Source organism: Pseudomonas sp. SG-MS2, assembly GCF_009933855.1.
GTDB classification, from domain to species: domain Bacteria; phylum Pseudomonadota; class Gammaproteobacteria; order Pseudomonadales; family Pseudomonadaceae; genus Aquipseudomonas; species Aquipseudomonas putida_E.
The window spans coordinates 1-57,671 of the sequence record NZ_MOMO01000230.1; the positions used below are offsets into that span (position 1 = coordinate 1).

A 57,671-nucleotide genomic window follows, 5' to 3' on the forward strand; every position below is an offset into this window, starting at 1 on the left:
AGGGTTGGTGAGGAGTTTGGAGCGGGGTGGGTCGGGTACGATTTTCTTCATGGTGCAGATCCGATCGTGGCTGGATTTGAGCTGCCCTTCGTCTTCCTCTCACAGAATAAGGTGGCAGCCGAACGCGGGGTGAGAGACCGGCAAAGATCGGCATAAGCCAGCCAGGCCGAAGCCTGCCCGCGTTGCGGCTGCCATAGCAGTACTGCCGAAGTTTGCGGGCTCTCACACCCAAATCGTCAAAGATGACGACCCAGGGAAGTTAGCCCCGATGGTTGTGAGCAACAACAGCGAAACGGCAGCGGCTGTCGTAGGATAATTCCCAAAGCATCCAATCCAGAAGCATTTGGTTGCAGGTTAGGAAATGTCTTACGGGTGGAGGGCGTAGGCGAGGGCTGCGCCCTCGATCGCCGGCAAGCCGGCTCCCACATGGATTGCGCCGGCTTTTAGAAATTGGGCAAGACAGTTGCTCCCACCTGGATCGCGCCAGCTTTTAGAAGTTAAGCAAGACCGTTGCTACCACCGGGGCCGGTTTTGCCGGCGAATCAGCGGGCAGATCAGAGGGTACGTGGGCGGGTGACGCGATCCACCAGGTAGACCAGCCCGTGGTAATCGATCCCGCTGTGGCTGGACAGCCCGATCTCACAGGTCCGGCTGGTGGAAATCCCTTCACTGCAATACTGCACTGCGTCCTTCAGGCTGCGCAGTGAGTGGGCATTGAGCTCTGGCGTGGTAAAGCCCTTGTCACCGGCAAACCCGCAACAGTGAATCCCTTCCGGGATCACCACTTGCGTGCTGCAGCGCCGCGCCAGGTCGATCAGCGCCTGGCTTTCACCCAGGTGCTGGGTGCTGCAGGTCACGTGCACCGCCACCGGTTCGTTTTGTGGGGTGAACTCCAGCTTGTCCATCAGGTGGGTGCGGATGAAACGCACCGGGTCGTACAGGTCCAGGCGGGTGTCGCCCAGGTCCTGCACCAGGCGCAGGGTGCAGGGGCTGGTGTCGCAGTAGATGGGGTCGAGGCCGCCGCGGCTGGCGTGCAGCAGCGCGTTGATCAGCTCTTGGCGCTTGTGCTCCGCTTGCTCGGGGTAACCTTTGGATGCGAACGGCTGCCCGCAGCACAGGCTGTCGGCGTTGCCGGGGAACACCACCTGGTAACCGGCCTTTTCCAGCAGGGCGCGGGTCTTGTCCAGCAGTGAACTTTGCTCGCGGTCGGCATAGGCCGGGCCCATCACTCGTGATACGCAAGCCGCCAGGTACACCACCCGTGGCCGGGCATCGTTGCTCGCCGGGCCGAAATCGATGCTGCGCAACGGCTGCGGCATGGCGGGGGACCATTGCGGCAGGCGGCCTTTGCTGGCCTTGCTCAACGAGGCACTCAGGCGGCCCAGGCGTGGGGCGCCGAGCAGCTTGCGGGCGGTGTTGGCGGCGGTCAGGGTCAGGCGGGCGCCACCCAGTGCAGTAGGGAAGTGCTCGGCCAGCCAGTCGGCGGTCTTTGCATGCTCGGCGGCCAGGCTGCGCAACTTCTTCACCAGCTCGCCGGTATTGATGCCCACCGGGCAGCGCTGGGCGCACAGGCCGGTGGCGGCGCAGGTGTCGATGCCTTGGTACTGGTAAGTCTGCAGCAGTGCGCGGGTATCGATGCCGGCGCGTTTTTTCGCCTGAATGTCACGCCACATGACGATGCGCTGGCGTGGGCTGAGGGTCAGGCCTTTGGACGGGCAGACCGGTTCGCAGAAGCCGCACTCGATGCATTTGTCGACGATCTCGTCGGCGGCGGGCAGCGGCTTGAGGTTTTTCAGGTGAATGTCCGGGTCTTCGCTCAACACCACGTCGGGGTTGAGGATGCCGTTGGGGTCGAGCAGGCGCTTGAGCGCCCACATCAGCTGATAGGCGTCATGCCCCCACTCCAGCTCCACGAACGGCGCCATGTTGCGGCCGGTGCCGTGCTCGGCCTTGAGCGAGCCGCCGAACTCCACGGCCACCAGTTGCGCCACGTCATCCATGAAGGCCTGGTAGCGCGCGACTTCCTGCGCGCTGTTGAAACCCTGGGTGAAGACAAAGTGCAGGTTGCCCTCCAGCGCATGGCCGAAAATGATCGCTTCGTCGTAGTGGTGCTTGTCGAACAGCTGGATCAGGCGGTTGACGCCTTCGGCCAGTTGCTCGACGGGGAAGGTGACGTCTTCGATGATCACCGTGGTGCCGGTCTGGCGCACGGCGCCGACGGCGGGGAAGGTGTCCTTGCGGATCTTCCACAGCTGGTTGTACACCGCCGGGTCTTCGCTGAAGTCGACTTTCTGTTCCAGCGGGTATTCGGCGATAGAAGCCATGACCTGTTGCAGTTGTTCGTGCAGCAGGCTCTGGCTGGCGGCGCGGGACTCGATCAGCAGCGCGCAGGCATTGTCCGACAGGCCTTTTACCCACAGCGGCATGCCCGGCATGTTTTGCACCGAACGCAGGCTGCGGCGGTCGAGCAGCTCTACGGCGGACACCGGCTGGCGCTTGAGCACGGTCACCGCGCGGCAGCAGCTTTCCACGCTGGGGAACACCAGCAGCGCGCTGGCCTTGTCCGGGTGATCGGGCACGGTGTCGTAGGTGACGGCGCTGATGAAGCCCAGCGTACCTTCAGACCCAACCAGCAAATGCTGGAGGATATCCAGCGGCTTGTCGTAGTCCACCAGGGCGTTGAGTGACAAGCCGGTGGTGTTCTTCAGCCGGTACTTGTGCCGGATGCGCTCTGCCAGTGCGGTGTTGGCGCGGGTTTCGCGGCCAAGCCGGGCCAGCGCTTCGAGCAGGTCGGCGTGGCTGTTTTCAAAGGCGGCAACGCTGGCCGGGTCTTCGCTGTCCAGGCGCGTGCCGTCAGCCAGTACCAGGCGCAGGCCGGCCAGGGTGTGGTAGGTGTTCTGCGCGGTGCCGCAGCACATGCCGCTGGCGTTGTTGGCAACGATGCCGCCGATCTTGCAGGCATTGATCGAGGCCGGGTCCGGGCCAATCTTGCGCCCGTAAGGGGCCAGCCAAGCGTTGGCCTGGGCACCGATAACCCCCGGTTGCAGGCGGATCTGTTCGCCTTGGCCACGGATCTCCTTGTTGCCCCAGTTATCGCCGAGCACGATCAGCACCGAGTCACTGATAGCCTGGCCGGACAGGCTGGTGCCCGCGGCGCGGAAGGTCACCGGCACGCGCTCGCGCTGGGCCAGTTGCAGCAGCCCGACCACTTCGTCTTCCGACTCCACGCGCACGACCAGCTTGGGGATCAGCCGGTAGAAACTGGCGTCGGTGCCGAAGGCCAGGGTGGACGTGGCGTCGTCGAAACGGCGATCGGCGGGTATCAGGCGCTCGGCATCACGCAGGAATGCGGCGGGCAGGCTCATGCTATCTCCTCACCGGGCCACGGCGTCTGGCGCGCCGCATGCCCCGGTCATACAGGCGGTGTTTTTGCAGGCGCTCAAGCGCCCAGTTCGCGTACCAGCGAGTCGCGGCTGATCTCGCTGATCGCCTTGGCGCCCGTGAGCACCATGGCCACGCGCATTTCCTTTTCGAACAGTTCGAGCAGGTTCTTCACCCCGGCCTGGCCATGCACGGCCAGGGCCCAGAGGAAGGCGCGGCCGATCAGTACGGTGTCTGCGCCCAGGGCGATCATGCGCACTACATCGAGGCCGCTGCGGATGCCGGAGTCGGCGAGGATTTTCAGGTCGCCTTTCACTGCGTCGGCAATCGCCGGCAACGCACGGGCGCTGGACAGCACGCCGTCGAGCTGGCGGCCGCCGTGGTTGGAGACGACGATGCCGTCGGCACCGAACTTGACCGCGTCACGTGCGTCGTCGGCGTCGAGGATGCCTTTGATGATCATCGGGCCGTCCCAGAACTCGCGGATCCATTCCAGGTCCTTCCAGGAAATCGACGGGTCGAAGTTGCTACCCAGCCAGCCGATGTAGTCGGCAAGGCCGGTGGGGTTGCCGCGGTATTTGGAAATGTTGCCCAGGTCGTGCGGGCGGCCCATCACGCCAACGTCCCAGGCCCATTCGGGGTGGGTCATGGCCTGCAACACGCGGCGCATTGGCCCGTTGGCACCGCTCATGCCGGAATGTGCATCACGGTAACGGGCGCCTGGCACCGGCATGTCGACGGTGAACACCAGGGTTTTGACCCCGGCGGCCTTGGCCCGCTCCAGCGCGTTGCGCATGAAACCACGGTCTTTGAGCACATACAGCTGGAACCACATCGGCCGGTCGATGGCTGGCGCCACTTCTTCGATCGGGCAGACCGACACGGTAGACATGGTGAAGGGGATGCCATGGGCGGCTGCCGCACGGGCTGCCTGCACTTCGCCGCGGCGGGCATACATGCCGGTGAGGCCGACCGGGGCCAGGGCCACGGGCATGCTCAGGGTTTCGTCGAACAGCCGGGTTTCCAGGCTCAGCTCGGACATGTTCTTCAGCACCCGCTGGCGCAGGGCAATGCCGGCCAGGTCCGAGACGTTGTGGCGCAGGGTGTGCTCTGCGTACGCGCCGCCGTCGGCATAGTGGAAGAGGAAGGGGGGCAGCTTGCGTTGGGCCGCGGCGCGATAGTCGGTGGAGGCGGAAATGATCATGGATTCTCGCAGCGTGGGTTGAAGGAGATGCCGGGCGCTCGGTGGCGCCCGGCCCCTTTCACTTTAGTGATGGACCAGCATGCCGGTCAGCCAGTAGGCCTGGACCAAGGTGATCAGGCCGACGATGGTGGCGAAGAACAGGCTGTGCTTGACGGTGAAGCGGAACAGGTCGGACTCCTTGCCGACCAGGCCGGTGGCTGCGCAGGCCACGGCGATCGACTGCGGCGAGATCATCTTGCCGGTCACGCCGCCGCTGGTGTTGGCTGCTACCAGCAGGGTGTCGTTGACCCCGATCTGGTGGGCGGTGGTGGCCTGCAGCGAACCGAACAGGGCATTGGACGAGGTGTCGGAGCCTGTGAGGAACACACCCAGCCAGCCCAGGAAAGGCGAGAAGAACGGGAACGCGGCGCCGGTGCCGGCCAGTACCAGGGCCATGGTCGAAGACATGCCCGAATAGTTGGTGACGAAGGCAAAGGCCAGGACCATGCCGATCGACAGGATCGGCCAGCGCAGTTCCCAGAAGGTTTCCTTGAAAGTGGTAAGACCAGTTTTGAAGTTGATCTTCAATACGGCCATGGAGATCAGCGCGGACAGGAAGATCGCTGTGCCGGTGGCGGAGATCGGGTCGAGCTTGAACACCGCTGGCATGGCGGTCGGCGCGGCGACGATCGGCGCGGTCTTGATCACCAGTTGGTCAAGGTGCGGGATGGCGAAGTTGAACACGAAGTTGTACATCGCACCGCCCGGGGCGAACGCCGCTTTGAACGGTTTCAGGGTCCAGATGGTGACCAGTACGGTGAGGATCAGGAACGGCGACCAGGCCTTGAAGATTTCACCGAAGCTGTAAGGGCTTGGTTGGCTGCCGCCGCTGCTGACCACGGCGGCGCCGACGCTGCCTTTGGCTTCGGCGAACGAGCGCTTGGGCTGCCAGACCTTCAGGAACAGGGTCAGGGCGACAAGGCTGGCCAGGGCCGAGGTGATGTCCGGCAGTTCCGGGCCGATGAAGTTGGAGGTGAAGTACTGGGTGACGGCGAAGCTCAGGCCGGCCACCAGGGCTGCAGGCCAGGTTTCTTTGACGCCGCGCAGGCCGTCCATCATGAACACCAGCCAGAACGGCACGAACAACGACAGCAGAGGCAGCTGGCGGCCGGTCATGGCGCCGATGTGGAAGGCGTCGATGCCCGTGACCTGGCCGGCGACGATGATCGGGATGCCCAGGGCGCCGAACGCCACGGGGGCGGTGTTGGCGATCAGGCACAGGCCGGCGGCGTACAGCGGGTTGAAGCCCAGGCCCACCAGCAGCGCGGCAGTGATTGCCACTGGTGCGCCGAAGCCGGCCGCGCCTTCGAGGAAGGCACCGAAGCAGAAGCCGATCAGCAGCACCTGCAGGCGCTGGTCGTCGGTGATCGACAGTACCGAGCTGCGGATCACCTCGAACTGGCCGCTCTTGACCGTGAGTTTGTACAGGAACACCGCGGCTACGATGATCCAGGCGATTGGCCAGAGGCCGTAGAGGAAGCCATAGCCCGCGGCAGCAAGGGCCATGTCGACCGGCATCTGGAAGGCGAAGATCGCCACCAGCATCGATAATCCAAGGGTAATGCTGCCGGCGACGTGGCCTTTGAGGCGGAACACGGCGAGGGCCAGGAAGAAGAACACGATGGGTATGACCGCCGCCAGTGCGGACAGGCCAAGACTACCAAGCGGGGAATAGAGTTGTTGCCAGGTTTGCATATGGGGTAGCCCCTAATTGTTGTTGGTCAGGCACTGGCATTGGATAATTGGTAAGACCAATTTACAATGGCTGGACGCTAGGTTAAAAGCGCTGTCATGGGTGTGTCAATTTGTCCTGTGCAAAACTTTGGTCGTGTGCCGATGAGCGGGCGGCTGATGGTGTTTGAAAATCGTCGCCTGATGGGTGTCGGCGTTGCGTGGATCGGCGAGAATAGACGCCCCCTGAACTTTGCCGGGGGTTTGTGGAGAGCATGTGATGGTTTTTGATCAGGTCCGCCAGCGGCGCCTGTCCGACGACATCGTCGATCGGTTGGAAGGGATGATTCTCGAAGGCACGCTGACCTCAGGCCAGCGGCTGCCGGCCGAGCGCGCCCTGGCCGAGCAGTTCGGTGTGTCGCGCCCCTCACTGCGCGAGGCGATCCAGAAGCTGGTGGCCAAGGGGCTGTTGGTCAGCCGGCAGGGTGGCGGTAACTATGTGGCCGAATCGCTCGGTTCAACCTTCAGTGACCCATTGCTGCAACTGCTGGAGCACAGCGCCGAGGCGCAGCGCGATTTGCTGGAGTTCCGTCACACCCTGGAGGCGTCATGCGCCTACTACGCTGCCCAGCGCGCCACCGAGCCAGATCGGGCGCGCCTCAAGGCTGCATTCGACACCCTGCAGGACTGTTATGCGCGGGCTGACCAAGTCACGCGCGCAGAGGAGGGCGCGGCGGATGCGCGATTCCACCTGGCGATTGCCGAAGCCAGCCACAATGCCGTGCTGCTGCATACCATTCGCGGGTTGTTCGACCTGCTAAAGCGCAACGTGGTGACGAATATCGGGGGCATGTACCAGCAGCGTACCGAGACGCGGGACATGCTGATCAGCCAGCACCGTGAGTTGTACCAGGCGATTGTCGAGGGCAGGGCGGACGATGCGCGGGAGGTGTCCAGCCGGCACATTCTGTATGTGCAGGAGGTGCTGGAAGAGGCGCAGAACGAAGCCCAGCGCGTAGCGCGGGCAGAGCGGCGCAGCGGGCGCTGATCGGTTGCCGCTGAATGCGCGCCCTGTAGGAGCGGCCTTGCGTCGCGAAAGGGTCGCGCAGCGGCCCCAGGGATCTCGGCAGCGCCGCAGAAAGCTGGGGCTGCTACGCAGCCCTTTCGCGACACAAGGCCGCTCCTACGGCGATCGCGCAAGGGCGGGAATTAGTCTTCCTTGCCCTTGTTGCGCACCGCACGCTGCAGCTCGCGGTTGGAATCGCGTTCGCGCACGGTGTCGCGCTTGTCGAATTCCTTCTTGCCCTTGCCAAGCGCAATCTCGCACTTGATCAGGTGCTTGCTCCAGTACAGCGCCAGGGCCACACAGGTGTAGCCCTTCTGCGCCACCGCAGCTTCCACACGCTCCAGCTCGCGCTTGTTCAGCAGCAGCTTGCGCGAGCGGATGGGGTCGGCGATGACGTGGGTGCTGGCAGTGGTCAGCGGGGTGATGTGGCTGCCGAACAGCCAGGCTTCGCCATCCTTGAGCAGCACGTAGCTGTCGGTCAGGTGCGCCTTGCCGGCCCGCAGGCTTTTTACTTCCCAACCGGACAGGACCAGCCCGGCCTCGAACTTGTGTTCGATGAAGTAATCGTGTCGCGCCTTTTTGTTTTGCGCGATGGTCCCGGTCGGATGTTTCTTTTGTTTAGCCATAGGGGCGGCATTATAGGCAAGTCACCGCGTGGTCGGCTACGGGATTTAGGTGCGCTTGAGCCACCGCAATGAATACCGGACAATACAGGCCCTGTCTTACGCACAGAACCTGTTTTTGGCACGCTGCGAAGCCCGCCACCCAGCCTTGGAAGTGACGCCTGGATGACTACCCATATTCAACGCTCCGCCCTGCTGCCGTACCCTGCCCAGGCGCTGTACGACCTGGTCAATGATGTAGCCAGCTACCCGCAGTTCCTGCCCTGGTGCTCGGCTTCGACGGTGCTCGAAGCCAGTGACACGCACATGCGCGCCAAGCTGGAGGTGGCCAAAGGGGGCATGAGCCAGCAGTTCGTGACCCGCAATGTGCTGGTGCCGGGGCAGTCCATCGAGATGAACCTGGAAGAAGGGCCGTTCACCCAGTTGCATGGCGTGTGGGTGTTCAAGGCGCTGGGTGAAAAAGCCTGCAAGATCAGCCTGGACCTGTCCTTCGATTACGCCGGGCCGATTGTGCGGGCGACCTTGGGGCCGCTGTTCAACCAGGCCGCCAACACGCTGGTGGATGCGTTCTGCCAGCGTGCCAAACAGCTCAATACGTGATGCTGCCAAGTCATCAGGCACAAAAAAGCCCGGACTGATCCGGGCTTTTTTACGCCTGCATTTACTGCGGCGAGGTATCCAGCGGGGCAGGTGTCGGCACCGGTGTGGTCTCGATGGTGTCGATCTCGCGCTGGATGGATTCTTCCACCGAACCAGGTTTGGCCGGCTTCTCTTCCGGTTGCGACGCTGGCTGGCCTGGCTGGGTGGCCGGGCTGACCGTGGTATCACCGCTGCCGCCCAGGATTTCCTGGTCGCGGCTCACGCCTGGCATGAAGTCACCCGACAGGCTGACCAGTTGGTCGCTGTCGTTGAAGAAGATGCTCATGCGCTCCTGCTGGCGTTGGCCGCCACCAGGTTGCAGGCTGTACAGGTAATCCCAACGATTGGTGTTGAAAGTATCCTGGAGCAGAGGGTTGCCCATGATAAACCTTACTTGCCGGCGGGTCATTCCGGGGCGTAATTGGTCTATCATGTCTTGCGTAACGACATTGCCCTGCTGGATGTCGATTTTGTAAACCCCGGGAAACGAGCAACCGGCGAGTGCGAGCAGTCCCACGAAGGTGAGGCTGGTTAGCAAGAGCTTGGTGTTGTTTTGCATCGGTGGGCGACTTCCACTATCTTGGCTGGACAACGTAAACCCCGATCATACCCGTATTAAGAGAAGCTGCGAAGCAGCATCGGCGAGAAAGCTGACCATGGTTGAAAATAGCGAATTGCGCAAAGCCGGTCTCAAGGTGACACTGCCTCGAGTCAAGATCCTTCAGATGCTCGACTCGACCGAGCAACGTCACATGAGCGCCGAGGATGTCTACAAGGCGCTGATGGAGGCTGGCGAGGACGTCGGCCTGGCAACCGTTTATCGCGTACTCACCCAGTTCGAGGCTGCTGGACTAGTGGTACGGCACAACTTCGATGGCGGTCACGCAGTTTTCGAGCTGGCGGACGGCGGTCACCACGACCATATGGTCAACGTGGAGACCAGTGAAGTCATCGAATTCATGGACGCCGAAATCGAGCGGCGCCAAAAAGAGATCGTGGCCGAGCATGGCTACGAGCTGGTGGACCACAATCTGGTCCTCTACGTGCGTAAGAAAAAGTAACGATTTCGGTCGTTATTAAGAGCAAAGGCGACCCTGGGGTCGCCTTTGTGCTTTCTGCGGCAAGGGTAGCTGCGGGAGCCGGCTGTCGGCGATGACGCAGTGCGGGCAGCATTACGCCTTACCGGACACCACCATCTTGCGTGCATGCGCCAGCGATTCCTTGGTCAGGTCGATCCCGCCCAGCATCCGCGCCACTTCCTCGACCCGTTCGCGTTTGCCAAGGCTGGCCACGGCAGTGTGCGTGGTGTCGCTATTGCGCACCTTGTGCACGAACAAATGATGATGCCCCTGCGCCGCGACCTGCGGCAGGTGGGTGACAGTCAGCACCTGGCCGCGCTCACCGAGGCGGCGCAACAGCTGGCCGACGATCTCGGCCGTCGGGCCACCGATACCCACGTCAACCTCATCGAAGACCAGTGTCGGGATGCGTGAGGTTTGCGCCGTGATGACCTGGATCGCCAGGCTGATCCGTGACAGTTCGCCGCCCGAGGCTACCTTGGCCAAACCTTTGAGCGGCTGCCCGGGGTTGGCGCTCACCAGCAGCTCTATCTGCTCCAGGCCGTGTGGCGACAGGTCGCTGCTTTCGTTGGGTGTGAGTTCGATGCAGAACCGCCCGCCAGGCATGCCCAGGCGCTGGATCTCCTGTTCGACCGCGACGGCGAGCTGCTGGGCTGCCTGCTGGCGCAGGGCGCTCAGCTCGATCGCCCTTTCCTGATAGTGCTTGGCATAGGCCGACAGTTCTTCGCCCAGGCGCTCTATGGATTCGTCGCTGGCATTCAGGCCTTCCAGCTCCTCCATCAACTGCTGCTGCAGGTGGGGCAGTTCGGTCGGGTGCACGCGATGTTTGCGCGCCAGGGTGTAGATGGTGTCGAGGCGCTCTTCCAGGGCCTGCAGGCGCATGGGGTCGGCGTCGAAATTGTCGAGGAAGCGGTTGAGCTCGCCTACGGCTTCTTCTATCTGGATCTGTGCGCTGGCGATGAGGTTGGCGGCTTCACCCAGCGCCTTGGGGGTGTTGGCTGCGGCGCCCAGGCGATTGAGGCTGGAGGTGAGGGCGCCTAGCACATTGCCTGAGTCGCTTTCGCTGCATTGGTCGATGACCTGGCGGCAGATGCCGAACAGGGCTTCGGCGTTGGTCAGGTTCTTGTGTTCCTGCTCCAGCTGCTCCAGTTCGTTTTCACCCAGGCCAAGGTTGTCGAGCTCTTCCAGCTGATAGCTGAGCAACTGGTGGCGTGCGCGCTGCTCATCGCCGGAGTTGGACAGGCGCTCGAGCTCCAGGCGGGTCTGGTTCCAGCGCTTGGCTGCGAGCTGGACCTGGCGGGACAGGTCGATGGCGCCGGCATATTCGTCGAGCAGGCGGCGGTGGGTGTCGGTCTTGAGCAGTGACTGGTGCTCATGCTGGCTGTGGATGTCGATCAGCAGTTCACCGAGCGCCTTCAGGTCACCCAGCGGGCAGGGCGTGCCGTTTATGTAGCCGCGGCTGCGGCCTTCGGCCGTGATGACGCGGCGCAGGATGCACGGGCCGCCGTCGTCCAGGTCGCGCTCGGCCAGCCAGGTGTGCGCTTCGGGGATATCCACCAGATCGAAGGTGGCCAGGATGTCCGCCTTGTCCGCGCCAGGGCGCACCACGCCGCTGTCGGCGCGATCACCAAGGGCCAGGCCGAGGGCGTCGAGCATGATCGATTTGCCTGCGCCGGTCTCGCCGGTGATGACGGACATGCCGCGGGCGAGTTCGAGGTCGAGGTGTTCGACGATGGCGTAGTTGTGAATGGACAGATGCACCAGCATGGGGCGGCTCCCGAGAAGTCAGGTCTGGTTATTTATACAGTACTTTTTTCGAGCCTGCCAATGCCTGCTCGCAGTTTCCATCGTCGACCTGAAAACCGCTTTGCCCCTTGAAGCTGATTTTTCCGGCCCCATATAGCCGGCAGACACGGCGAGCTTTGCTCGTACTACAGAGATTGCGGAGGAGAGACCCCATGGCTGACGAACAGCTGAATGAGAAAGACCTTAACGCCGAAGAGGCTGGTGCAGTGGATAACGGCGCCCGCGTTCAAGAGCTCGAGGAGCAGCTGGCCGCCGCCAAGGATCAGTCCCTGCGTGCCGTCGCCGACCTGCAGAACGTGCGTCGCCGCGCCGAGCAGGATGTCGAGAAGGCGCACAAGTTCGCCCTGGAGAAGTTTGCCGGCGACCTGTTGCCGGTGATCGACAGCCTGGAGCTGGCTCTGGCGCACTCCAGCGCTGAAGATGAGCAGGTCAAGAAGATCCGTGAAGGCGTCGAACTGACCCTCAAGATGTTCCAGGACACCCTCAAGCGTTACAACCTCGAAGCCATCGACCCGCACGGCCAGCCGTTCAATGCCGAGCACCATCAGGCCATGGCCATGCAGGAAAGCGCCGAGGTAGAGCCCAACAGCGTGCTGAACGTGTTCCAGAAGGGCTACCTGCTCAACGGCCGCCTGCTGCGCCCTGCCATGGTGGTGGTCAGCAAGGCGCCGAGCGCGCCGCAGCCTTCGATCGATGAAAAGGCTTGAAATCTGACGGGCCATCCCCATCTAGGTGTCAAGCCTTCAAGTATTACCGCAGTTGGCCAAAGTAGTCGCTGCTACCAAATTCAAGTTTCGGGAGAGTAAACATGGGCAAAATCATCGGTATCGACCTGGGGACCACCAACTCGTGCGTCTCCATTCTGGAAAACGGTAACGTCAAGGTCATCGAAAACGCCGAAGGTGCGCGTACCACCCCTTCGATCGTGGCCTACGCCAATGATGGCGAAATCCTGGTTGGCCAGTCGGCCAAGCGCCAGGCCGTCACCAACCCGCACAACACCCTGTTCGCAGTGAAGCGCCTCATCGGCCGCCGCTTCGAAGAAGATGTCGTGCAGAAAGACATCAAGCTGGTGCCGTACAAGATCGTCAAGGCTAACAACGGTGACGCCTGGGTCGAGGCTGCCGGCAAGGAAATGGCGCCGCCGCAGATCAGCGCCGAAGTTCTGAAAAAGATGAAGAAGACCGCCGAAGACTACCTCGGCGAGCCAGTCACCGAAGCGGTCATCACCGTTCCGGCCTACTTCAACGACAGCCAGCGTCAGGCCACCAAAGATGCCGGTCGCATCGCGGGTCTGGACGTAAAGCGCATCATCAACGAACCGACCGCTGCTGCGCTGGCCTATGGCATGGACAAGGCCAAGGGCGACCACACTGTCATCGTTTATGACCTGGGTGGCGGTACCTTCGACGTATCGGTCATCGAAATCGCCGAAGTTGACGGTGAGCACCAGTTCGAAGTGCTGGCCACCAACGGCGACACCTTCCTGGGTGGCGAAGACTTCGACATGCGCCTGATCGACTACCTCGTCGACGAGTTCAAGAAAGAGTCGGGCATGGACCTGAAGAACGACCCTCTGGCCCTGCAGCGTCTGAAAGAAGCCGCGGAAAAGGCCAAGATCGAACTGTCCTCCGCTCAGTCGACCGACGTCAACCTGCCGTACATCACTGCAGATGCGACCGGTCCGAAGCACCTGAACGTGAAGATCTCCCGCGCCAAGCTGGAGTCGCTGGTGGAAGATCTGGTCAACCGTACCATCGAGCCTTGCCGCATCGCCCTGAAAGACGCAGGCATCGACGCCAGCAAGATCGACGACGTGATCCTGGTCGGTGGCCAGACCCGTATGCCGCTGGTTCAGAAGGCCGTTGCCGACTTCTTCGGCAAGGAAGCCCGCAAGGACGTCAACCCGGACGAAGCAGTTGCCATGGGTGCTGCCATCCAGGGTGCCGTACTGGCCGGTGACGTGAAAGACGTACTGCTGCTGGACGTCAGCCCGCTGACCCTGGGTATCGAAACCATGGGCGGCGTGATGACCCCGCTGATCGAGAAGAACACCACCATTCCGACCAAGAAGTCGCAGGTGTTCTCGACTGCCGACGACAACCAGGGCGCAGTGACCATTCATGTGCTGCAGGGTGAGCGCAAGCAGGCTTCGCAGAACAAGTCGCTGGGCAAGTTCGACCTGGCTGACATCCCGCCAGCACCGCGTGGTGTTCCGCAGATCGAAGTGACCTTCGACATTGATGCCAACGGCATCCTGCACGTCGGCGCCAAAGACAAGGCCACCGGCAAGACTCAGTCGATCGTGATCAAGGCCAACTCCGGTCTGTCCGACGAAGAGATCGAAAAAATGGTGCGTGACGCCGAGGCCAATGCCGAGGAAGACCGCAAGTTCGAAGAGCTGGCCGCTGCCCGCAACCAGGGTGATGCGCTGGTTCACTCGACCCGCAAGATGGTCGCTGACGCCGGTGACAAGGTCACTGCCGAAGAGAAGACTGCCATCGAAGCGGCCGTGGTTGCCCTGGAAGCCGCTGTCAAAGGCGACGACAAGGCTGCCATCGATGCCAAGGTCGAAGAGCTGTCCAAGGTCTCCGCGCCGGTAGCCCAGAAGATGTACGCCGAGCAGTCGGCCGAACAGCCTCAGGGCGGCGCTCAGCAGGCCGAGCCGGAAGCCAAGCACGATGACGTGGTTGACGCCGAGTTCGAAGAAGTGAAAGGCGACGACAAGAAGTAATCGTTGCATGTTGTCGGCCAGCCCACCGCCGTTTGGCGGTGAGCTGGTAGGATGTCGCCGCGCGGGGGCTTGCTCCCGCGTTGGCGTATCTGGAATTCGAGAATTTTTACAGCATTTGTCTGGGCCGCATCGGGTCTTCAGGCGGGTGCTGACGGCGCGGCGCGGATGCCGAACGCCCAACAAGGTGCAAATGACCTATGTCCAAGCGTGATTATTATGAGGTCCTGGGTGTCGAGCGCGGCGCCAGTGAAGCAGACCTGAAAAAGGCTTATCGCCGCCTGGCGATGAAGTACCACCCGGACCGCAACCCGGGCGATAAAGAGTCCGAAGACAAGTTCAAGGAGGCCAACGAGGCCTACGAAGTGCTGTCTGACGCGAGCAAGCGGGCGGCGTTCGACCAGTATGGTCACGCCGGCGTCGACCCGAGCATGGGTGGCGGCGGTGCAGGCTTCGGTGGCGCCAACTTCTCCGACATCTTTGGCGATGTGTTCAGTGACTTCTTCGGTGGTGGTCGTGGCGGTGGTCGTGGTGGCGCTTCGCGCGGCAGCGACCTGCGCTACACCCTGGAGCTGAACCTGGAAGAAGCCGTGCGCGGCACCACGGTCAGCATTCGGGTGCCGACCCTGGTCAACTGCCAGCCTTGTGACGGCAGTGGTGCGAAGAAGGGTTCGACCCCGTCGACCTGCCCGACGTGCGGCGGTATCGGCCAGGTGCGCATGCAGCAGGGCTTCTTCTCGGTGCAGCAGACCTGCCCGCGCTGCCATGGCCAGGGCAAGATCATCACCGACCCTTGCGGTTCGTGCCACGGTGAAGGCCGTGTCGAGGAATACAAGACCCTGTCGGTCAAGGTGCCGGCCGGCGTCGACACTGGCGACCGCATCCGCCTGTCCGGCGAAGGCGAGGCAGGCACCCATGGTGGCCCGACCGGCGACCTTTACGTGGTGATCAACGTGCGTGAGCACGAGATTTTCCAGCGTGACGGCAAGCACCTGTATTGCGAAGTGCCTATCAGCTATACCGATGCCGCTCTGGGTGGCGAGCTGGAAGTGCCGACCCTCGATGGTCGTGTGAAGCTGAAGATCCCGGAAGGTACGCAGACCGGCAAGCAGTTCCGCTTGCGTGGCAAGGGTGTGGCACCGGTGCGTGGTGGTGGTGCGGGTGACCTGCTGTGCCGCGTTGCGGTCGAGACCCCGGTCAACCTCAGCCGTCGCCAGCGTGAACTGCTCGAAGAGCTGCGCGACTCGCTCGAAGGCGACAGCTCCCACTCGCCCAAGGCCAATGGCTGGTTCGATGGCGTGAAGCGCTTCTTCGGCGATCTCTGACAAGGAACAGGCTATGCGACGTATTGCAGTGATGGGCGCGGCAGGGCGGATGGGCAAGACCCTGATCGAAGCCGTGCAGCAAACCCCAGGTGCCGGGCTGACGGCGGCGATCGACCGCCCGGACAGCTCGCTGGTCGGTGCGGATGCCGGTGAGTTGGCGGCGCTCGGTCGGATCGGCGTGCTGTTGTCGGATGACCTGGCCAAGGTTGCCGACGAATTCGACGTGCTGATCGACTTCACTCACCCTTCGGTGACCCTGAAGAACCTGGCGTTTTGCCGCAAGCATGGCAAGGCGATGATCATCGGCACCACCGGTTTCACCAGCGAGGAGAAGCAGTTGCTGGCCGAGGCAGGCAAGGATATCCCGATCGTCTTCGCCGCCAACTTCAGCGTAGGCGTCAACCTCAGCCTGAAGTTGCTGGACATGGCGGCGCGTGTGCTGGGCGATGATGTCGACATCGAGATCATCGAGGCGCACCACCGCCACAAGGTCGACGCGCCGTCAGGCACTGCGCTGCGCATGGGTGAGGTGGTTGCCAATGCCCTGGGCCGTGATCTGCAGGAAGTGGCGGTGTATGGTCGTGAGGGCCAGACGGGCGCGCGTGATCGCAAGACCATCGGCTTTGCCACCGTGCGTGCCGGCGATGTGGTCGGTGACCACACCGTGCTGTTCGCCGCTGAAGGTGAGCGCCTGGAAATCACCCACAAGGCTTCCAGCCGCATGACCTTCGCCAAGGGTGCGGTGCGTGCCGCGCTGTGGCTGGATGGGCGCGAGGCGGGCTTGTACGACATGCAGGATGTGCTAGAGCTGCGTTAAGCCGTTCCCTCGGGGTACATGTGATCCCTGGTAGGAGCGGCCTTGTGTCGCGAAAGGACTGCGCAGCAGTCCCAGGATATCTGTGGCGCCGCTGATATCCTGGGGCCGCTTTGCGACCCTTTCGCGACACAAGGCCGCTCCTACACGCGTGTTCATTGCCCAAGAAGGTCAGCCTGTCGCAATCATGTGTTTTAGAGGCACATTTGCGGTAGACCAAAAAAGCACTTTTCTGTAAGCTACAGCTTTAGTGTGTCCACTAAAAGCGCGCAGCGAATTGAATTCAGCACATAGAAGCGGGGTGACGTGTCCATACGTCACTCCGCTTTTTTGCAACCTGCGATCGCCCTTTCATGCTTGATTTACGGGAGGTCTTCTTGACAAAGCCAGCCATACTCGCCCTTGCCGACGGCAGTATTTTTCGCGGTGAAGCCATCGGAGCCGACGGTCAGACCGTTGGTGAGGTGGTGTTCAACACCGCTATGACCGGCTACCAGGAAATCCTTACAGACCCTTCCTACGCGCAGCAAATCGTTACTCTGACCTACCCGCACATTGGCAACACCGGTACCACCCCGGAAGACGCCGAGTCGAACCGTGTATGGTCCGCCGGCCTGGTCATCCGTGACCTGCCGCTGCTGGCCAGCAACTGGCGTAACACCCAGTCGCTGCCCGACTACCTCAAGGCCAACAATGTCGTTGCCATCGCCGGCATCGACACCCGTCGCCTGACCCGTATCCTGCGTGAAAAGGGCGCTCAGAACGGCTGCATCCTCGCCGGTGACAACATCAGCGAAGAAGCCGCCATCGCCGCTGCCCGCGCCTTCCCTGGCCTCAAGGGCATGGACCTGGCCAAGGTCGTTTCCACCAAGGAGCGTTACGAGTGGCGCTCCAGCGTGTGGGAGCTGAAAACCGACAGCCACCCGACCCTGGAAGCTTCCGAGCTGCCGTACCACGTTGTTGCCTTCGACTACGGCGTCAAGCTGAACATCCTGCGCATGCTGGTCGCCCGTGGCTGCCGCGTGACCGTGGTGCCTGCCCAGACCCCGGCCAGTGAAGTGCTCGCGCTCAACCCCGATGGTGTGTTCCTGTCCAACGGCCCTGGTGATCCGGAGCCATGCGACTACGCGATCCAGGCGATCAAAGAGATCCTCGACACCGATATTCCGGTGTTCGGCATCTGCCTGGGCCACCAGCTGCTGGCGCTGGCCTCTGGCGCCAAGACCGTGAAAATGGGCCACGGTCACCATGGTGCCAACCACCCGGTCCAGGACTTGGACACCGGTGTGGTCATGATCACCAGCCAGAACCACGGTTTCGCCGTAGACGAAGCCACCCTGCCGGGTAACGTCCGCGCCATCCACAAGTCGCTGTTCGACGGCACCCTGCAGGGTATCGAGCGTACCGACAAGAGCGCGTTCAGCTTCCAGGGCCACCCTGAAGCGAGCCCGGGCCCGACCGACGTCGCGCCACTGTTCGATCGTTTCACCGATGCCATGGCCAAGCGCCGCTGAGCATCCTGCTTCAAGGCCCCGGGCCGGCACCTGCCGCGCCCGGAAGCGCCTGACCCAGATTGTTCAAAGCGGCTTGCCGACTGACCCCGGATTTGAGTGACCACCATGCCAAAACGTACAGACATCAAAAGCATCCTGATTCTCGGCGCTGGCCCGATCGTGATCGGCCAGGCCTGCGAATTCGACTACTCCGGCGCCCAGGCCTGTAAAGCCCTGCGCGAGGAAGGTTTCCGCGTCATCCTGGTGAACTCCAACCCAGCCACCATCATGACCGACCCGGCCATGGCCGACGCCACCTACATCGAGCCGATCAAGTGGCAGTCGGTGGCCAAGATCATCGAAAAAGAGCGCCCGGACGCCGTATTGCCGACCATGGGTGGCCAGACCGCACTGAACTGCGCCCTGGACCTGGAGCGCCACGGCGTTCTGGAGAAGTTCGGCGTAGAGATGATCGGTGCCAACGCCGACACCATCGACAAGGCCGAAGACCGTTCGCGCTTCGACAAGGCCATGAAGGATATCGGCCTGGAGTGCCCGCGCTCCGGTATCGCCCACAGCATGGAAGAGGCCAATGCGGTCCTTGAGAAGCTTGGCTTCCCATGCATCATTCGCCCGTCGTTCACCATGGGTGGCACAGGCGGTGGTATCGCTTACAACCGTGAAGAGTTCGAAGAAATCTGCACCCGTGGTCTGGACCTGTCGCCGACCAAAGAGCTGCTGATCGACGAATCGCTGATCGGCTGGAAAGAGTACGAGATGGAAGTGGTCCGCGACAAAAAGGACAACTGCATCATCGTCTGCTCGATCGAAAACTTCGACCCGATGGGCGTGCACACCGGTGACTCGATCACCGTTGCTCCGGCGCAGACCCTGACCGACAAGGAATACCAGATCATGCGCAACGCCTCGCTGGCGGTGCTGCGTGAAATTGGCGTTGAAACCGGCGGTTCCAACGTGCAGTTCGGTATCTGCCCGAACACCGGCCGCATGGTCGTGATCGAGATGAACCCGCGTGTTTCGCGTTCCTCGGCGCTGGCTTCCAAGGCAACTGGCTTCCCGATCGCCAAGATCGCCGCCAAGCTGGCCATTGGTTACACCCTGGACGAACTGCAGAACGACATCACTGGCGGCCGTACCCCGGCGTCCTTCGAGCCGTCGATCGACTACGTCGTCACCAAGCTGCCACGCTTCGCCTTCGAGAAATTCCCGAAAGCCGACGCCCGTCTGACCACCCAGATGAAGTCCGTGGGTGAAGTCATGGCCATCGGCCGTACCTTCCAGGAATCCCTGCAGAAAGCCCTGCGTGGCCTGGAAGTCGGTGCTTGCGGTCTCGACCCTAAAGTCGACCTGGCCAGCCCGGAAGCCGCTGGCATCCTCAAGCGCGAGCTGACCGTGCCGGGCGCCGAGCGCATCTGGTACGTGGCTGACGCCATGCGTTCGGGTATGACCTGCGAAGAGATCTTCGCCCTGACCGGCATCGACATGTGGTTCCTGGTGCAGATGGAAGACCTGATCAAGGAAGAAGAGAAGGTCAAGACCCTGGCCCTGTCGGCGATCGACAAGGACTACATGCTGCGCCTCAAGCGCAAAGGCTTCTCGGACCAGCGTCTGGCCAAGCTGCTCGGCATCACCGACAAGAACCTGCGCCGTCACCGCCACAAGCTGGAAGTGTTCCCGGTGTACAAGCGCGTCGACACCTGCGCTGCCGAGTTCGCCACCGACACCGCCTACCTGTACTCCACCTACGAGGAAGAGTGCGAGGCCAACCCGTCGACCCGCGACAAGATCATGATTCTGGGTGGCGGCCCTAACCGTATCGGTCAAGGCATCGAGTTCGACTATTGCTGCGTGCACGCGGCACTGGCACTGCGTGAAGACGGTTACGAGACCATCATGGTCAACTGCAACCCGGAAACCGTCTCCACCGACTACGACACCTCCGACCGTCTGTACTTCGAGCCGTTGACCCTGGAAGACGTGCTGGAAGTCTGCCGCGTCGAGAAGCCAAAGGGTGTCATCGTCCACTACGGCGGCCAGACCCCGCTGAAACTGGCTCGCGCCCTGGAAGAGGCCGGCGTACCGATCATCGGTACCAGCCCGGACGCCATCGACCGTGCCGAAGACCGTGAGCGCTTCCAGCAGATGGTTCAGCGCCTGAACCTGCTGCAGCCGCCAAACGCTACCGTGCGCAGCGAAGAAGAAGCCATCCGTGCTGCGGGCGGTATCGGTTACCCGCTGGTGGTGCGCCCGTCCTACGTACTGGGCGGCCGCGCGATGGAGATCGTCTACGAACTGGACGAGCTCAAGCGCTACCTGCGTGAAGCCGTGCAAGTGTCCAACGACAGCCCGGTACTGCTGGACCACTTCCTCAACTGCGCCATCGAGATGGACGTGGATGCGGTCTGTGACGGCACCGACGTGGTGATCGGCGCGATCATGCAGCACATCGAACAGGCCGGCGTTCACTCCGGTGACTCGGCGTGCTCGCTGCCGCCGTACTCGCTGAGCAAGGACGTGCAGGACCAGGTTCGCGATCAGGTGCGCAAGATGGCCCTGGAGCTGGGCGTGGTTGGCCTGATGAACGTGCAGCTGGCCTTGCAGGGCGACAAGATCTACGTGATTGAAGTCAACCCGCGCGCCTCGCGTACCGTGCCGTTCGTGTCCAAGTGCATCGGCACTTCCCTGGCGATGATCGCTGCCCGCGTCATGGCTGGCAAAACCCTGAAAGAGCTGGGCTTCACCCAGGAAATCATCCCGAACTTCTATAGCGTCAAGGAAGCCGTCTTCCCGTTCGCGAAGTTCCCGGGGGTTGACCCGATCCTCGGCCCTGAGATGAAATCGACCGGTGAAGTCATGGGTGTCGGTGACAGCTTCGGTGAAGCGTTCGCCAAGGCTCAGATGGGTGCCAGCGAAGTACTGCCAACTGGCGGTACCGCGTTCATCAGCGTACGTGACGACGACAAGCCACAGGTGGCTGGCGTTGCCCGTGACCTGATCGCCCTGGGCTTCGAAGTGGTCGCTACTGCAGGTACCGCCAAGGTCATCGAGGCGGCCGGCCTGAAAGTGCGCCGCGTGAACAAGGTGACCGAAGGCCGTCCGCACGTGGTCGACATGATCAAGAACGACGAAGTGTCGTTGATCATCAACACCACCGAAGGTCGTCAGTCGATTGCCGATTCCTATTCGATTCGTCGCAATGCGTTGCAGCACAAGATCTACTGCACCACGACCATTGCGGCTGGTGAAGCCATCTGCGAAGCGCTGAAATTCGGCCCTGAAAAGACCGTTCGTCGCTTGCAGGATCTGCATGCAGGACTTAAAGCATGAGCATTACCAAGTATCCGATGACCGTTCAGGGCGCTCGCGCCCTGGAAGAGGAGCACCTGTTCCTGAGCAAGACCGAGCGCCCGCGCCTGAGCCAGGCCATTGGCGAAGCGCGCGAACTGGGCGACCTCAAGGAAAATGCCGAATACCATGCCGCCCGTGAGGAGCAGGGCATGGTCGAGGCGCGTATCCGCGACATCGAAGGCCGTCTGCAGAACTCGGTAGTGATCGACGTGACCACTATCCCTCACACCGGCAAGGTGATTTTCGGCACCACTGTGGTGCTGGCCAACACTGAAACCGATGAAGAGGTGAGCTACCAGATCGTTGGTGAGGATGAAGCCGACGTGAAGCAAGGCAAGCTCTCGAGCGGCGCACCGATCGCCCGTGCCATCATCGGCAAGGAAGAAGGTGATACTGTCGTCGTCAAGACGCCAAGCGGCTCGGTCGAGTACGAGATTGTCGAAGTCAAGCACATCTGACCGGCGCCTGCGGGCGCCATCCCTTGAGGGGATCCTCTGGCAACTGGCCCAGGTTTTCTGGGTCGGTGGCCTTTGGGTGTTCCATGTTGGGCTGGTGCCTGCGCTCAAGGTCAGTGGCCTGGCACCTTTGCTGGTACAGGATATCGCCGGTCAGATTGACCGTTGGTTGATTGGCGTGGCGTTGCTCGGGCTGCTGACGCAGCTGGCAGTACTGGCGAGGGTCGATGGCCTGGCGGCCTGGTGGCGGCAATTTCGTGGCCAGATGCTGTTGCTCGGCTTTGCGGCCTGCGTGGGGTATTACACCTTGCGCTATGGCATCTCGGTCGGCGAGCGCTGGCAAATGTTCTGTTTTCTGGTTCTGGGTTTTTCCGGCATCGTGCTGGTGGCTCAACCGGTACCGGTCAGGGCGCGCCAAGCGCGCCACTGATCGGCGCCACCGTTACTTGTAGCGGTGGATGTTGGACAGCTGTTTGTTCGGCTGTGGGTTCTTGCGGTAGATCAGCGCTTTCTTGCCGATGGTCTGCACCAGCTCGGCGCGGCCGGCCTTGCACAGCTCTGCGATGGTCTCGGCGCGCTCTTCGCGATCTTCCGAGCGAATTTCGACCTTGATCAGCTCGTGGTCGACCAGTGCGCGCTCCAGTTCGGCGATCACGCCTTCATTCAAACCGTTGCCAGCAACGATCAGGACCGGTTTCAGGTCATGACCAATGGATTTGTATTGCTTCTTCTGCTCGTTATTGAGCGGCATAATCTGACCCTTTCCGTCTGATTCTGTAAAATTGACGGGTATTTTACCCGAGGGCCTGTGGCTCCGCCCAGTCAAACACGACGCATATCATCGAGGTGCCCCGTGGTACAACGTTCCAAAAGCAGCGCTAACTGGCTGCGAGAGCATTTTAACGACCCTTTTGTTAAGCAGGCGCAGAAGGATGGCTACCGCTCGCGTGCGAGCTACAAACTGCTGGAGATCCAGGAGAAAGACCGCCTGATCCGCCCAGGCATGAGCGTGATCGACCTGGGCGCGGCGCCGGGTGGCTGGTCGCAGGTGACCAGTCGTCTGATTGGTGGCCAGGGCCGTCTGATCGCTTCGGACATTCTGGAAATGGACTCGATCCCGGACGTTACCTTCATCCAGGGCGACTTCACCCAGGATGAGGTCCTGCAGCAGATCCTCGATGCGGTCGGTGATTCGCACGTAGACCTTGTGATTTCCGACATGGCCCCCAATATGAGTGGTACGCCTGAGGTGGACATGCCGCGCGCCATGTTCCTCTGTGAGTTGGCCCTGGACCTGGCAACACGTGTGCTCAAGCCCGGCGGTGATTTTCTGATCAAGATTTTCCAGGGCGAAGGCTTTGACATGTACCTAAAGGATGTGCGCACCAAGTTCGACAAGGTGCAGATGCGCAAGCCGTCCTCTTCACGGGATCGCTCGCGTGAACAGTACCTGTTGGGTAAGGGTTTCAAGGGCGCTTGAATGGCGTGCTGCGGGGTGGTCGATAGTTATTTCCAATCGGCCGCCCCGTCTGGATTGTCCGAACTTCGTGTAGTCTAGATTTCACAAAGGGTTACAGACGGTGCCTGCGGTTGCGTAGGTAATGTAGTAAGTTAGGGCGATGAATATCATGCGAGGCACGGCTGCGTCGTGCGCCGGCCTCAGAGGGTAGCGAATTGAACGACATGGCAAAGAATCTGATCCTGTGGTTGATCATCGCAGCTGTCCTGGTGACAGTGATGAACAACTTCTCCAGCCCTAACGAGCCGCAGACCCTCAACTACTCCGACTTCATCCAGCAGGTCAAGGATGGCAAGGTCGAGCGTGTGACCGTCGACGGCTACATCATTACCGGCAAGCGCGCCGACGGCGACAGCTTCAAGACCGTTCGCCCGGCCATTACCGATAACGGCCTGATCGGCGACCTGGTCGACAATAACGTGGTCGTCGAAGGCAAGCAGCCCGAGCAGCAGAGCATCTGGACTCAGCTGCTGGTGGCGAGCTTCCCGATCCTGGTGATCATTGCCGTGTTCATGTTCTTCATGCGCCAGATGCAGGGCGGTGCAGGCGGCAAGGGCGGGCCGATGAGCTTCGGCAAGAGCAAGGCGCGCCTGCTTTCCGAAGACCAGGTCAAGACCACTTTGGCTGACGTTGCAGGTTGCGACGAGGCCAAGGAAGAAGTCGGCGAGCTGGTCGAGTTCCTGCGCGACCCGGGCAAGTTCCAGCGTCTGGGTGGCCGCATCCCGCGTGGTGTGCTGATGGTCGGCCCGCCGGGTACCGGTAAGACCTTGCTGGCCAAGGCCATTGCCGGCGAAGCCAAGGTGCCTTTCTTCACCATTTCCGGTTCGGACTTCGTCGAGATGTTCGTCGGTGTGGGTGCCAGCCGTGTGCGCGACATGTTCGAGCAGGCCAAAAAGCACGCCCCATGCATTATCTTCATCGACGAGATCGACGCCGTTGGTCGCCACCGTGGCGCCGGCATGGGCGGCGGTCACGATGAGCGTGAGCAGACCCTCAACCAGTTGCTGGTCGAGATGGACGGCTTTGAAATGAACGATGGCATCATCGTCATCGCCGCCACCAACCGTCCGGACGTACTGGATCCGGCCCTGCTGCGTCCTGGCCGCTTCGACCGCCAGGTGGTGGTCGGCCTGCCAGACATCCGTGGTCGTGAGCAGATCCTCAAGGTTCACATGCGCAAGGTTCCGATCGGCGAGAACGTCAACCCGGCAGTCATTGCCCGTGGTACTCCAGGCTTCTCCGGTGCTGACCTTGCCAACCTGGTCAACGAAGCTTCGCTGTTCGCTGCGCGCTCCAACAAGCGCCTGGTCGAGATGAAAGAGTTCGAACTGGCCAAAGACAAGATCATGATGGGCGCCGAGCGCAAGACCATGGTCATGTCCGAGAAGGAAAAACAGAACACCGCCTACCACGAGGCCGGTCACGCCATCGTTGGTCGCCTGGTGCCTGAGCATGACCCGGTTTACAAGGTCTCGATCATCCCGCGCGGTCGCGCCCTGGGTGTGACCATGTTCCTGCCCGAGGAAGACCGTTACAGCCTGTCCAAGCGTGCTCTGATCAGCCAGATCTGCTCGCTGTACGGTGGCCGTATCGCCGAGGAAATGACCTTGGGCTTCGACGGTGTTACCACCGGTGCCTCGAACGACATCATGCGTGCCAGCCAGATTGCCCGGAACATGGTCACCAAGTGGGGCCTGTCCGAGAAGCTCGGCCCGCTGATGTATGCCGAAGAAGAGGGTGAGGTTTTCCTCGGCCGCAGCGCCGGCAGCCAGCACGCCAGTGTTTCTGGCGAAACGGCCAAGCTGATCGACTCGGAAGTGCGCAGCATCATCGACCAGTGCTACGCCACTGCCAAGCAGCTGCTGACCGACAACCGCGACAAGCTCGATGCCATGGCCGAAGCGCTGATGAAGTACGAGACCATCGACGCCGACCAGATCGACGACATCATGTCCGGTCGTACGCCTCGCGAACCGCGTGACTGGGATGACGACAAGACTTCGGGCACGCCTGCTGCCCAGAATGATCGCCCTGAATCGCCGATCGGCGGCCCAGCGGCTCAACACTAAGGGCATCTATGAGCTCTAAGCTGTACCCGACCCGGTTGCCTTGCGGCAACCGGGTTCTTGATTTGTCCCGTACCCATGTCATGGGTATCCTCAATATCACCCCCGATTCCTTCTCTGATGGCGGGCGCTTCAGTCAGCGCGACGAGGCCCTGCGTCATGCAGAAGCCATGGTTGCGGCGGGCGCGACGCTGATCGACATCGGCGGCGAATCGACGCGCCCCGGCGCCCGTGCGGTCTCGGTGACCGAGGAGCTCGAGCGTGTGGCGCCGATGGTCGAGGCAATCAATAGTCGCCTTGATGTGGTCATTTCGGTCGATACTTCAACGCCTGCCGTCATGCGTGAGTCGGCTCGCCTCGGTGCTGGCCTGATCAACGACGTGCGTGCGCTGGAGCGCGATGGCGCCCTCGATGCCGCTGCAGATACCGGGCTGCCGGTGTGCCTGATGCACATGCGCGGTGAGCCGGGGAACATGCAGGACGACCCGCATTACGAGGATGTGACCGCCGATGTAACGCGCTATCTTGAACAGCGGATGGCGGCTTGCGCAGCAGCGGGTATCGGTGCCGAACGCATCATCCTCGACCCGGGTTTCGGGTTCGCCAAGACACTGGCGCATAACCTGAGCCTGTTCAAGCATATGGAAGCACTTTACAGTCTCGGGCGCCCGTTGCTGGTGGGTGTTTCACGCAAGAGCATGATCGGCCTGACGCTGGATCGTCCGGTTGGTGAGCGGCTGTACGGCAGCCTGGCGCTGGCGGCCTTGGCCATGACCAAGGGTGCCAGCATTCTGCGCGTCCATGATGTGGCCGAGACCGCCGATGTGGTGCGCATGATTGCTGCGGTACAGAGCGCCGAATAAGAACAGTGGAGTCCCTATGAGCAGAAAATACTTTGGTACCGACGGCATCCGTGGCCGCGTCGGCGAATACCCGATCACCCCTGACTTTATGCTGAAGCTGGGCTGGGCGGCGGGCATGGCCTTCCGCAAGCAGGGTAACTGCCGCGTGTTGGTGGGCAAGGACACGCGCATTTCCGGTTACATGTTCGAGTCCGCGCTCGAGGCGGGCCTTTCTGCTGCAGGTGCTGACGTCTTGCTGCTCGGGCCGATGCCTACCCCGGCCATCGCCTACCTGACCCGTACCTTCCATGCTGAAGCGGGTATCGTCATCAGCGCTTCGCACAACCCGCACGATGACAACGGTATCAAGTTCTTCTCAGGCCAGGGCACCAAGCTGCCCGACGAAATCGAGCTGATGATCGAGGAGCTTCTTGACCAGCCGATGACGGTGGTCGGCTCGAGCAAGCTGGGCAAGGTCTCGCGCATCAACGATGCCGCTGGCCGCTACATCGAGTTTTGCAAGAGCAGTGTGCCGTCCAGCACCGGCTTCGAAGGGCTCAAGCTGGTGGTCGACTGCGCTCATGGCGCCACCTACAAAGTCGCGCCGAGCGTGTTCCGTGAGCTGGGTGCCGAAGTGACGGTGCTGCATGCACAGCCTGACGGCCTGAACATCAACGAAAGCTGCGGCTCGACCCACATCGAGTCGCTGCAGGCGGCAGTGCTAGTCGGTCACGCCGACTTGGGCATTGCCTTCGACGGTGATGGTGACCGGGTGTTGATGGTCGATCATACCGGCGCGATCGTCGATGGCGACGAGCTGTTGTTCATCATCGCCCGGGACCTGCACGAGCGGGGCAAGCTGCAGGGCGGGGTGGTCGGTACGCTGATGAGTAACCTGGGCCTGGAGCTTGCACTCAAGGACCTGGACATTCCTTTCGTGCGGGCCAAGGTTGGCGACCGCTACGTCATGGCCGAGCTGCTGGAGCGCGGCTGGCTGGTGGGGGGTGAAAACTCCGGGCATGTCGTGTGCTGCAACCACACCACCACCGGTGATGCGATCATTGCCGCACTGCAGGTACTGCTGGCGCTCAAGCGCCGCGGCGAGACCCTGGCGCAGGCTCGCCAGGCCTTGCGCAAGTGCCCGCAGGTGTTGATCAATGTTCGCTTCGGGGCCAGCAAGGTCGACCCCTTGGAGCATCCGGCTGTCAAGGAGGCCAGTGCCAAGGTTACCGAGGACATGGCAGGGCGTGGGCGTGTGCTGTTGCGCAAGTCGGGCACCGAGCCGTTGGTGCGGGTGATGGTTGAAGGTGACGATGAAAGCCAGGTGCGCACGCATGCCGAAGCCCTGGCCAAACTGGTCGCTGAAGTTTGTGTCTGAATTGGGCTTGCCAGCGCAGATCTGGTTGGGTAAGATCTGCGCCCACTTTGACCGACGAGGTAAAGCATGCGTCGCCCCATGGTAGCTGGTAACTGGAAGATGCACGGTACCCGCGCCAGCGTCGCTGAGCTGACTCAGGGCTTGGGCAATATGCTCATTCCCGAAGGTATCGAAGTCGCGGTTTTTCCTCCCGCCCTGTTCATCAATGAAGTCATTGATGGCCTCAAAGGCAAAGGAATCATCGTTGGAGCACAGAATTCTGCAGTACAGCCCGAACAGGGTGCGCTGACTGGTGAAGTTGCACCGAGTCAGTTGGCTGAAGTGGGTTGCAAGTTGGTGTTGATTGGTCACTCCGAACGTCGCCAGGTTATCGGTGAAAGTGAAGAAGTGCTTAATCGCAAGTTTGCAGCTGCTCAGAAAAGTGGTTTGACGCCGGTGCTCTGCATAGGGGAAACTCTACAAGAGCGCGAAGCAGGCAAGACGCTTGAAGTTGTAGGGCGTCAACTAAGCAGTGTTATCGACGCGTTCGGTATTGCCGCTTTTGCCAATGCAGTAATTGCCTATGAGCCTGTATGGGCCATCGGTACAGGTTTGACGGCCTCGCCGCAGCAAGCTCAGGATGTGCATGCAGCCATCCGTAAGCAGTTGGCAGCGAAGGACGCCGAAGTTGCGCAGAATGTGCAGCTTCTCTACGGCGGTAGCGTGAAGGCGGCCAATGCGGCCGAACTGTTCGGCATGCCGGATATTGATGGGGGGCTCATTGGTGGAGCATCCCTGAACGCAGACGAATTCGGTGCAATTTGTCGCGCCGCAGGAAACTGAACAAATGCTGGAAACAGTCATCGTTGTTTTTCATCTGTTGGCAGCGCTGTCGCTTGTAGTGCTGGTGCTGTTGCAACAGGGTAAGGGTGCGGAAGCAGGTGCATCTTTCGGCGCAGGTGCTTCAAATACTGTGTTCGGAAGCCAAGGTTCTGCTACCTTCCTGAGTAAATTCACTGCTATACTTGCTGCCACTTTCTTTTTGACAGCACTTGGGTTAGGATACTTCGCCAAGCAACAAGCTCACCAGCTTGGTCAGGCGGGACTTCCGGATCCAGCGGTGTTGGAAGTAAAGCAGCCAAAGCCGGCAGTAAATGATGATGTACCGGTGCTCCAGGAGCAGAAGAGCGAAACCACCCCAGCGGGTGACGTACCTCCTCCAGCCGAAGAGCAGAAGTAACGGGTTTCAAGAAGTAATATTGCCGAGGTGGTGGAATTGGTAGACACGCAACCTTGAGGTGGTTGTGCCCATAGGGTGTAGGGGTTCGAGTCCCCTTCTCGGTACCAATTAAAGCTTGAGAGCCCGCTTTAGCGGGCTTTCTTGCAGGTGGAGGTTAGATTGACCCAGCGACGGGTTCAGTCTTATACTTTCGCCCCAGCTTTGTCGCGGGGTGGAGCAGCTTGGTAGCTCGTCGGGCTCATAACCCGAAGGTCGTTGGTTCAAATCCAGCCCCCGCAACCAGCTTCAGCGGAGCCCCTTTTCAGGGGCTTTTTGCTAGCCGAACAGTTTACGGCGTCGTTGTCCAACGGCGCTTTCAGGGATGGGCGCTTCGCCCATTTTTTATTTGCACAGCATGCACGAGGGGGTTCAGGTGTCGAGCAAGCTAGAACAGTTGCAGGCCTTGTTGGCCCCGGTGGTCGAGGGTCTGGGCTATCAATGCTGGGGGATCGAGTACGTTTCCCAGGGTAAGCATTCGGTATTGCGCATCTATATCGACAAGGAAGGCGGCATTCTGGTGGAGGACTGTGAAGCGGTCAGCCGTCAGGCCAGCGCCATTCTTGATGTGGAAGATCCGATCAGCAGTGAATATACCCTTGAGGTGTCCTCTCCAGGCATGGATCGCCCGCTGTTCACGCTGGAACAGTTTGCCTCGCATGCCGGCGAACAAGTGAAGATCAAGCTGCGTACGCCCTTCGAGGGTCGTCGTAACTTCCAGGGCCTTCTCCGCGGTGTGGAGGAGCAGGATGTGGTGGTCCAGGTGGACAGTCATGAGTTCCTGTTGCCGATCGACTCGATCGACAAGGCCAATATTATTCCCAGTTTTGACTGAGACGTGCCGGGCCCGGCGGACTATCCGGGCCCAATGGCTTGCGCAAGGCGAGGCGTACGATGAGCAAAGAAGTACTGCTGGTTGTTGAATCGGTATCCAACGAAAAAGGTGTACCGCCCGGCGTCATTTTCGAAGCGCTGGAAGTGGCCTTGGCTACTGCAACCAAAAAACGTTTTGAAGACGAAGTCGACCTGCGTGTGGAAATCAACCGCCACACCGGTAGCTACGAGACCTTCCGTCGCTGGACCGTGGTCGACGAAGCCGATCTGGACGATCCGGCAATCGAGACCTGGCTGGCCAAGATCCACGAGACTCACCCTGAAGCCAAGGTGGGTGACGTGATCGAGGAGAAGATCGAGTCCATCGAATTCGGTCGTATCGCCGCCCAGACCGCCAAGCAGGTCATCGTGCAGAAGGTCCGTGAGGCCGAGCGCGCCCAGGTGGTCGATGCCTACCGCGAACGCGTTGGCGAGATCATCTCCGGTACTGTCAAGAAGGTTACCCGCGACAACGTCATCGTCGACCTGGGCAACAACGCCGAGGCGCTGCTGGCTCGCGAAGACATCATTCCACGTGAGACCTTCCGGGTTGGCGTGCGCTTGCGTGCGCTGCTCAAGGAAATCCGCACCGAGAACCGCGGTCCGCAGCTGATCCTGTCGCGCACCGCGCCACAGATGCTGATCGAACTGTTCCGCATCGAAGTGCCGGAAATCGCAGAAGGCCTCATTGAAGTCATGGCCGCTTCCCGTGATCCGGGATCGCGTGCCAAGATCGCCGTCCGCTCCAAGGACAAGCGCATCGACCCGCAGGGTGCCTGTATCGGCATGCGCGGTTCGCGCGTCCAGGCCGTATCCGGCGAGCTGGGTGGCGAGCGTGTGGATATCGTCCTGTGGGACGAGAACCCGGCGCAATTTGTCATCAACGCCATGTCGCCGGCTGAAGTCGCGGCGATCATCGTTGACGAAGATGCCCATGCCATGGACATCGCCGTTGCCGAGGACAACCTGGCCCAGGCCATTGGCCGTGGTGGTCAGAACGTTCGCCTGGCCAGTCAGTTGACCGGCTGGACCCTGAACGTGATGACCGAGAAGGACATCCAGGCCAAGCAGCAGGCGGAAACCGGTGACATCCTGCGCAACTTCATCGAGGAACTGGAAGTCGACGAGGAGCTGGCCCAAGTGCTGGTCGACGAAGGCTTTACCAGCCTTGAAGAAATTGCCTACGTACCGTTGGAAGAAATGCTCAACATCGATGGCTTTGACGAGGATATCGTCAATGAGCTCCGCGCTCGAGCCAAGGACCGTTTGTTGACCAAGGCCATCGCTACCGAAGAAAAACTGGCAGACGCCCATCCGGCCGAAGACCTGCTCTCCCTTGAGGGCATGGACAAGGACCTGGCGGCGGAACTGGCGGTGCGCGGCGTGGTTAACCGCGAAGACCTGGCCGAGCAGTCGATTGACGACCTGCTCGACATCGACGGCATCGACCAAGAGCGTGCCGGCAAGTTGATCATGGCCGCCCGAGCCCACTGGTTCGAGTAATTAGGCGCGGCCTGAGGAGAGAAGTGCATGACGCAAGTCACGGTGAAAGAACTGGCCCAAGAGGTCGAGGCACCGGTAGAGCGCCTGCTGCAGCAGATGCGTGAGGCAGGTCTGCCGCACACCGACGCCGGTCAGGTAGTGACCGACAATGAGAAGCAGACTCTGCTGACCCATTTGAAGAGCAGCCACAAGAGCAAGGCGGAAGAGCCGCGCAAGATTACCTTGCAGCGCAAGACCACCAGCACCCTGCGTGTCGCCGGTAGCAAAAGCATCAGCGTAGAAGTACGCAAGAAGAAAGTATTCGTTCAGCGCAGCCCTGAAGAGATTCAGGCTGAGCAGAAACGTGAGCAGGACGAGCGCCGTGCGGCTGAAAATGCCGCGCGTGACAAGGTCGACGCCGACGTTCGCCAGCGTAACGAAGAGCAGGCTCGTCGCCACGCGACCGCTACTGCTGCCGCTGCGCCGGCTGCCAAGGCCGAGCCGGCACCGGCTGCTGCTGCTCCGGCACCAGCACCGGCGGTCGCTAACGCCCCGGCTTCCGAAGACGCTGCAGCCCGTGCTGCCGAGCGCAAGAAGGACGAGACCCGTCGCAACGAAAGCCGTACTCGCGATGACGACCGTCGCCGTGGCGAGGCGCCACGTGTGTCGATCAAGGTCAAGGTGAAGGAGAAAGAAAAGGCTCCGACCCCTCGTGCCGCTCCGCGCACCACCGACGAAGAGAGCGATGGCGCTCGCCGTGGTCGTGGTGGCAAGGGCAAGCTGAAGAAGCGTAACCAGCATGGCTTCCAGAACCCGACCGGTCCGGTCATCCGTGACGTGACCATCGGCGAGACCATCACCGTCTCGGAACTTGCGCAGCAGATGTCGGTCAAGGCCGCTGAAGTCGTCAAGTTCATGTTCAAGATGGGCACTCCGGTCACCATCAACCAGGTGCTCGACCAGGAAACCGCTCAGCTGATCGCAGAAGAGCTGGGCCACAAGGTCACCCTGGTCAGCGATACCGCCCTGGAAGATTCCCTGGCCGAATCGCTGAAGTTCGAAGGCCAGGCCGAGTCGCGTGCACCGGTCGTTACCGTCATGGGTCACGTTGACCATGGCAAGACCTCGCTGCTCGACTATATCCGTCGTGCCAAGGTTGCCGCTGGCGAAGCCGGTGGTATCACCCAGCACATCGGTGCCTACCACGTGGAAACCGACCGCGGCATGGTCACCTTCCTCGATACCCCAGGCCACGCTGCGTTCACTCAGATGCGTGCCCGTGGTGCCAAGGCGACCGACATCGTCATCCTGGTGGTGGCGGCGGACGATGGCGTGATGCCACAGACCCGTGAAGCCGTTCAGCATGCCAAGGCAGCTGGCGTCCCTCTGGTGGTTGCGGTGAACAAGATCGACAAGCCTGGTGCTGACCTCGATCGCATCCGTAACGAGCTGTCCGTCGAAGGCGTGACCTCCGAGGAATGGGGTGGTGACACGCCGTTCGTCAAGGTTTCGGCGAAGATGGGTACGGGCGTCGACGAACTGCTTGAAGCCGTATTGCTGCAGGCCGAAGTCCTCGAGTTGACGGCCACTCCGACCGCGCCTGGTCGTGGTGTGGTTGTCGAATCGCGCCTGGACAAGGGCCGCGGCCCGGTGGCGACCATCCTGGTTCAGGACGGTACCCTGCGTCAGGGCGACATGGTCCTGTGCGGCTCCAACTATGGCCGCGTGCGTGCCATGCTGGACGAGAACGGCAAGCCTGTTAAGGAAGCCGGCCCGTCGATCCCGGTCGAAATCCTCGGCCTGGATGGCACTCCGGAAGCCGGTGACGAGCTGTCCGTGGTTGCCGACGAGAAGAAGGCCCGCGAGGTTGCACTGTTCCGTCAGGGCAAATACCGCGAGGTCAAGCTGGCCCGTGCTCACGCCGGCAAGCTGGAAAACATCTTCGAGACCATGGGTCAGGAAGAGAAGAAGACCCTCAACATCGTCCTCAAGACCGACGTGCGCGGTTCCCTGGAAGCACTTCAGGGTTCGCTCGGCGGCCTGGGCAACGACGAAGTTCAGGTTCGCGTGATCGGTGGCGGCGTCGGTGGTATCACCGAGAGCGATGCCAACCTGGCGCTGGCGTCCAATGCGGTGCTGTTCGGCTTCAACGTGCGTGCCGATGCCGGTGCGCGCAAGATCGTCGAGCAGGAAGGTCTGGATATGCGTTACTACAACGTGATCTACGACATCATCGAAGACGTCAAGAAGGCCCTGACCGGCATGCTCGGCAGCGATGTTCGCGAGAACATCCTGGGTGTGGCCGAAGTGCGTGACGTGTTCCGTTCGCCGAAGTTCGGCGCCATCGCTGGCTGTATGGTCATCGAGGGTACCGTGTACCGCAACCGTCCGATCCGCGTACTGCGCGACGACGTGGTCATCTTCGAAGGCGAGCTGGAATCGCTGCGTCGTTTCAAGGACGACGCTGCAGAAGTGCGTTCGGGCATGGAGTGCGGTATTGGCGTCAAGAGCTACAACGACGTCAAGGTCGGCGACAAGATCGAAGTCTTCGAGAAAGTCCAGGTTGCTCGTACCCTTTAAGGGCGAGCAGGGTGTCGGCCCCCGCCCCAGGGCGGTGGGCAGCCCCTCAGTAGGTAGCGCCCGGTCAGGCTTCAGCCTGACCGGGCGTTTGCCGCTTTAAGTTACAGGTAGCAAGAATGGCCAAAGAATACAGCCGTACCCAACGTATCGGTGATCAGATGCAGCGCGAGCTGGCAGAACTGATCCGCCGTGAAGTCAAGGACCCACGCGTCGGCCTGGTGACCATCACCGCCGTCGACGTCAGTCGTGACCTGGGCCATGCCAAGGTCTTCATCACCGTCATGGGTGAAGAAACGCCGGACGCAGTGCAGCAATCGCTCAAGGCGCTGAACAGCGCTGCCAGCTTCCTGCGCCTGCACCTGGGCCGCTCGATGCAGCTGCGCAGCGTGCCGCAGTTGCACTTCCATTTCGATGAGAGCGTCAGCCGTGGTGTCCACCTGTCGGCGCTGATCGAGCGTGCAGTGGCCGAAGACCGCCTGCACAAGGATACCGACGAGCAGGACACCAAGGAGTAACCGGTGGCCCAGGTCAAACGTATCCGCCGCAACGTCAGCGGCATCATCCTGCTCGACAAGCCACTGGGGTTCACCTCCAACGCCGCACTGCAGAAAGTGCGCTGGTTGCTCAACGCGGAAAAGGCCGGCCACACCGGCAGCCTCGACCCGTTGGCCACCGGCGTGCTGCCGCTGTGCTTCGGCGAAGCGACCAAGTTTTCGCAGTACCTGCTCGATTCCGACAAGGGCTACGAAACCGTCATGCAGCTGGGGCAGACTACCAATACTGCCGATGCTGAAGGCGAGGTCCTGCAAACCCGTGAAGTGACCGTTGGTCGTGCCGACATCGAGGCGCTACTGCCACGTTTTCGCGGCCCGATCAGCCAGATACCGCCGATGTACTCGGCGCTCAAGCGTGACGGTCAGCCGCTTTACAAGCTGGCACGTGCAGGAGAGGTAGTGGAGCGCGAGGCGCGTTCTGTTACTATTAACCGCTTGGAGTTGCTCGAGTGCGAAGGCACCCGTGCACGGCTGAGCGTAGGATGCAGCAAAGGCACCTATATCCGCACCCTGGTGGAGGATATCGGCGAGGCCCTCGGCTGTGGCGCCTATGTTGCCGAGCTGCGCAGGACCCACGCCGGGCCCTTCGAGCTGGCCCAGACCGTGACCCTCGAGGAACTCGAACAGGCCCACGCCGAAGGCGGCAACGAAGCGCTCGATCGCTTCCTCATGCCTTCGGACAGTGGCCTGCAGGACTGGCCGCTGATCGGCTTGTCCGAACACAGCGCGTTCTACTGGCTGCATGGCCAGGCGGTACGTGCTCCGGACGCGCCGCAATTTGGCATGGTCCGGGTACAGGATCACAATGGTCGTTTCATCGGTATCGGTGAAGTGAGCGAAGACGGGCGTATTGCGCCGCGTCGACTGATTCGGTCGGAATGATCGAAACCGCAGGCTTCGGCTCATGCTGTGGCCTGCGGATACAAGGGTGGCTGTCAGTAGGCACGGTCACACCTTTTTTATTAATACAGGGATTTGTCCCTGGCCTATTGGACCCGCTTGCGGGTTCCGTTATCAGGAGAAGCCACATGGCCCTCAGCGTTGAAGAAAAAGCTCAAATCGTTACCGACTTCCAGCAAGCTGCTGGTGACACTGGTAGCCCTGAAGTTCAGGTCGCTCTGCTGACCGCGAACATCAACAAGCTGCAAGGCCACTTCAAGGCCAACGGTAAAGACCACCACTCGCGTCGTGGCCTGATCCGCATGGTTAACCAGCGTCGTAAGCTGCTGGACTACCTGAAGGGCAAAGACACCACTCGTTACAGCGCCCTGATCGGTCGCCTGGGCCTGCGTCGCTAATAGCGGCCTGGTCAGTGGTGTGCATGGCGTGTCGCATGCTTCGCCAGCGCTGCTTGGCAGCGTTTGCGTCGGACACGCCACGCGTATCTTCGAGGTTGGCAGCCTGGCAACGCCGAGCGGTTTTTTCCGCTCGGCGCCAGGCTCCCAGCCTCGTGTTGTATCTGGACGGTCAATGGGGCCGATTCCCCGTTCTGCCCAAGAATTCGCAAGAAACCAGTTCCCCCAGAGCCACTGAAAAAAGGTAGGAAACCGTGAACCCGGTAATCAAGAAATTCCAGTTCGGTCAATCGACCGTTACTCTCGAAACGGGCCGCATTGCCCGTCAGGCAACCGGCGCCGTGCTGGTTACCGTCGACAACGATGTCACCGTGCTGGTGACCGTGGTCGGTGCCAAGCAGGCCGATCCAGGCAAGGGCTTCTTCCCTCTGTCGGTCCACTACCAGGAAAAGACCTACGCCGCCGGCAAGATCCCGGGTGGCTTCTTCAAGCGCGAAGGCCGTCCTTCCGAGAAAGAGACGCTGACCTCGCGCCTGATCGACCGTCCGATCCGCCCGCTGTTCCCTGAAGGCTTCATGAACGAAGTCCAGGTCGTCTGCACCGTGGTATCGACCAGCAAGAAGACCGATCCGGACATCGCTGCGATGATCGGTACCTCGGCTGCGCTGGCCATCTCCGGCATCCCGTTCGAAGGCCCGATCGGCGCTGCCCGTGTTGCCTTCCACGAAAGCACCGGCTACCTGCTGAACCCGACTTACGAGCAACTGGCTGCCTCGAGCCTGGACATGGTCGTTGCCGGTACTTCCGACGCCGTGCTGATGGTTGAGTCGGAAGCCCAAGAGCTGACCGAAGACCAGATGCTGGGCGCTGTACTGTTCGCTCACGACGAATTCCAGGCCGTTATCCAGGCTGTCAAAGAGCTGGCTGCCGAAGCTGCCAAGCCGACCTGGGACTGGAAACCTGCCGTTGCCAACACCGAGCTGTTCAACGCCATTCGCGCTGAATTCGGCGAAGCCGTTTCGCAGGGCTACACCATCACCGTCAAGGCCGACCGCTACGCGCGCCTGGGCGAGCTGCGCGACCAGGCGATCGCCAAGTTCTCCGGTGAAGAAGGCCAGCCATCGGCCAGCGAAGTAAAAGAAATCTTCGGTGAGATCGAATACCGCACCGTTCGCGAAAACATCGTCAACGGCAAGCCGCGTATCGATGGTCGTGACACCAAGACCGTTCGCCCGCTGAACATCGAAGTCGGCGTTCTGCCGAAGACGCACGGTTCGGCACTGTTCACCCGTGGTGAAACCCAGGCCCTGGTCGTCGCGACCCTGGGTACTGCCCGTGACGCCCAGCTGCTGGACACCCTCGAAGGCGAGAAGAAAGACCCCTTCATGCTGCACTACAACTTCCCGCCGTTCTCGGTGGGCGAGTGTGGTCGCATGGGCGGTGCTGGCCGTCGTGAAATCGGTCACGGCCGCCTGGCCCGCCGTTCGGTACAGGCCATGCTGCCTGCCGCTGACGTGTTCCCGTACACCATCCGTGTTGTGTCGGAAATCACCGAGTCCAACGGTTCCAGCTCCATGGCGTCGGTCTGCGGTGCTTCCCTGGCACTGATGGATGCCGGTGTACCGATGAAGGCACCGGTGGCAGGTATCGCCATGGGCCTGGTCAAGGAAGGCGAGAAGTTCGCAGTCCTGACCGACATCCTGGGTGACGAAGACCACCTGGGCGACATGGACTTCAAGGTTGCCGGTACTGCCAAAGGCGTTACCGCACTGCAGATGGACATCAAGATCAACGGCATCACCGAAGAGATCATGGAAATCGCCCTGGGCCAGGCCCTGGAAGCGCGCCTGAACATCCTCGGCCAGATGAACCAGATCATTGGCCAGTCGCGTACCGAGCTGTCGGCCAACGCCCCGACCATGATCGCGATGAAGATCGACACCGACAAGATCCGTGACGTCATCGGTAAAGGCGGCGCCACCATCCGTGCCATCTGCGAAGAGACCAAAGCTTCGATCGATATCGAAGACGATGGCTCGATCAAGATCTTCGGCGAAACCAAAGAAGCTGCAGAAGCCGCGCGTCAGCGCGTTCTGGGCATCACCGCTGAAGCCGAGATCGGCAAGATCTACGTGGGCAAGGTCGAGCGTATCGTCGACTTCGGCGCCTTCGTCAACATCCTGCCTGGCAAGGACGGCCTGGTACACATCTCCATGCTCAGCGATGCACGCGTAGAGAAAGTGACCGATATTCTGAAAGAAGGTCAGGAAGTCGAAGTGCTGGTACTGGACGTGGACAACCGCGGCCGTATCAAGCTGTCGATCAAAGACGTTGCCGCGGCCAAGGCCTCGGGCGTCTAAGCGACCTGCAACGTTGTACAAAAAGGGCCCTTAGCGGGCCCTTTTTTATTGTCTGCACGGAACCTTTTGCACACTTGCATCTTGCACGCAGATTTACCTCGCAGGTTGCAATTTGCACGATTGGCGACTTGTTCTGATTTTGTTAAGTTATTGATATGAAAGGAAAAATTTAAATATTAAAACCTGGCACAGCCCGTGCAACTACCTTCATACCTGCCGCCAGGACATACGGCGCAGACCTTTCGAAAAACAGGAGTGACTCACATGAAGAAGTTCGCCATTGCTGCCGCTACTGCTACCGCCCTGACCCTGACCATGGCTAATGGTGCGTTTGCCGCCGAGCCTGTCCAGGCTCCAGTCATGCTGGCTGCCAACGACACTGTGGACAACATGCAACAGGAAGGCTCCGACACTTGGATCACCACCAAAGTCAAAGCTGACCTGATGACTGAAAAAGGCGTTCCAGGCAGTGACATCAAAGTCGAAACCAGCCAAGGCGTCGTGTCGCTGTCTTCTGACGTGAAGGTCACCGATTCTCAGAAAGAAGAAGCGGTCCGCATTGCCAAGAACATCAAGGGCGTCAAGAGCGTCATGTCTGATGGTCTGAAGTCCGAATAAGGAATGTCCCGTCGGCCAAAGGATCTGGCCACCTTTCAAAACAGCCCCGGCCTTGGCCGGGGCTTTTCGTTACCGCTCAATTCACTGGGTTACGCGCGATAACGTCGCTTTCGAAATACTCCTGCTCGGCGATCAGAGGCTCTACAAGGGGGCGGCTGTCACGAAAGTGCGCAGTGCGGGTATGCGCTTCATATGCCTCGTCGTCGCGGTAGATTTCGTACAGGTAGATCACCTCCGGATCGACCCGGTCCTGTGACACATCGAACACCAGGCACCCGGGTTCCGTGGCCACGGAGGCGGCAGCGTTTACCTTGATGGCCGTGAGAAAGCGTTCGGCGCAACCGGGCTTGACGCGCGTCTTGATGAACAAGCTATACACATGAGGCTCCTTTTGTTTTAAATTCTATTATGAATTGTATACAAAAATGGAGTCGCGCTAATGTCTGAATTACCTGCCCGCCCCGGTCGTCTCAATGGCCTGCGCCATATCGCCCTGCTGGTGCCCAACCTTGAAGAGTGCGAGCGTTTCTATGTCGATGTGCTGGGCATGGAGGTGTTGAATCGAGCCAACGAGGATCTGGTCTACTTGACGTGTGGTAACGACAACCTCTCGCTGGGGCGGGGGGCAGGGGCTGCCAATGGCCTGCAGACGCTGGATCACTACGGCTTCATCGTCGACAGCGTGGAGGAATTGGAGGCCTGGTATCAGTACTTCAAGGCTCGTGGGGTGACCTTGCTGGACCGGCCTTTCAATCATGGGGATGGCGCGCGCAGCTTCCACTTGCTGGACCCGGCAGGCAACAAGGTGCAGCCGCTGTACCACCCGGCGGTATCCGGGCAGCGGCTTTCGTAGGAGCGGCCTTGTGTCGCGAAAGGGCTGCGCAGCAGTCCCAGGATAGCTGTGGCGCCGCTGATATCCTGGGGCCGCTTTGCGGCCCTTTCGCGACGCAAGGCCGCTCTTACAGGGCGCGTCAGGGCAGACATTGTTTACTCGGCATCCAGATGCATCGGTGTAATCACCCGGCCATCTTTTTCAGCCTGTCCAAGGCTTGTATCAATGAAATACACCCGGTCATCCTCAAGCTTGCCCTTGTCGACCAGGTAGTCCTTGATACTGCTGGCCCGCTCCTGGCCCAGGGTGCGCAGCAATGCGGCGCTTTCGGCCCATGACTTGATCACCGCCTCGCGCAGCCTGGCGGTGCGCTCCTCGCGGCTCAGCTGTTCCCAGTCGGCCGGCGGTTGCTGTTTCAGACGGGTACGGTAGATGCCTTCGAGCATGGCCGGTTTGTCGCTGTCGTCGACCACCAGCATGGAGGCGTTGGCCGGCACCTTGTCGCCACGGCGTTGCAGGATCTTGTACCAGGTGGCCTGATACTCCCGCTCCAGGCGCTGCTGAGCGAGCAGTGGGCCATCACTGCTCTGGGCACTGGTGCCTTCGATTTCCAGGCGCAGTTCGGGGCGCTCCTTGAGGGCCGAGGCGAGTTTGTCCAGGGCGGATTGCGCATCGCCACTGAGCTCGCTGGAACCTGGGGCGAACGATACATTGCCGAGGTCTTGCGAGCCGCCGCCAGCAATCAGCCCGCCGATGAATTTGAAAGGCGCCTGAGCCGCACGCAGCACCAGGTTGCGCAATGTCTGCCAGACGATAGGCATGACGCTGAATTGCGGGTTGTTGAGGTCGCCGGTCACCGGCAGCTCGATCGAAATCTTGCCTTCGGTGTCTTTGAGCAGCGCGACCGCCAAGCGAATGGGCAGGTCGACCGCATCCGGGCTATCGACCTTCTCACCCAACTGCAATTGCTCGACCACCAGCTTGTTCTCGGCCTTCAATTGGCCATTGGTGATCAGGTAGTGCAGGTCGAGGTTCAGGCGGCCCTTGCGGATACGGAAGCCGGCGAACTTGCCAGAGTAGGGCGTCAGCGTGGTCAGCTCGACACGTTTGAAGCTGGTGGCGATATCCAGGCTTGCCATCGGGTTGAACGGGTTCAGCGCGCCTTTGATGGTAACCGGTGCATAACGGTCGACCTTGCCCTTGATGTCGACCTTGGCCGGCGCCGGCTTGCGGTTGTCGATGGTGCCGATCTGGCCGTTGAGCTGCTGCACCGCCGTGGCGAAGTTAGGTGTCAGAGTGAGGTCGGCAAAGTTGGCTGAACCATCGTTGATGCTGATCTGCCCGATGCGGATGCCCAGCGGCTTGCTGCTTTGGGTGCTGGCCGGCTTGGCTTGGCTTGGCGCGGGGGCATTGGCAGGCTGCGGGATCAGCAGGTCATCGACATTGGTGGTGCGGTCTTCGTTGATGATGAAGCGGGCATAGGGCTGCAGCAGGGTAACCTTGTCGATCGACAGGGCATCACCGTGCACATAGGCCAGGCCGTCCACATTCACCTGTTGCCATTTGACGAAGTCGCGGTTCTTGATGGTGTCCAGGGTGTGCAGCTGGTTGACCTGCGCCTTGCCGGCCACGGTGAAGGCCAGTGGTTCGGTGCCTTTGAGGTCGACCTTGAGGTCGCTGGCAAGCATGCCGCTACGCAGCTCCAGGCGGATGAACGGGCTGATGTAGGCCTGCGCAATACGCAGGTCGATGTCGCGTGTGCTGACATCGAGCCTGGCGCTGACCGGCGCCAGGTTGACCTCGCCACTGGCCTGCAACTTGCCCTGCTTGCCAATGCCGGTGTCGAGCTTGAGGGTGAAGGGCGACTGGTTGAGGCTGTCGAAGCCCTGAAGGTCGACGTTCAGAGGCCCAACGTCCAGCGCAACTGGCTCTTTCTGGCTACGGTCGGCCAGGTGCACCTGATAATTGCGCAGTTGAACGTCCTTGAGTAGCACTTGCCATGGCTTGCCCGGTTCCTTGGCTGCCTTGTCGTCGGGAGCCGGTTCGGCGGCGGCCGGCTCTGCCTTTTCCGTTGGCGTGGGCTTGGCCGGCTGGCTGGCGAAGAGTTTCTGCCAGTCGAGCTGGCCGTCCTGCTCCAGGGCGGCCCAGGTTTCCAGTTTTTCACTGCGGATCTTGCCCACGGTAACCCGCTGTTTGGCCAGGTCGATGCTGGTTTCGCTGACATCGAGGCTCGCCAGGCGTACCAGTGGGCGACCATCTGGCGCCTTGATGGCGAATGGCGCGACACGTACCGAGGTGTTGTCCAGCAGCAGCTCGGTTTCCTTGGACAGGTTGAGCGTGTAGTGCGTGTCGAGGTTGACCACGCCGTCCTCCAGCACCAGCGGCACGGCATCGCGAACGTAGGGCCAGAACAGCTTCATCTTGCCGTCGGTGATTTTCAGAGTGCCCTTTGAAGCTATAGGCGCAAGGCTCAAGGTGCCGTTCCAGTCGATGCGCCCACCGTTAGGGCCCAATGCCACCAACGTCATGTCAGCGTTGTCGTCCGGCAAGGTGCTGAGGTTTTTCAGCTCCAGGTTCATGTCGTCGTAGATGAATTCGATCGGCTCGCTTGGGCGCGCATCGGCAAAATGCAGGTAGCCAGCGCTGAGCTTGATGCTGCCGATGCGCAAGGGGAACGGATCGGATGCAGGCTCTTCAGCTTTGGGTTCGCTGGCTGGCAGCTTGAACAGCTGGGTGAGGTTGAGCGTGCCGTCCTTGGCGAACAGCACTTCGTTGCGGGGTTTGTCGAGTTCGATCGCCTGCAGGTGCAGGGCGCCGCTCCACAGGCTGTCGAGCGCAAGGTTCGCATACAGCCGCTCAAACCCTACCTGTTCTTTGCCCGGTTCGCCGATCTGCAGGCCCCACAGCGTCAGCTCGAGGCTGAACGGGTTGAGCTCGATACGCTGAAGGTGCGCCGGCAGTGTGGCGTATTGGGCCAGCTGCTGGTTGGCGATGCGCAGGGCAACGCCAGGAACGATGAGGAAGCCAAGCAGGCTGTAGAGGGCCACGAGAGCCAACAGGGCGCCGAGGGCGCGAGTCAATCCTTTGTACATGTGTCGCTTCGTCTGTCCAGGCAGGAGAGCTTGGAGTATGGCAGGTTAAATCGGTTCCGCTGGGGGCGCGGCATTTGCGCTCACTCGATCCCCATGCGCCTTTTGGCGCGATGCGCCGAACCGTCACGCATGGCCCAACGCAGTACCGGGGCGGTGCGGCTTAGCCCCAAACGGATCATGCGCTGCTGCAGCGGGCCCTGATGCAGGCCGAGCATGGCCTGGGCCCAGGCCGGCAACAGGTCGATACCCGCTTGCAGCATCAACCTGCCAACCGGCTGGGCAAGACGGCTCGGTGCAGGGGCCTGAAGCAGGATTTCGATCACTTCCAGGCTGCGCGCGTCGCAGTGCAATTGAGGACGCATACGCTGCAGGTACTCGTCGACCTGCTGGCATGAACGGGGCACATCGCGGGCGCCGAGGCGTTCGGCGATCAGGGCGATTTCGTCGTAATAGGCATCCTGCTCGGTGCGTGACAGCTGCGGGTCACGATAGCGCAGGTGGGCCGCGAGGAAGCTGCTGACTTCGGCCACATGTACCCAGGTCAGCAGATCGGGGTCGCTGGCAGCGTATGGACGGCCATCGGGCGCAGTCCCGGTCACTTGCAGGTGAATGGTGCGCACCTTGTCGATCAGCCACTCGGCGTCACGGGTCGAGCCGAATGTCGTGCCCGAAATGAATTGGCTGGTGCGACGCAAGCGGCCGAGCAGGTCTTGGCGAAAGTTGGAGTGGTCCCACACGCCCGCCAGTGCCAGCGGGTGCAGCAGTTGCAGCATCAGGGCGCTGATACCGCCAACCAGCATGCTGGGGAAATCGCCATGCACCCGCCAGCTCATGCTGTGCGGGCCGAACAGGCCGGGGTCACCTTTGGGGGATTCCAGGTCGAGCTGGCCGAGGGCCAGCCCGGTGAGGCTCATGACCTGGGTTTCGATACGGCGGCGTAGGGCTTCCATGGTGACCTGTCGTTCAGGGCGGCCATGAACAGGTGCCGCCGGCTATTGGTTGAGGCGTTTGTCGATCAACCCCTGCACCACGCTTGGGTCAGCCAGGGTCGAGGTGTCGCCCAGGGTGTCGAGTTCGTTGCAGGCGATCTTGCGCAGTATACGCCGCATGATCTTGCCCGAGCGGGTCTTGGGCAAGGCCGGCGCCCACTGGATCAGCTCGGGTTTGGCGAAGCTGCCGATTTCCTTGCTGACCAGTGCCAACAGTTCCGCTTTCAGGGCATCGTCCGCTGTCACGCCGTTCATGGTCGTCACGAACGCATACACACCCTGGCCCTTGAGGTCATGGGGGTAACCGACCACTGCGGCCTCGGCGACGCTTTCATGCAATACCAGTGCGCTTTCCACTTCAGCGGTGCCGATGCGGTGGCCGGAAACGTTGATCACATCATCGATGCGGCCGGTGATCCAGTAGTCGCCATCGGCATCGCGCCGGGCACCGTCGCCGGTGAAGTAATAGCCGGGCATGGGCTTGAAGTAGGTATCGACCATGCGTTGGTGGTCGCCGTAGACGCTGCGGATCTGCCCCGGCCAACTCGCCTTTATCGCCAGCAAGCCGGCGCCGGGCCCTTCGATCGGCTTGCCTTGGTCATCCAGCAGCACCGGTTGCACGCCGAACATGGGTTGTGTCGCACAACCTGGCTTGAGCTTCTGTGTGCCGGGCAGCGGGGTGAGCATGATGCCGCCGGTTTCGGTCTGCCACCAGGTGTCGACGATGGGGCAGCGTTTTTGGCCGACTTCTTCGAAGTACCATTCCCACGCCTCTGGGTTGATCGGCTCGCCGACGCTGCCGAGCAGGCGCAGGCTCTTGCGCGACGTACCCTGTAACGGGCCAGAGCCTTCACGCATCAGAGCACGCAGTGCGGTGGGCGCGGTATAGAAGATATTGACCTTGTGCTTGTCCACCACCTGCCAGAACCGCGAGGTGTCCGGGTAGTTGGGAACACCCTCGAACATCAGTGAAACCGCGCCGTTGGCCAGCGGGCCATAGACGATGTAACTGTGGCCGGTGACCCAGCCCACGTCGGCGGTGCACCAGAACACCTCGCTGTCACGGTAGTCGAACACCACCTTGAAGGTCATGGTGGCCTGCAGCAGGTAACCGGCGGTGGTGTGCAGCACGCCCTTGGGCTTGCCGGTGCTGCCGGAGGTGTAGAGGATGAACAGCGGGTCTTCGGCCTCCATGGGTTCAGGTGGGCAGTCGTCACCCGCGTTTTCCGTTGCCTGGTCATACCAGAGGTCGCGGCCCTCGCTCCAGGCTACATCGGTACCGGTACGGCGCACCACCAATACGCTGCTGACGTCCGGGCAACTGGCCATTGCCTTGTCGACATTCTGCTTGAGTGGGATGCGTTTGCCGCCGCGCAGGCCCTCATCGGCAGTAATCACGGTGCGGCAGTCAGCATCGAGAATGCGGTCGCGCAACGCATCCGGGGAGAAGCCGCCGAACACCACCGAGTGGATCGCGCCAATCCGCGTGCAGGCAAGCATGGCGTAGGCAGCTTCGGGAATCATCGGCATATAGATGCATACCCGGTCGCCTTTCTTCACGCCACGTGCCTTGAGTGCATTGGCCAGGCGACAGACCTGGCGGTGCAACTCTTGGTAGGTGATGGCCTTGGAGTCCGCAGGATCGTCGCCTTCCCACAGCAGGGCGGTCTGCTCGCCGCGTTGGGCCAGGTGGCGATCGATGCAGTTGTAGCTGACGTTCAGCTGGGCACCTTCGAACCAGCGGGCTTCGCCGGTCTTGAGGTCGCATTGCTGTACCCTGGACCACGGTTTGATCCAGGCCAGGCGTTTGGCCTGTTCGGCCCAGAAGGTGTCGGGGGCTTCGACCGACTGGCGGTAGAGGCGGCTGTAGTCGTCGGTAGAAAGGCTGGCGGACTGGCTGACGGCCAGGGCCTGGGGGTAGTCGCGTATATCGAACATGGCAGGTGGTCCTTTGCTCTTGTCGGGGCGGTGGACTGCAACGGCTATTCGATTGGACAGTGTAGCTGGAAGAGGTGTTCAACCTGTGCCGGCGTCTTCGCGGGCTGGCCACGAAGACGCCGGCATCGGCATCGGTCAGCCGCGGTGACGGCCGCGGAAGTAGTTGATCAGGCCCTGGGTGGAACCATCTTCGGCGCTGTCTTCCAGGCTGCCGACGATACGCTGGTAGACACCCTTGCCCAGCTCCTTGCCCAGTTCCACGCCCCATTGGTCAAACGCGTTGATGCCCCAGATCACGCTCTGTACGAACACCTTGTGCTCATACATCGCCACCAGCGCGCCAAGGCGACGCGGGCTGATGCGTTCGACCACAAGGGTGTTGCTCGGGCGGTTGCCCGGGATCACCTTGTGTGGAGCGAGCTGTTCGATGTCGGCTTCATTCAGGCCCTTTTGGCGCAATTCGGCCTCGGCCTCCTCACGCGTTTTGCCCAGCATCAGCGCCTGGCTTTGCGACAGGCAGTTGGCGTACAGCCACTGATGGTGGTCGGCAACCGGGTTGAAGCTCACCACCGGGACAATGAAGTCGGCCGGGATCAGCTGGGTGCCCTGGTGCAGCAACTGGTGGTAGGCGTGCTGGCCGTTGCAGCCGACGCCGCCCCAGATCACCGGGCCGGTATCGGTCTTCACTGGCGTACCGTCGGTCAGCACGCTCTTGCCGTTGGACTCCATGTCCAGCTGCTGCAAGTGTTTGGTGATGTTGCGCAGATAATGATCGTAAGGGAGGATCGCGTGGCTGCGGGCACCCCAGAAATTACCGTACCAGACGCCCAGCAGGGCCAGCAGCACCGGCATGTTTTTCTCGAACGGCGCGGTCTGGAAGTGCTGGTCCATGGTGTAGGCACCCGACAGCAGTTCCTTGAAGTTGGCGGTACCGATGGCCAGGGCAATCGGCAGGCCGATGGCCGACCACAGCGAATAGCGCCCGCCGACCCAGTCCCACATGGGGAAGATGTTCTCTTCGCGGATGCCGAAGGCTACGGCGGCAGCCTTGTTGCTGGATACGGCGATGAAGTGGCGATACAGCTCGGCTTCCGAACCGCCCTGGGCCAGGTACCAGGTACGCGCGGCCATGGCGTTTTTCAGGGTCTCGAGGGTGTTGAACGACTTGGACGAGACGATGAACAAGGTGGTTTCGGCGCGCAGGTTGGCCGACAGCTCATGGAACTCACTGCCATCGATGTTGGCCAGGTAGTGGCAGCGCACGCCGCGCTGGGCGTAGGGCAGCAGCGCCTCGGAAACCAGTTCAGGGCCCAGGAAAGAACCGCCGATGCCGATATTGACCACATCGGTGATCGGCTTCTCACTGTAGCCACGCCACAGCCCGTCATGGATACGCCCCACCAGCTCGGTGATCTGGTTGAGTACCTTGTGCACCTCGGGCATCACGTTGACGCCGTTGACGCTGAGCTTGTCACCCACCGGGCGGCGCAGGGCGGTGTGCAGCACGGGGCGGCCTTCGGAGGCGTTGATGATTTCGCCGCTGAACATCGACTTGATCGCATCCTGCAGGCCGACTTGTTCGGCCAGCTGCACCAGCAGGTCGCGGCTTTGTTCGTTGATCAGGTTTTTCGAGTAGTCGAGGAACAGGCCGCAGCAGCTCAGGGAAAACTCGTCGAAGCGCTTGGAGTCGGCGGCGAAGGCTTCGCGCATGCTGAAATCCTGCATGGCGTCGCGGTGCTGCTGGAGGGCCTGCCAGGCTGGCAGGGCCGTAACATCATGGGGTGTCCGGTAATACGCCATTGCGCAGAATTCCTTGTTGCGTAGTGTGGCCTTGGACAGGGGCGTCATGGCCAGGTTCAGGCTGGCCATCATTATAGGCATTGGTTGCGCGCAGGGAATGGGGCGGGGAGGGGAATTTGGGGCTGCAGGGCAGCCCCCGGCATCATGCAGTCTTTTCGTCCAGATGCACGTAAAGGTTGTCGATAAGCCGCGTGTTACCCAGGTAGGCCGCCACCAGAATCACCAGGTCCCGGTCATCGACCATCGCTGGGCGAAGGGTCAGCGCATGGCGTACCTGCAGATAGTCCGGGCGCAGGCCGGCCGCTGTCAGCTGAGCCTGCCCATCGGCAACCAGCGCTGCAAAGTCGCGCTGGCCACGGCGGATGGCGTCGCCGATCTGCTGCAGCGTGCGGTACACAACCGGGGCGGTAGCACGCTGTTCTGCCGTCAGGTAACCATTACGCGACGACAGCGCCAGGCCATCCTCGGCGCGCACGGTCGGCTCGCCGATGATCTGGATCGGCATGTTCAGGTCACGCACCATGGCGCGAATCACCGCCAGTTGCTGGTAGTCCTTTTCGCCGAACACTGCAAGATCGGGCTGCACCATGTTGAACAGCTTGCTGACCACGGTGGCTACGCCCTCGAAATGCCCCGGGCGGCTTGCGCCACACAGGCCTTCGGAAAGGTTCGGCACGCTGACGCGGGTCTGCACGGCCATACCGTCGGGGTACATCTCTTCGACAGTGGGAGCGAACAGCAGATTGCAGCCAGCCTGGAGCAGGCGCTCTTGGTCGGCGGCGAGGGTGCGTGGGTACTTGTCGAGGTCTTCGTTGGCGCCGAACTGCAGCGGGTTGACGAAGATGCTGGCAACGACGAAGTCGGCACGTTGGGCCGCTGTGGTCACCAGCGCAGCATGGCCGCTGTGCAGGTTGCCCATGGTTGGCACGAAGCCGATACGCTTGCCCTCGCCACGGGCGCGTGCAATGGCAGCGCGCAGTTCACGGACGGTCTTGACTGTGTTCATGCGCTGAATCCGTGCTCGCTCGCTGGGAAACTGACGTCTTTGACAGCCTTGACGTAGGCGGTAAGTGCGCTCGCGATGTCCGGTTGGCCGACCATGAAGTTCTTCACGAACTTTGGTACCCGACCGCTAAGGGACAAGCCCAGCATGTCGTGCAGGACCAGCACCTGGCCGTCGGTAGCGTTGCCGGCTCCGATGCCGATCACTGGGATGCTCACGGCCTGGGTAATCTCTGCGGCCAATTCGCTAGGTACGCATTCGAGCAACAGCATGGCGGCGCCGGCCTGTTCCAGGGCGATGGCATCGGCGCGCATCTGCCGTGCCTGGGCTTCCTGGCGCCCCTGCACTTTATAACCGCCCAGAACGTTGACGGTTTGCGGGGTCAGGCCCATGTGAGCGCACACCGGCACACCGCGCTCGGCCAGCAGGCGAATGGTCTCGCCCAGCCAGGCAGCGCCTTCAAGCTTGATCATGTGGGCGCCGGCCTGCATCAGCGTGGCGCAGTTGGCGAAGGCCTGCTCGGGGGTGGCATGGGCCATGAAGGGCAGGTCGGCAAGAATCAGCGCACCCTCGTTGCCGCGTTTGACGCAGGCGGTGTGGTAGGCCATTTCCGCCGTGGTGACGGGCAGCGTGCTGTCATGGCCCTGCAGGACCATCCCCAAGGAGTCGCCCACCAGCAACACTTCGACGCCGGCCTGGCTTGCAGCCTTGGCAAAGGTAGCGTCGTAGCAGGTCAGCATGGTGATCTTTTCACCCTTGGCCTTGAGGCCGTGCAGGGTGGTCAGGGTTACTTCAGGCATGTAGGAAAATCCTCGTTCAGGCGCTGTGAAAAACGACCGCCAACAACGCGTGTAGTCATCTTCCGGAGCGGCACATCATCGCGTGTGATGTTCGGGGCACAGGTCCGTCCGGGCCTAAATACGGGTATGCGGCACTTTGGTGCCACACGGGACGCCTATAGTCGTGAGCGAGGTGGGGGAAGTCAATCACCCTGTTACCGCATTGTTACGAACAGGGTGTTACTGGCGTTACCGCCCTTGGAGAAAGGCCCCAAGCGCCTGGGCTACAGGCGTTCCAGGCCGACAAACGGGCAGGCTTGGAGCAACTGGGCAAGCGGGCGGCCGTCGGCCAGGTGAAAGTCGTCTGCCACCAGTTCGGCCAGTGGGTACAGCACGAAGGGGCGGGCATGCATGTGGTAGTGCGGCACCTGCAGGCGTGGCACATCGATGACGTGGTCGCCGAACAGCAAGATGTCTAGGTCGAGCGTGCGTGGGCCCCAGCGTTCCTTGCGTACACGGCCCTGTTCATTCTCGATGGCCTGCAGGGCGTCCAGCAGGTCCAGGGGGGCGAGAGAGGTATCCAGGGCGGCGACGGCGTTGGTGTAACGCGGCTGGCCAGGCAGCAGGGAGTCGCTGGTGTACAGGGCAGAGGCCGCCACCAGACGGGTGCTCGCGACCCGGTCCAGCGCCTGCAGGGCGTTGCCCAGTTGCTCGGCAGGCGCATCCAGGTTGCTGCCAAGGCCGATGTAGGCGCGAGTGGTCACTCGAACGCCTCATCGCCACCACGTTTGCGCTTGCTGTTGCTGCGCTTGCGCTTGCGTGGGCCGGCCCCGGTGCCTTCATCACGGCTGCCCAGCTCGCGGATCATCTCGCGGCGCTCGGAGTCGTTGGCATCCTGGTAATCGGTCCACCACTGGCCAAGGTCGTCGGTTTCTTCGCCTGCGCTCTCGCGCAGCAGGAGGAAATCGTAGCCGGCACGGAAGCGTGGGTTGTCGAGCAGCAGGTCGGCGCGTTTGCCGCTGCGTCGTGGCAGGCGCTCCTGCATGTCCCAGATCTCGCGGATAGGCAGGGTGAAACGCTTCGGAATGGCAATGCGCGCACACTGTTCGGCAATCAGGTCGTGGGCTGCGCCATTCATGGCCGGGATCGGCGGTACACCCTGGTTTTGCAGGTGCAGTACGCGGCTTGGCAGGGCTGGCCAGAGCAGGGCGGCGAACAGGAAGGCCGGGGTCACCGGTTTGCCTTGCTTGATACGCAGGTCAGTGTTGCTCAGCGCCTGGCTGATCAGGGTATGGGTGTAGGTCGGGCGCTCTTCCAGTGCATGCGCACTGGCCGGGAACAGCGGCTCGAACAATGCCAGGTCGACCAGCATCTCGAAGACGATCGCGCCTTGGCCGGACAGGAACAGCTTGAGGCATTCCTCGAACAGCCGCGCAGGTGGGATTTCGCGCAGCAGCGGTGCCAGGCCGCGGATCGGCTGGAAAGTGTGCTTTTCGATGCCGAAGTCGAGTTTGGCGGCAAAACGCACCGCACGCAGCATGCGTACCGGGTCTTCCTGGTAGCGATGCGTCGGGTCACCGATCAGGCGCAACAGGCGGTTGCGTACGTCGTGCACGCCGTTGGCGTAATCGAGGACGCGTTCGCTGACCGGGTCGTAGTACAGGGCGTTGATGGTGAAGTCGCGGCGTTGCGCGTCCTCTTCCAGGCTGCCATATACGTTGTCACGCAGAATGCGACCACTGGCATTGTGCGACGAGCGGTGACTGTCACCTTGGTCGTCTTCTGAGTGATGGGCACGGAAGGTCGCGACTTCGATGATTTCACGGCCGAAATGCACGTGAACCAGCTTGAAGCGACGGCCGATGATGCGCGCATTGCGGAACTCGGCACGTACCTGCTCAGGTGTTGCGCTGGTGGCGACGTCGAAGTCCTTGGGCGTGATGCCCAGCATCAGGTCGCGCACGCAACCACCGACCAGGTAGGCCTGGTAGCCCGCGCCTTGCAGGCGCTCGACGATATTCACCGCATGGCGGCTGAACTGGTGGCGCTGCAGCGAGTGTTGGCTCTTGTTGATCACCTCAGGCGTGGTGCGCTTGTGGTGCTGGCCCGGTACGGGAGGGCGGAAAGACTGGAACAGCTTCTTCAGCATGGGATGCACTGTGTGAAGGAATGTTCGGCCAAGAATAGGAGAATGGCCGCATGATGGGCGGGGATTCTAGCATTTACTCGGGGAATGGTGTAGGCGGTAGCAGGATGGACTGCCAGAAGGGAGAAACGACAAGGGGAGCCTAAGCTCCCCAAGAAGTCGTTGCGTGCTCTTATTGTTTTTATGCCGGGCTTCTTGTTTTTGTTGAGTGCCCTGCCCACAAATCTCAAAGCTTGTGGACGACCCCCAATCCAGGGGTTAAGAGCAAACGGATTGCTTTGGCCGCTGATGTCACGCTGATCATTCGATCCAACCAGTTCAGGCGCTGCTTTTTAGTGCAGTTTTTGTTGTTCTCTGCCTGGTCGTGGGGCAAGCCCCAAACACGCATCCTCTCCAAAAGAATCAGTTAGCTGCGCCTCCGCCGTCTTGTTTTTATTGTGCGTGAGCCGTTTCGTCTTGTTCTTATTCTGAGTTGCAGTGCTTGTTATTGTTCTTGTACTGAACATATAGCAGGTGGCGTGCCAACTTTTTCAAACCCAATGAAATCAATGGTTTGGCGGGTTTTTGAGAAGGCTGGCGGGTGGTAAATGTCGGAATTTCGTTACCTTACGCCTCGGGAACTGTTACGGCGCAAAGATTGGGTAACAGATTTTTGCGGGTACTGATGTGTTACCACGGGTTGCCGCGACGCTGTTCAGCGTCCATGCGATCGAGCGCCGCGCGGGCGGCGCTCGATCTGACTGGCGCCACCTTTGCTGCGGCGTGCACCATCGGAGTCGATCATTCGCTGGTAGCGTTGCTCTTGCGGCGCGGTATGCCCAGGCGCTGACGGCGCTCCCACAGGCACTTGCGGCTGACCCCGAGCTTGCGGGCAAGCTCGGTTTCGGTCATGTGGTCCTGGTGCTCAAGCACGAAATGCTGGAAGTAGTCTTCCAGCGACAGATCCTCGGTCGGCTCATGGCTGGCGTTGCTGGCAGCGCCAGCGGCCATCGCCTTGTCGAGAAGGTCGTCATCGTCCATATCGCTCAGCTCGATATCGATACCCAGCAGTTCTGCCGATATTTCCGCGCTCTCGCTCAGAATCACCGCACGCTCTACGGCGTTCTCCAGTTCGCGCACGTTGCCCGGCCAGCTGTAATGACGAATGGCTTGCTCGGCTTCAGGCGAGAAGTGCAGGTCGTCACGACCGATGCGCGCGCTCTGCCTGGCGAGGAAGGCGCTGGCGATCTCGTTGACGTCACTGCCGCGCTCGCGCAGGGCTGGCAATTTCAGGGCGATCACATGCAGGCGATAGTAAAGGTCTTCACGGAATTGCCCAGCCTTGGCCAGGTTTTTCAGGTCGCGGTGGGTCGCGGCAATCAGGCGCACATCGACTTTTTGCGACTGTACCGAACCCACCCGGCGGATTTCGCCCTCCTGCAGTACGCGCAGCAGACGGGCCTGGGCTTCCAGTGGCAGTTCACCGATCTCATCGAGGAACAGGGTGCCGCCGTCTGCCGCTTCCACCAGGCCGGCACGCCCGGCGCTGGCACCGGTGAACGCACCTTTTTCGTGGCCGAACAGTTCCGACTCGATCAAGGTTTCGGGAATGGCCGCGCAGTTCACCGAGATCATCGGCGCTTTGGCGCGCCGTGACAGGTTGTGCAGGGCACGGGCTACCAGTTCCTTGCCGGTACCGGACTCACCCTGGATGAGCACATTGGAATCGGTGGGCGCCACCTTGCGGATCTTGCTGTACATATCCTGCATGGGGGGGCAGGAGCCAATGATGCCGATCTCGCCGTTGGCAGATGCCGGGGCGCCTTTGTCGGCAGGCGCTGCCTTGCCGTTGCTGCGTGGCTCGGCGGCTGGGGCGGGTGCCGGCGCACTCTGCCGGTCGCGCAGGATGCGCGCCACGGCCTGGAGCATTTCGTCGTGGTCGAAAGGCTTGGCGATGTAGTCCACCGCGCCCATCTTCATCGAGTCCACCGCCGAGCGCAGGCTGGCGTAACTGGTCATGATCAGCACCGGGGTGCCTTGGCCGAGCTTGATCAACTCGGTTCCCGGCGCGCCGGGCAGGCGCAGGTCGCTGACGATCAGGTCGAAGGTGGCAATGCTGAAGCGTTCCTGGGCTTCCTGCACCGAGCCGGCTTCGCTGACCTGGTACTGGTTCCGCTCGAGCAGGCGACGCAAGGCCGAGCGGATGATGGTTTCGTCTTCGACGATCAGAATATGCGGCATTGATTCAATTCTCTCGACGGTCTCGAATTTCAGGGGACGTCGCTACGACATGCCGGGGCAGGGTCACGCGGATCCGTGTGCCACGTTGCCGTTCGATGTCGGCCGGGCTGTCGATGGTGATTTGCCCATAATGCTCTTCCACGATGGAATAGACCAGAGCGAGCCCCAGTCCGGTTCCTTCGCCCGGGTCCTTGGTGGTGAAGAAAGGTTCGAACAGGCGGTCCATGATGTTCTTCGGAATCCCACTGCCTTCGTCCTCGACGATCAGGTCGACGGTGTGCTCGCTGACTTCGGTGCGTACCCGCACGGCGCTGCCGGGCGGCGAAGCATCGCGCGCGTTGGAGAGCAGGTTGATCAGGACTTGGGCCAGGCGCTGGGGGTCCCCCTCGGCCCAGTGGTCAGGGTCGCAGAGGTTGAAGAACTGTACTTCGAAATTGCGCCGGTTCAACGCCAGCAGACCGATGGCATCCTGGGCCACTTCAGCCAGGCACACCGGCTCTTCGCTGTTCTGGTGGCTACCGCCGGCATGGGCAAAGCTCATCAGCGACTGCACGATGCGCGACACCCGTTTGGTCTGTTCGAGTATCTGGCTCGACAATTCGATGATCTCGCCGTCCCCTTCGCGCTCCTCGCGCAGGTTTTGCGCCAGGCAGGCGATGCCGGTGATCGGGTTGCCGATCTCGTGGGCCACGCCCGCAGCCAGGCGGCCGATACTGGCAAGACGCTCGGAGTGCACCAGCTTGTCTTCCAGGGCCTGGGTCTCGGTGAGGTCTTCGACCAGCAGCACCAGGCCGCTGTTGCCGGGTGCCAGGGGCTCATCGATGGCTGCCTTGTGCAGGTTCAGCCAGCGCGGCTGCCCGTCCAGTACCAGGCGCTGCTTGTGCAAGTGCTCATCAGGCACGTTGATGAAACCTTGCAGCAGGCCGCGCCAGGGTTCATCGATGGTTACCAGGCGCGACCCTACCACGTGCTTGGCGGCGATGCCGGTCAGCTCCTCCATGGCCTTGTTCCACATCAGGATTTCCTGGTCCTTGGCCAGCGAGCAGACGCCCATGGGCAGCTCCTGCAGGGTCTGGCGGTGGTAGCGGCGCAAGGCATCGAGTTCAGCAGCCAGGCCCGTCAGGCGCGAGTGGTAGTCTTCCAGGCGGCTTTCGATGAAGTGAATGTCTTCGGTGACGTAGTTCTCGTTGCCAGACTTGTAAGGCAGGAAGGTTTCGACCATGTCCTGGGCCACGCTCGGCCCCATCAGGCCCGACAGGTTGGCCTCGATGCGGTCACGCAGGCGGCGCAGGGCATAGGGGCGGCGCTCGTCGAACGGCAGGTACAGGTCACGCAGGGCTTGTTCGACTTCCTTCTGTGCAGCCTTGGCACCCAGTGGCTTGGCCAGTTGGGTGGCGAATTCCTGCGGTGAGGCAGCATGCAGCTCGCGGCGCTGGGGGCGGCGCACGTTGTCTACCGCGCATGCTTCAGCGGCGCTGACTTCCTCGCTGCTGGCGTTGGTGAACAGTGAAATCAGCGTGAACAACAACACGTTGGCTGCCAGCGAGGCAATCGCTGCCATGTGCCAGCTGGTGTCGTCGAGCACATAGATCATGTCCAGCAGCGGGATGTAGAAGCCCTGCAGATTGCCCAGCAGGGGCAGCAGCATGGTCACCATCCATACCAGGGTGCCGGCCAGCAGGCCGGCGATGAAGCCGCGGCGGTTGGCGGTCGGCCAGTACAGCACCGACAGCACCCCAGGCAGGAACTGCAAGGTGGCGACGAAGGCGACGATGCCCAGGTTGGCGAGGCTCTGGTGGGTGTTCTGGTTCAGGTAGAACATGAAGCCAGCGGTGATGATGGCGACTATCAGCGCGCGGCGGGTCCATTTCAGCCAGCGGTAGATGTTGCCTTCGGCCGGTGGCTGGTACAACGGCAGCACCAGGTGGTTGAGCGCCATGCCAGACAGCGCCAGGGTGGTGACGATGATCAGGCCGCTGGCGGCAGACAACCCACCGACATAGGCCAGCAGTGCCAGCGCCTTGTTGTTGGCGGCGATGCCAAGGCCCAGTGTGAAGTACTCGGGGTTGGTACTGGCGCCCAGGCGCAGGCCTGCCCACAGCACCAGCGGCACGGCCAGGCTCATCAACAGCAGGAACAGCGGCAGGCCCCAGCTGGCGCTGACCAGCGAGCGCGGGTTGAGGTTTTCGGTGAAGGCCATGTGGTACATGTGCGGCATGACGATGGCCGAGGCGAAGAACACCAGCAGCAGGGTGCGCCATGGGCCCTCCTGCAAGGGGGTGTGCAGCGCTGCCAGGGCTGTCTGGTTCTGCAGCAGCCACACTTCCAGCCCGTGCGGGCCCCCGAACACGCCGTACAGGGCATACAGGCCAATGCCGCCCAGGGCCAGCAGCTTGATCACCGACTCGAAGGCGATGGCGAACACCAGCCCTTCATGCTTTTCGCGCGTGGCGATGTGGCGTGAGCCGAAGAAAATGGTGAACAGGATGATCAGCGCACAGAAGGCAAAGGCCACCCGGGCCTTGACTGGTTCACCGGTGAGAATGCTGATCGAGTCGGCCACTGCCTGAATTTGCAGCGCCAGCAGGGGCAGTACCCCGATCAGCATGAAAATGGTCGTCAGCGCACCGGCCCAGGTGCTGCGAAAGCGAAAGGCCAGCAGGTCGGCCAGTGACGACAATTGGTAGGTGCGGGTGATCTTGAGGATCGGGTAGAGCAGCACCGGTGCCAGCAGGAAGGCGCCGGACACCCCAAGGTAACAGGCGAGGAAGCCGTAGCCATACTGATAGGCCAGGCCCACCGAGCCGTAGAACGCCCAGGCGCTGGCGTAGACGCCCAGCGACAGGGTGTAGGTCAGCGGGTGGCGAATGATCGAACGGGGTATCAACCCACGCTCGCTGATCCAGGCCACGCCGAACAGCACCATCAGGTACGCGGCGCTGATCAGGATCATCTGGGTCAGGCTAAAGCTCATCGGCATCTCGTTGGCTCTGCAGGATGAAGGTGACGACGATCAGGATCAGCCAGAGCAGGTAAGGGCGGTACCAGGCACCGGTCGGTTCGATCCACCAGTCCATGATGGCCGGGGAGAACAGGTAGATCCCCACGACCAGAAGCAGGACCAAACGATAGATGTACATGCTGGCCTCGATGGTTGGGCGCTGCGGGCTTGGACTTATTATTGGCGCAAATGGCTGGGGCGATGCTAGCGGGAATCGGTGGTGTTCGCCAAGGGTTTGAAATTATTGGGCTTTTGTTTTTGAGGCGTTAGTTGCCTGTAATGGCCCTATCGTCGGTAAGCCCGCCCCCACAAGTACCCACACCTATAGGTACTGCACTGTACCTGTGGGGGCCGGCTTGCCGGCGATAGGGCCGGTGATGCTTCAGTTCAAATCAGCCTCGGGCACCGTCGTTCGCTGTGCAATGGCCCCTGGCTGCCAGCGCTGGCGCGCCACGGCCAAGACTTCAGCCGGCGTCGCCGTCAACAACTGGGGGTCGGCTTCCTGGCCCAATGCCCGCAACGCCCGCAACAGCAACGGTGTCGCCTGGCCAGCCTCAAGGGGCGGCGAACGGTACGACTTGCCCAGCTTGTGCCCATCAGGTTGTACGATCAGCGGAATATGCAGGTAACGCGGCTGGGAAAAGCCCAGCAATTCCTGCAGGTACAGCTGGCGCGGCGTGTTGTCGAGCAGGTCGGCCCCGCGCACGATGTCGGTAACACCTTGCCAGGCATCATCCAGCACAACGGCCAACTGGTACGCATACAGCCCGTCGCGGCGCTGAATCACGAAATCGCCCACCTCGCGGCCAAGGTGTTGCTGAAACTCCCCTTGCACCCGGTCGGTAAAGCGGTAGAGCAGTTCCGGCACCCGTAGGCGGATGGCTGCGCCTTCACGGGCATGCCCGGCGTTGCGGCAAAACCCTGGATAGATGCCGTTGTAGCCTTCGAGCTGCTTGCGCGAACAGGTGCAGGCATAGGCCAGGCCCATATTGAACAAGCGCTCGACCACTTCTGCATAAGCCCGGTGGCGCTGGCTCTGGAAGACAACCTCGCCGTCCCACTCCAGCCCATAGCGCTCCAGCGTCTGCAGGATGGCATCACGGGCGCCCGGCATTTCCCGGGGCGGGTCGGTGTCTTCCACGCGAAGCAGCCAGCGGCCATTGACCGCGCGGGCGTCAAGCCAGGAGGCGAGGGCGGCGACCAGCGAGCCGAAGTGCAGAAAACCGCTGGGGGTGGGGGCGAAGCGTCCGATGTAGCGGGAGTCGTTCATGGGTGGTCGTGCGTATGAAATGAAACGGGGCGCATGATGCGCCCCGTTCGGGTAGGAGAAGGATCAGCCTTTGCCGACTGTTTT

Annotated in this window: 47 protein-coding genes and 2 tRNA genes (1 of these 49 running past the window's edge); 28 read left to right on the plus strand and 21 right to left on the minus strand. The window is 61.6% G+C overall.

The window, feature by feature from the left end:
* Positions 1 to 554: 554 nt before the first annotated feature.
* From BLX42_RS19990 to BLX42_RS20000, 3 genes are all read right to left on the minus strand, one after another.
* Positions 555 to 3,365, minus strand: coding sequence for an FAD-binding and (Fe-S)-binding domain-containing protein (locus tag BLX42_RS19990; RefSeq protein ID WP_161872467.1), 2,811 nt, complete (start codon positions 3,363 to 3,365; stop codon positions 555 to 557).
* 74 nt (positions 3,366 to 3,439) lie between these two features.
* Complete coding sequence (lldD, locus tag BLX42_RS19995) at positions 3,440 to 4,585, minus strand: FMN-dependent L-lactate dehydrogenase LldD (protein ID WP_012312630.1); 1,146 nt, start codon at positions 4,583 to 4,585, stop codon at positions 3,440 to 3,442.
* Between the two features lie 63 nt (positions 4,586 to 4,648).
* The gene (locus tag BLX42_RS20000) at positions 4,649 to 6,319 is read right to left on the minus strand and encodes a lactate permease LctP family transporter (protein ID WP_046788144.1); all 1,671 of its coding nucleotides are present in this window, start codon (positions 6,317 to 6,319) and stop codon (positions 4,649 to 4,651) included.
* 256 nt (positions 6,320 to 6,575) lie between these two features.
* Between BLX42_RS20000 and BLX42_RS20005 the strand changes: the two genes are divergently transcribed.
* Positions 6,576 to 7,343, plus strand: coding sequence for an FCD domain-containing protein (locus BLX42_RS20005; protein WP_012312632.1), 768 nt, complete (start codon positions 6,576 to 6,578; stop codon positions 7,341 to 7,343).
* Between the two features lie 161 nt (positions 7,344 to 7,504).
* On the opposite strand, the gene smpB is transcribed toward BLX42_RS20005, so the two are convergent.
* Positions 7,505 to 7,987 carry an SsrA-binding protein SmpB gene (gene smpB, locus BLX42_RS20010; RefSeq protein ID WP_012312633.1) on the minus strand — a complete coding sequence of 161 codons (483 nt, stop codon included), beginning with the start codon at positions 7,985 to 7,987 and terminating at the stop codon, positions 7,505 to 7,507.
* 162 nt (positions 7,988 to 8,149) lie between these two features.
* Here smpB and BLX42_RS20015 point away from each other — a divergent pair, with 162 nt between their 5' ends.
* Positions 8,150 to 8,584, plus strand: coding sequence for a type II toxin-antitoxin system RatA family toxin (locus BLX42_RS20015; protein WP_012312635.1), 435 nt, complete (start codon positions 8,150 to 8,152; stop codon positions 8,582 to 8,584).
* 61 nt (positions 8,585 to 8,645) lie between these two features.
* On the opposite strand, the gene BLX42_RS20020 is transcribed toward BLX42_RS20015, so the two are convergent.
* Entirely contained in the window at positions 8,646 to 9,182 is a 537-nt protein-coding gene (locus BLX42_RS20020; RefSeq protein WP_119688246.1) for an outer membrane protein assembly factor BamE, read from the minus strand.
* 97 nt (positions 9,183 to 9,279) lie between these two features.
* Between BLX42_RS20020 and fur the strand changes: the two genes are divergently transcribed.
* Positions 9,280 to 9,684, plus strand: coding sequence for a ferric iron uptake transcriptional regulator (fur, locus tag BLX42_RS20025; protein WP_008096237.1), 405 nt, complete (start codon positions 9,280 to 9,282; stop codon positions 9,682 to 9,684).
* A gap of 111 nt (positions 9,685 to 9,795) precedes the next feature.
* Here the strand turns inward: fur and recN are convergent, their stop codons facing one another.
* Complete coding sequence (gene recN, locus BLX42_RS20030; RefSeq protein ID WP_161872468.1) at positions 9,796 to 11,469, minus strand: DNA repair protein RecN; 1,674 nt, start codon at positions 11,467 to 11,469, stop codon at positions 9,796 to 9,798.
* A 191-nt stretch (positions 11,470 to 11,660) separates the two neighbouring features.
* On the opposite strand from recN, the gene grpE reads away from it, so the two are divergent.
* The 8 genes from grpE (at position 11,661) to BLX42_RS20070 (ending at position 22,125) form a co-directional block, all read left to right on the plus strand.
* Complete coding sequence (gene grpE, locus BLX42_RS20035; protein WP_012312638.1) at positions 11,661 to 12,215, plus strand: nucleotide exchange factor GrpE; 555 nt, start codon at positions 11,661 to 11,663, stop codon at positions 12,213 to 12,215.
* 101 nt (positions 12,216 to 12,316) lie between these two features.
* Positions 12,317 to 14,242, plus strand: coding sequence for a molecular chaperone DnaK (gene dnaK, locus BLX42_RS20040; RefSeq protein ID WP_046788149.1), 1,926 nt, complete (start codon positions 12,317 to 12,319; stop codon positions 14,240 to 14,242).
* 197 nt (positions 14,243 to 14,439) lie between these two features.
* Complete coding sequence (gene dnaJ, locus BLX42_RS20045) at positions 14,440 to 15,564, plus strand: molecular chaperone DnaJ (RefSeq protein WP_039602362.1); 1,125 nt, start codon at positions 14,440 to 14,442, stop codon at positions 15,562 to 15,564.
* Between the two features lie 13 nt (positions 15,565 to 15,577).
* Positions 15,578 to 16,381, plus strand: a complete 804-nt coding sequence (dapB, locus tag BLX42_RS20050) for a 4-hydroxy-tetrahydrodipicolinate reductase (RefSeq protein WP_119688248.1) — start codon at positions 15,578 to 15,580, stop codon at positions 16,379 to 16,381.
* 374 nt (positions 16,382 to 16,755) lie between these two features.
* The gene (gene carA / locus BLX42_RS20055; protein WP_039602472.1) at positions 16,756 to 17,892 is read left to right on the plus strand and encodes a glutamine-hydrolyzing carbamoyl-phosphate synthase small subunit; all 1,137 of its coding nucleotides are present in this window, start codon (positions 16,756 to 16,758) and stop codon (positions 17,890 to 17,892) included.
* Positions 17,893 to 17,997: 105 nt separating this feature from the next.
* Complete coding sequence (gene carB / locus BLX42_RS20060; protein WP_012312643.1) at positions 17,998 to 21,219, plus strand: carbamoyl-phosphate synthase large subunit; 3,222 nt, start codon at positions 17,998 to 18,000, stop codon at positions 21,217 to 21,219.
* Positions 21,216 to 21,698, plus strand: coding sequence for a transcription elongation factor GreA (greA, locus tag BLX42_RS20065; RefSeq protein ID WP_012312644.1), 483 nt, complete (start codon positions 21,216 to 21,218; stop codon positions 21,696 to 21,698). The genes carB and greA overlap by 4 nt, the downstream gene beginning before the upstream one ends.
* Entirely contained in the window at positions 21,676 to 22,125 is a 450-nt protein-coding gene (locus BLX42_RS20070; RefSeq protein ID WP_012312645.1) for a hypothetical protein, read from the plus strand. The genes greA and BLX42_RS20070 overlap by 23 nt, the downstream gene beginning before the upstream one ends.
* A 12-nt stretch (positions 22,126 to 22,137) precedes the next feature.
* Here the strand turns inward: BLX42_RS20070 and yhbY are convergent, their stop codons facing one another.
* Positions 22,138 to 22,446, minus strand: coding sequence for a ribosome assembly RNA-binding protein YhbY (yhbY, locus tag BLX42_RS20075; RefSeq protein WP_003249945.1), 309 nt, complete (start codon positions 22,444 to 22,446; stop codon positions 22,138 to 22,140).
* A 102-nt stretch (positions 22,447 to 22,548) separates the two neighbouring features.
* Here yhbY and rlmE point away from each other — a divergent pair, with 102 nt between their 5' ends.
* The 16 genes from rlmE (at position 22,549) to BLX42_RS20155 (ending at position 38,517) form a co-directional block, all read left to right on the plus strand.
* Complete coding sequence (gene rlmE, locus BLX42_RS20080) at positions 22,549 to 23,175, plus strand: 23S rRNA (uridine(2552)-2'-O)-methyltransferase RlmE (RefSeq protein ID WP_012312646.1); 627 nt, start codon at positions 22,549 to 22,551, stop codon at positions 23,173 to 23,175.
* 203 nt (positions 23,176 to 23,378) lie between these two features.
* A complete protein-coding gene (gene ftsH / locus BLX42_RS20085; protein ID WP_012312647.1) occupies positions 23,379 to 25,283 on the plus strand; it encodes an ATP-dependent zinc metalloprotease FtsH in 1,905 nt (634 codons plus the stop codon).
* 8 nt (positions 25,284 to 25,291) lie between these two features.
* The gene (gene folP, locus BLX42_RS20090) at positions 25,292 to 26,143 is read left to right on the plus strand and encodes a dihydropteroate synthase (protein ID WP_161872469.1); all 852 of its coding nucleotides are present in this window, start codon (positions 25,292 to 25,294) and stop codon (positions 26,141 to 26,143) included.
* A 16-nt stretch (positions 26,144 to 26,159) separates the two neighbouring features.
* Positions 26,160 to 27,500 (plus strand): phosphoglucosamine mutase, encoded by a 1,341-nt coding sequence (glmM, locus tag BLX42_RS20095; RefSeq protein WP_046788152.1) that lies wholly within the window; start codon positions 26,160 to 26,162, stop codon positions 27,498 to 27,500.
* Positions 27,501 to 27,566: 66 nt separating this feature from the next.
* Positions 27,567 to 28,322 (plus strand): triose-phosphate isomerase, encoded by a 756-nt coding sequence (gene tpiA, locus BLX42_RS20100; protein ID WP_039603947.1) that lies wholly within the window; start codon positions 27,567 to 27,569, stop codon positions 28,320 to 28,322.
* Between the two features lie 4 nt (positions 28,323 to 28,326).
* Positions 28,327 to 28,719, plus strand: coding sequence for a preprotein translocase subunit SecG (secG, locus tag BLX42_RS20105; protein WP_012312651.1), 393 nt, complete (start codon positions 28,327 to 28,329; stop codon positions 28,717 to 28,719).
* Positions 28,720 to 28,740: 21 nt separating this feature from the next.
* Positions 28,741 to 28,826 (plus strand) — tRNA-Leu (locus BLX42_RS20110).
* A 98-nt stretch (positions 28,827 to 28,924) separates the two neighbouring features.
* Positions 28,925 to 29,001, plus strand: a tRNA-Met gene (locus BLX42_RS20115).
* A gap of 130 nt (positions 29,002 to 29,131) precedes the next feature.
* Complete coding sequence (gene rimP / locus BLX42_RS20120) at positions 29,132 to 29,590, plus strand: ribosome maturation factor RimP (RefSeq protein ID WP_042111874.1); 459 nt, start codon at positions 29,132 to 29,134, stop codon at positions 29,588 to 29,590.
* 59 nt (positions 29,591 to 29,649) lie between these two features.
* A complete protein-coding gene (gene nusA / locus BLX42_RS20125) occupies positions 29,650 to 31,131 on the plus strand; it encodes a transcription termination factor NusA (RefSeq protein WP_046788153.1) in 1,482 nt (493 codons plus the stop codon).
* A gap of 27 nt (positions 31,132 to 31,158) precedes the next feature.
* Complete coding sequence (gene infB / locus BLX42_RS20130; protein WP_046788154.1) at positions 31,159 to 33,690, plus strand: translation initiation factor IF-2; 2,532 nt, start codon at positions 31,159 to 31,161, stop codon at positions 33,688 to 33,690.
* A 116-nt stretch (positions 33,691 to 33,806) separates the two neighbouring features.
* On the plus strand, positions 33,807 to 34,205 hold the full coding sequence (gene rbfA, locus BLX42_RS20135) for a 30S ribosome-binding factor RbfA (protein ID WP_012312655.1): 399 nt from the start codon (positions 33,807 to 33,809) through the stop codon (positions 34,203 to 34,205).
* A gap of 3 nt (positions 34,206 to 34,208) precedes the next feature.
* Positions 34,209 to 35,126 carry a tRNA pseudouridine(55) synthase TruB gene (gene truB / locus BLX42_RS20140; protein ID WP_046788155.1) on the plus strand — a complete coding sequence of 306 codons (918 nt, stop codon included), beginning with the start codon at positions 34,209 to 34,211 and terminating at the stop codon, positions 35,124 to 35,126.
* A 146-nt stretch (positions 35,127 to 35,272) separates the two neighbouring features.
* Complete coding sequence (rpsO, locus tag BLX42_RS20145; RefSeq protein ID WP_012274241.1) at positions 35,273 to 35,542, plus strand: 30S ribosomal protein S15; 270 nt, start codon at positions 35,273 to 35,275, stop codon at positions 35,540 to 35,542.
* A 251-nt stretch (positions 35,543 to 35,793) separates the two neighbouring features.
* Complete coding sequence (gene pnp / locus BLX42_RS20150; protein ID WP_046788156.1) at positions 35,794 to 37,899, plus strand: polyribonucleotide nucleotidyltransferase; 2,106 nt, start codon at positions 35,794 to 35,796, stop codon at positions 37,897 to 37,899.
* A gap of 264 nt (positions 37,900 to 38,163) precedes the next feature.
* Entirely contained in the window at positions 38,164 to 38,517 is a 354-nt protein-coding gene (locus tag BLX42_RS20155) for a BON domain-containing protein (RefSeq protein ID WP_039603841.1), read from the plus strand.
* Positions 38,518 to 38,593: 76 nt separating this feature from the next.
* On the opposite strand, the gene BLX42_RS20160 is transcribed toward BLX42_RS20155, so the two are convergent.
* The gene (locus tag BLX42_RS20160) at positions 38,594 to 38,896 is read right to left on the minus strand and encodes a putative quinol monooxygenase (protein ID WP_161872470.1); all 303 of its coding nucleotides are present in this window, start codon (positions 38,894 to 38,896) and stop codon (positions 38,594 to 38,596) included.
* Between the two features lie 60 nt (positions 38,897 to 38,956).
* Here BLX42_RS20160 and BLX42_RS20165 point away from each other — a divergent pair, with 60 nt between their 5' ends.
* A complete protein-coding gene (locus BLX42_RS20165) occupies positions 38,957 to 39,370 on the plus strand; it encodes a VOC family protein (protein ID WP_046788159.1) in 414 nt (137 codons plus the stop codon).
* A gap of 134 nt (positions 39,371 to 39,504) precedes the next feature.
* Here BLX42_RS20165 and BLX42_RS20170 read toward each other — a convergent pair whose 3' ends face one another.
* From BLX42_RS20170 to dksA, 13 genes are all read right to left on the minus strand, one after another.
* Positions 39,505 to 42,441 (minus strand): DUF748 domain-containing protein, encoded by a 2,937-nt coding sequence (locus BLX42_RS20170; RefSeq protein ID WP_161872471.1) that lies wholly within the window; start codon positions 42,439 to 42,441, stop codon positions 39,505 to 39,507.
* Between the two features lie 80 nt (positions 42,442 to 42,521).
* Complete coding sequence (locus BLX42_RS20175; protein WP_046788161.1) at positions 42,522 to 43,391, minus strand: oxygenase MpaB family protein; 870 nt, start codon at positions 43,389 to 43,391, stop codon at positions 42,522 to 42,524.
* 42 nt (positions 43,392 to 43,433) lie between these two features.
* Complete coding sequence (gene acs / locus BLX42_RS20180; RefSeq protein ID WP_161872472.1) at positions 43,434 to 45,368, minus strand: acetate--CoA ligase; 1,935 nt, start codon at positions 45,366 to 45,368, stop codon at positions 43,434 to 43,436.
* 135 nt (positions 45,369 to 45,503) lie between these two features.
* Positions 45,504 to 47,168 (minus strand): glucose-6-phosphate isomerase, encoded by a 1,665-nt coding sequence (pgi, locus tag BLX42_RS20185; RefSeq protein WP_125923576.1) that lies wholly within the window; start codon positions 47,166 to 47,168, stop codon positions 45,504 to 45,506.
* Positions 47,169 to 47,310: 142 nt separating this feature from the next.
* Complete coding sequence (gene panC, locus BLX42_RS20190) at positions 47,311 to 48,174, minus strand: pantoate--beta-alanine ligase (protein WP_161872473.1); 864 nt, start codon at positions 48,172 to 48,174, stop codon at positions 47,311 to 47,313.
* Positions 48,171 to 48,971, minus strand: coding sequence for a 3-methyl-2-oxobutanoate hydroxymethyltransferase (gene panB / locus BLX42_RS20195; protein ID WP_046788164.1), 801 nt, complete (start codon positions 48,969 to 48,971; stop codon positions 48,171 to 48,173). Before panB ends, panC begins: the two co-directional genes overlap by 4 nt.
* A gap of 263 nt (positions 48,972 to 49,234) precedes the next feature.
* The gene (gene folK / locus BLX42_RS20200) at positions 49,235 to 49,714 is read right to left on the minus strand and encodes a 2-amino-4-hydroxy-6-hydroxymethyldihydropteridine diphosphokinase (protein ID WP_012312667.1); all 480 of its coding nucleotides are present in this window, start codon (positions 49,712 to 49,714) and stop codon (positions 49,235 to 49,237) included.
* The gene (locus BLX42_RS20205) at positions 49,711 to 51,099 is read right to left on the minus strand and encodes a polynucleotide adenylyltransferase PcnB (RefSeq protein WP_046788165.1); all 1,389 of its coding nucleotides are present in this window, start codon (positions 51,097 to 51,099) and stop codon (positions 49,711 to 49,713) included. The genes folK and BLX42_RS20205 overlap by 4 nt, the downstream gene beginning before the upstream one ends.
* A gap of 777 nt (positions 51,100 to 51,876) precedes the next feature.
* Positions 51,877 to 53,316, minus strand: a complete 1,440-nt coding sequence (locus BLX42_RS20210; protein WP_046788166.1) for a sigma-54 dependent transcriptional regulator — start codon at positions 53,314 to 53,316, stop codon at positions 51,877 to 51,879.
* A 4-nt stretch (positions 53,317 to 53,320) separates the two neighbouring features.
* Positions 53,321 to 56,296, minus strand: a complete 2,976-nt coding sequence (locus BLX42_RS20215; RefSeq protein ID WP_161872474.1) for a sensor histidine kinase — start codon at positions 56,294 to 56,296, stop codon at positions 53,321 to 53,323.
* The gene (locus BLX42_RS20220) at positions 56,280 to 56,456 is read right to left on the minus strand and encodes a hypothetical protein (protein WP_003250005.1); all 177 of its coding nucleotides are present in this window, start codon (positions 56,454 to 56,456) and stop codon (positions 56,280 to 56,282) included. The genes BLX42_RS20215 and BLX42_RS20220 overlap by 17 nt, the downstream gene beginning before the upstream one ends.
* A gap of 243 nt (positions 56,457 to 56,699) precedes the next feature.
* Positions 56,700 to 57,587, minus strand: coding sequence for a tRNA glutamyl-Q(34) synthetase GluQRS (gluQRS, locus tag BLX42_RS20225; RefSeq protein ID WP_161872475.1), 888 nt, complete (start codon positions 57,585 to 57,587; stop codon positions 56,700 to 56,702).
* A 63-nt stretch (positions 57,588 to 57,650) separates the two neighbouring features.
* A protein-coding gene (gene dksA, locus BLX42_RS20230) for an RNA polymerase-binding protein DksA (RefSeq protein WP_039604811.1) crosses the window boundary here: on the minus strand, positions 57,651 to 57,671 show its end. It continues 423 nt past the right edge of the window; only the last 21 of its 444 coding nucleotides appear in the window; its start codon lies off the right edge, out of view; the stop codon is at positions 57,651 to 57,653.

What these genes read in the sequence shown, in the direction of transcription:
- BLX42_RS19990 (WP_161872467.1), bottom strand. Translation starts at nt 3,365, where the DNA reads ATGAGCCTGCCCGCCGCATTCCTGCGTGATGCCGAGCGCCTGATACCC.
- lldD (WP_012312630.1), bottom strand. Translation starts at nt 4,585, where the DNA reads ATGATCATTTCCGCCTCCACCGACTATCGCGCCGCGGCCCAACGCAAG.
- BLX42_RS20000 (WP_046788144.1), bottom strand. Translation starts at nt 6,319, where the DNA reads ATGCAAACCTGGCAACAACTCTATTCCCCGCTTGGTAGTCTTGGCCTG.
- BLX42_RS20005 (WP_012312632.1), top strand. Translation starts at nt 6,576, where the DNA reads ATGGTTTTTGATCAGGTCCGCCAGCGGCGCCTGTCCGACGACATCGTC.
- smpB (WP_012312633.1), bottom strand. Translation starts at nt 7,987, where the DNA reads ATGGCTAAACAAAAGAAACATCCGACCGGGACCATCGCGCAAAACAAA.
- BLX42_RS20015 (WP_012312635.1), top strand. Translation starts at nt 8,150, where the DNA reads ATGACTACCCATATTCAACGCTCCGCCCTGCTGCCGTACCCTGCCCAG.
- BLX42_RS20020 (WP_119688246.1), bottom strand. Translation starts at nt 9,182, where the DNA reads ATGCAAAACAACACCAAGCTCTTGCTAACCAGCCTCACCTTCGTGGGA.
- fur (WP_008096237.1), top strand. Translation starts at nt 9,280, where the DNA reads ATGGTTGAAAATAGCGAATTGCGCAAAGCCGGTCTCAAGGTGACACTG.
- recN (WP_161872468.1), bottom strand. Translation starts at nt 11,469, where the DNA reads ATGCTGGTGCATCTGTCCATTCACAACTACGCCATCGTCGAACACCTC.
- grpE (WP_012312638.1), top strand. Translation starts at nt 11,661, where the DNA reads ATGGCTGACGAACAGCTGAATGAGAAAGACCTTAACGCCGAAGAGGCT.
- dnaK (WP_046788149.1), top strand. Translation starts at nt 12,317, where the DNA reads ATGGGCAAAATCATCGGTATCGACCTGGGGACCACCAACTCGTGCGTC.
- dnaJ (WP_039602362.1), top strand. Translation starts at nt 14,440, where the DNA reads ATGTCCAAGCGTGATTATTATGAGGTCCTGGGTGTCGAGCGCGGCGCC.
- dapB (WP_119688248.1), top strand. Translation starts at nt 15,578, where the DNA reads ATGCGACGTATTGCAGTGATGGGCGCGGCAGGGCGGATGGGCAAGACC.
- carB (WP_012312643.1), top strand. Translation starts at nt 17,998, where the DNA reads ATGCCAAAACGTACAGACATCAAAAGCATCCTGATTCTCGGCGCTGGC.
- greA (WP_012312644.1), top strand. Translation starts at nt 21,216, where the DNA reads ATGAGCATTACCAAGTATCCGATGACCGTTCAGGGCGCTCGCGCCCTG.
- yhbY (WP_003249945.1), bottom strand. Translation starts at nt 22,446, where the DNA reads ATGCCGCTCAATAACGAGCAGAAGAAGCAATACAAATCCATTGGTCAT.
- ftsH (WP_012312647.1), top strand. Translation starts at nt 23,379, where the DNA reads ATGGCAAAGAATCTGATCCTGTGGTTGATCATCGCAGCTGTCCTGGTG.
- folP (WP_161872469.1), top strand. Translation starts at nt 25,292, where the DNA reads ATGAGCTCTAAGCTGTACCCGACCCGGTTGCCTTGCGGCAACCGGGTT.
- glmM (WP_046788152.1), top strand. Translation starts at nt 26,160, where the DNA reads ATGAGCAGAAAATACTTTGGTACCGACGGCATCCGTGGCCGCGTCGGC.
- tpiA (WP_039603947.1), top strand. Translation starts at nt 27,567, where the DNA reads ATGCGTCGCCCCATGGTAGCTGGTAACTGGAAGATGCACGGTACCCGC.
- secG (WP_012312651.1), top strand. Translation starts at nt 28,327, where the DNA reads ATGCTGGAAACAGTCATCGTTGTTTTTCATCTGTTGGCAGCGCTGTCG.
- nusA (WP_046788153.1), top strand. Translation starts at nt 29,650, where the DNA reads ATGAGCAAAGAAGTACTGCTGGTTGTTGAATCGGTATCCAACGAAAAA.
- infB (WP_046788154.1), top strand. Translation starts at nt 31,159, where the DNA reads ATGACGCAAGTCACGGTGAAAGAACTGGCCCAAGAGGTCGAGGCACCG.
- rbfA (WP_012312655.1), top strand. Translation starts at nt 33,807, where the DNA reads ATGGCCAAAGAATACAGCCGTACCCAACGTATCGGTGATCAGATGCAG.
- rpsO (WP_012274241.1), top strand. Translation starts at nt 35,273, where the DNA reads ATGGCCCTCAGCGTTGAAGAAAAAGCTCAAATCGTTACCGACTTCCAG.
- BLX42_RS20155 (WP_039603841.1), top strand. Translation starts at nt 38,164, where the DNA reads ATGAAGAAGTTCGCCATTGCTGCCGCTACTGCTACCGCCCTGACCCTG.
- BLX42_RS20165 (WP_046788159.1), top strand. Translation starts at nt 38,957, where the DNA reads ATGTCTGAATTACCTGCCCGCCCCGGTCGTCTCAATGGCCTGCGCCAT.
- BLX42_RS20170 (WP_161872471.1), bottom strand. Translation starts at nt 42,441, where the DNA reads ATGTACAAAGGATTGACTCGCGCCCTCGGCGCCCTGTTGGCTCTCGTG.
- BLX42_RS20175 (WP_046788161.1), bottom strand. Translation starts at nt 43,391, where the DNA reads ATGGAAGCCCTACGCCGCCGTATCGAAACCCAGGTCATGAGCCTCACC.
- acs (WP_161872472.1), bottom strand. Translation starts at nt 45,368, where the DNA reads ATGTTCGATATACGCGACTACCCCCAGGCCCTGGCCGTCAGCCAGTCC.
- pgi (WP_125923576.1), bottom strand. Translation starts at nt 47,168, where the DNA reads ATGGCGTATTACCGGACACCCCATGATGTTACGGCCCTGCCAGCCTGG.
- panC (WP_161872473.1), bottom strand. Translation starts at nt 48,174, where the DNA reads ATGAACACAGTCAAGACCGTCCGTGAACTGCGCGCTGCCATTGCACGC.
- panB (WP_046788164.1), bottom strand. Translation starts at nt 48,971, where the DNA reads ATGCCTGAAGTAACCCTGACCACCCTGCACGGCCTCAAGGCCAAGGGT.
- BLX42_RS20205 (WP_046788165.1), bottom strand. Translation starts at nt 51,099, where the DNA reads ATGCTGAAGAAGCTGTTCCAGTCTTTCCGCCCTCCCGTACCGGGCCAG.
- BLX42_RS20210 (WP_046788166.1), bottom strand. Translation starts at nt 53,316, where the DNA reads ATGCCGCATATTCTGATCGTCGAAGACGAAACCATCATCCGCTCGGCC.
- BLX42_RS20215 (WP_161872474.1), bottom strand. Translation starts at nt 56,296, where the DNA reads ATGCCGATGAGCTTTAGCCTGACCCAGATGATCCTGATCAGCGCCGCG.
- BLX42_RS20220 (WP_003250005.1), bottom strand. Translation starts at nt 56,456, where the DNA reads ATGTACATCTATCGTTTGGTCCTGCTTCTGGTCGTGGGGATCTACCTG.
- gluQRS (WP_161872475.1), bottom strand. Translation starts at nt 57,587, where the DNA reads ATGAACGACTCCCGCTACATCGGACGCTTCGCCCCCACCCCCAGCGGT.